This window comes from Anaerostipes hominis (ex Lee et al. 2021), from assembly GCF_002270485.1.
Taxonomy (GTDB): domain Bacteria; phylum Bacillota; class Clostridia; order Lachnospirales; family Lachnospiraceae; genus Anaerostipes; species Anaerostipes hominis.
Genome location: NZ_NQOG01000014.1, coordinates 1 through 57,671, shown reverse-complemented (window position 1 = coordinate 57,671; position 57,671 = coordinate 1). Strand labels below are relative to the sequence as shown.

59 protein-coding genes, 4 tRNA genes, 4 pseudogenes, 2 CRISPR repeat arrays and 1 riboswitch (1 of these 70 running past the window's edge) are annotated in these 57,671 nt (G+C 43.3%); of the genes and pseudogenes, 7 read left to right on the top strand and 60 right to left on the bottom strand.

What is annotated here, in order from left to right:
• The 3 genes in view from CI597_RS12545 to CI597_RS12535 are tightly spaced (at most 29 nt apart) and all read right to left on the bottom strand, a layout consistent with a single transcriptional unit that may run on beyond the window.
• Window positions 1–1,276: the 5' portion of an alpha-amylase family glycosyl hydrolase gene (locus tag CI597_RS12545; protein ID WP_024728339.1), read on the bottom strand. 38 nt of this gene lie to the left of the window's left edge; 1,276 of the gene's 1,314 nt are visible here — the first part of the coding sequence; the start codon lies at window positions 1,274–1,276; its stop codon lies beyond the left edge, outside the window.
• A gap of 29 nt (window positions 1,277–1,305) precedes the next feature.
• Window positions 1,306–4,443 carry an FtsX-like permease family protein gene (locus CI597_RS12540; protein WP_024728340.1) on the bottom strand — a complete coding sequence of 1,046 codons (3,138 nt, stop codon included), beginning with the start codon at window positions 4,441–4,443 and terminating at the stop codon, window positions 1,306–1,308.
• Window positions 4,444–4,452: 9 nt separating this feature from the next.
• Complete coding sequence (locus CI597_RS12535) at window positions 4,453–5,157, bottom strand: ABC transporter ATP-binding protein (protein WP_024728341.1); 705 nt, start codon at window positions 5,155–5,157, stop codon at window positions 4,453–4,455.
• A gap of 253 nt (window positions 5,158–5,410) precedes the next feature.
• On the opposite strand from CI597_RS12535, the gene CI597_RS18640 reads away from it, so the two are divergent.
• Window positions 5,411–5,626, top strand: a complete 216-nt coding sequence (locus CI597_RS18640) for a hypothetical protein (protein WP_235824624.1) — start codon at window positions 5,411–5,413, stop codon at window positions 5,624–5,626.
• Between the two features lie 308 nt (window positions 5,627–5,934).
• On the top strand, window positions 5,935–6,114 hold the full coding sequence (locus CI597_RS12525; protein WP_051405234.1) for a hypothetical protein: 180 nt from the start codon (window positions 5,935–5,937) through the stop codon (window positions 6,112–6,114).
• A 511-nt stretch (window positions 6,115–6,625) separates the two neighbouring features.
• Here CI597_RS12525 and CI597_RS12520 read toward each other — a convergent pair.
• The 6 genes from CI597_RS12520 to CI597_RS12485 all read right to left on the bottom strand — a co-directional run bounded on the left by CI597_RS12520 (window position 6,626) and on the right by CI597_RS12485 (window position 12,417).
• A complete protein-coding gene (locus CI597_RS12520) occupies window positions 6,626–7,453 on the bottom strand; it encodes a PRD domain-containing protein (RefSeq protein ID WP_024728343.1) in 828 nt (275 codons plus the stop codon).
• A 35-nt stretch (window positions 7,454–7,488) separates the two neighbouring features.
• Window positions 7,489–8,898, bottom strand: a complete 1,410-nt coding sequence (locus CI597_RS12515) for a glycoside hydrolase family 1 protein (RefSeq protein ID WP_024728344.1) — start codon at window positions 8,896–8,898, stop codon at window positions 7,489–7,491.
• Window positions 8,899–8,912: 14 nt separating this feature from the next.
• A complete protein-coding gene (locus tag CI597_RS12510; protein ID WP_095142955.1) occupies window positions 8,913–10,799 on the bottom strand; it encodes a beta-glucoside-specific PTS transporter subunit IIABC in 1,887 nt (628 codons plus the stop codon).
• Between the two features lie 503 nt (window positions 10,800–11,302).
• Window positions 11,303–11,362: a hypothetical protein gene (locus CI597_RS19750; protein WP_412215604.1), complete on the bottom strand. Its 60-nt coding sequence runs from the start codon at window positions 11,360–11,362 to the stop codon at window positions 11,303–11,305.
• 480 nt (window positions 11,363–11,842) lie between these two features.
• Window positions 11,843–12,085: a helix-turn-helix domain-containing protein gene (locus CI597_RS12490; RefSeq protein WP_034549977.1), complete on the bottom strand. Its 243-nt coding sequence runs from the start codon at window positions 12,083–12,085 to the stop codon at window positions 11,843–11,845.
• On the bottom strand, window positions 12,082–12,417 hold the full coding sequence (locus tag CI597_RS12485) for an RNA polymerase sigma factor (protein ID WP_024728346.1): 336 nt from the start codon (window positions 12,415–12,417) through the stop codon (window positions 12,082–12,084). Before CI597_RS12485 ends, CI597_RS12490 begins: the two co-directional genes overlap by 4 nt.
• 180 nt (window positions 12,418–12,597) lie before the next feature.
• Between CI597_RS12485 and CI597_RS12480 the strand changes: the two are divergent.
• Window positions 12,598–13,558 (top strand): annotated as a pseudogene (locus CI597_RS12480) (IS256 family transposase).
• A gap of 243 nt (window positions 13,559–13,801) precedes the next feature.
• Window positions 13,802–14,742: direct repeats of the CRISPR family, unit length 30 nt; unit sequence ATTTCAATACAACACTTGTTTTTATTTATC.
• Window positions 14,743–14,955: 213 nt separating this feature from the next.
• Here CI597_RS12480 and CI597_RS12475 read toward each other — a convergent pair.
• The 7 genes from CI597_RS12475 to rd form a co-directional block, all read right to left on the bottom strand.
• Window positions 14,956–15,129, bottom strand: coding sequence for a DUF4250 domain-containing protein (locus CI597_RS12475; protein ID WP_081723878.1), 174 nt, complete (start codon window positions 15,127–15,129; stop codon window positions 14,956–14,958).
• 16 nt (window positions 15,130–15,145) lie between these two features.
• The gene (locus CI597_RS12470; protein WP_024728347.1) at window positions 15,146–15,349 is read right to left on the bottom strand and encodes a hypothetical protein; all 204 of its coding nucleotides are present in this window, start codon (window positions 15,347–15,349) and stop codon (window positions 15,146–15,148) included.
• A gap of 15 nt (window positions 15,350–15,364) precedes the next feature.
• On the bottom strand, window positions 15,365–15,748 hold the full coding sequence (locus tag CI597_RS12465) for a DUF6512 family protein (RefSeq protein ID WP_235824623.1): 384 nt from the start codon (window positions 15,746–15,748) through the stop codon (window positions 15,365–15,367).
• 42 nt (window positions 15,749–15,790) lie between these two features.
• A complete protein-coding gene (crcB, locus tag CI597_RS12460) occupies window positions 15,791–16,156 on the bottom strand; it encodes a fluoride efflux transporter CrcB (protein ID WP_024728349.1) in 366 nt (121 codons plus the stop codon).
• A 3-nt stretch (window positions 16,157–16,159) separates the two neighbouring features.
• Window positions 16,160–16,717: a beta-class carbonic anhydrase gene (locus tag CI597_RS12455; RefSeq protein WP_024728350.1), complete on the bottom strand. Its 558-nt coding sequence runs from the start codon at window positions 16,715–16,717 to the stop codon at window positions 16,160–16,162.
• Entirely contained in the window at window positions 16,710–17,213 is a 504-nt protein-coding gene (gene ybaK, locus CI597_RS12450) for a Cys-tRNA(Pro) deacylase (RefSeq protein ID WP_024728351.1), read from the bottom strand. The genes CI597_RS12455 and ybaK overlap by 8 nt, the downstream gene beginning before the upstream one ends.
• 176 nt (window positions 17,214–17,389) lie before the next feature.
• Window positions 17,390–17,548, bottom strand: a complete 159-nt coding sequence (gene rd, locus CI597_RS12445) for a rubredoxin (RefSeq protein ID WP_009289014.1) — start codon at window positions 17,546–17,548, stop codon at window positions 17,390–17,392.
• A 323-nt stretch (window positions 17,549–17,871) separates the two neighbouring features.
• On the opposite strand from rd, the gene CI597_RS12440 reads away from it, so the two are divergent.
• The gene (locus tag CI597_RS12440) at window positions 17,872–18,537 is read left to right on the top strand and encodes a Crp/Fnr family transcriptional regulator (protein ID WP_024728352.1); all 666 of its coding nucleotides are present in this window, start codon (window positions 17,872–17,874) and stop codon (window positions 18,535–18,537) included.
• On the opposite strand, the gene CI597_RS12435 is transcribed toward CI597_RS12440, so the two are convergent.
• From CI597_RS12435 to dpsA, 28 genes and pseudogenes are all read right to left on the bottom strand, one after another.
• A complete protein-coding gene (locus tag CI597_RS12435; RefSeq protein ID WP_024728353.1) occupies window positions 18,534–19,037 on the bottom strand; it encodes an O-acetyl-ADP-ribose deacetylase in 504 nt (167 codons plus the stop codon). The genes CI597_RS12440 and CI597_RS12435 overlap by 4 nt on opposite strands.
• A 14-nt stretch (window positions 19,038–19,051) precedes the next feature.
• Complete coding sequence (locus CI597_RS12430; protein WP_024728354.1) at window positions 19,052–19,438, bottom strand: hypothetical protein; 387 nt, start codon at window positions 19,436–19,438, stop codon at window positions 19,052–19,054.
• 116 nt (window positions 19,439–19,554) lie between these two features.
• Entirely contained in the window at window positions 19,555–21,030 is a 1,476-nt protein-coding gene (locus CI597_RS12425) for an ATP-binding protein (protein ID WP_024728355.1), read from the bottom strand.
• The gene (locus CI597_RS12420) at window positions 21,020–22,339 is read right to left on the bottom strand and encodes a VWA-like domain-containing protein (RefSeq protein ID WP_024728356.1); all 1,320 of its coding nucleotides are present in this window, start codon (window positions 22,337–22,339) and stop codon (window positions 21,020–21,022) included. Before CI597_RS12420 ends, CI597_RS12425 begins: the two co-directional genes overlap by 11 nt.
• Window positions 22,340–22,350: 11 nt before the next feature.
• Window positions 22,351–23,322, bottom strand: a complete 972-nt coding sequence (locus CI597_RS12415; RefSeq protein WP_024728357.1) for a leucine-rich repeat domain-containing protein — start codon at window positions 23,320–23,322, stop codon at window positions 22,351–22,353.
• A gap of 227 nt (window positions 23,323–23,549) precedes the next feature.
• On the bottom strand, window positions 23,550–23,873 hold the full coding sequence (locus CI597_RS12410; RefSeq protein ID WP_024728358.1) for a hypothetical protein: 324 nt from the start codon (window positions 23,871–23,873) through the stop codon (window positions 23,550–23,552).
• Window positions 23,874–23,983: 110 nt separating this feature from the next.
• Window positions 23,984–24,732: a CRISPR direct-repeat array (repeat unit 30 nt; unit sequence ATTTCAATACAACTCTTGTTATTGTTTATC).
• A 209-nt stretch (window positions 24,733–24,941) separates the two neighbouring features.
• Window positions 24,942–25,517: a helix-turn-helix domain-containing protein gene (locus CI597_RS12405; protein ID WP_024728359.1), complete on the bottom strand. Its 576-nt coding sequence runs from the start codon at window positions 25,515–25,517 to the stop codon at window positions 24,942–24,944.
• A gap of 215 nt (window positions 25,518–25,732) precedes the next feature.
• The gene (locus CI597_RS12400) at window positions 25,733–26,479 is read right to left on the bottom strand and encodes a Nif3-like dinuclear metal center hexameric protein (RefSeq protein ID WP_235824622.1); all 747 of its coding nucleotides are present in this window, start codon (window positions 26,477–26,479) and stop codon (window positions 25,733–25,735) included.
• Between the two features lie 145 nt (window positions 26,480–26,624).
• Window positions 26,625–27,113: a hypothetical protein gene (locus tag CI597_RS12395; protein ID WP_024728361.1), complete on the bottom strand. Its 489-nt coding sequence runs from the start codon at window positions 27,111–27,113 to the stop codon at window positions 26,625–26,627.
• A 152-nt stretch (window positions 27,114–27,265) separates the two neighbouring features.
• The gene (locus tag CI597_RS12390) at window positions 27,266–28,639 is read right to left on the bottom strand and encodes an FAD-binding oxidoreductase (protein ID WP_024728362.1); all 1,374 of its coding nucleotides are present in this window, start codon (window positions 28,637–28,639) and stop codon (window positions 27,266–27,268) included.
• Between the two features lie 3 nt (window positions 28,640–28,642).
• Complete coding sequence (locus CI597_RS12385) at window positions 28,643–29,305, bottom strand: methionine ABC transporter permease (RefSeq protein ID WP_024728363.1); 663 nt, start codon at window positions 29,303–29,305, stop codon at window positions 28,643–28,645.
• Between the two features lies 1 nt (window position 29,306).
• Complete coding sequence (locus CI597_RS12380) at window positions 29,307–30,320, bottom strand: methionine ABC transporter ATP-binding protein (protein ID WP_024728364.1); 1,014 nt, start codon at window positions 30,318–30,320, stop codon at window positions 29,307–29,309.
• A 25-nt stretch (window positions 30,321–30,345) separates the two neighbouring features.
• Window positions 30,346–31,197 (bottom strand): MetQ/NlpA family ABC transporter substrate-binding protein, encoded by an 852-nt coding sequence (locus tag CI597_RS12375; protein WP_024728365.1) that lies wholly within the window; start codon window positions 31,195–31,197, stop codon window positions 30,346–30,348.
• Between the two features lie 200 nt (window positions 31,198–31,397).
• On the bottom strand, window positions 31,398–31,529 hold the full coding sequence (locus tag CI597_RS18955; protein ID WP_268876120.1) for a hypothetical protein: 132 nt from the start codon (window positions 31,527–31,529) through the stop codon (window positions 31,398–31,400).
• Between the two features lie 139 nt (window positions 31,530–31,668).
• A complete protein-coding gene (locus CI597_RS12370) occupies window positions 31,669–31,857 on the bottom strand; it encodes a hypothetical protein (RefSeq protein WP_024728366.1) in 189 nt (62 codons plus the stop codon).
• A 59-nt stretch (window positions 31,858–31,916) separates the two neighbouring features.
• Window positions 31,917–32,219, bottom strand: a complete 303-nt coding sequence (locus tag CI597_RS18630) for a WYL domain-containing protein (protein WP_235824621.1) — start codon at window positions 32,217–32,219, stop codon at window positions 31,917–31,919.
• Entirely contained in the window at window positions 32,203–32,676 is a 474-nt protein-coding gene (locus CI597_RS18625; RefSeq protein ID WP_235824620.1) for a hypothetical protein, read from the bottom strand. Before CI597_RS18625 ends, CI597_RS18630 begins: the two co-directional genes overlap by 17 nt.
• Before the next feature lie 202 nt (window positions 32,677–32,878).
• A tRNA-Lys gene (locus CI597_RS12360) sits at window positions 32,879–32,951 on the bottom strand.
• A gap of 28 nt (window positions 32,952–32,979) precedes the next feature.
• A tRNA-Gln gene (locus CI597_RS12355) sits at window positions 32,980–33,051 on the bottom strand.
• Window positions 33,052–33,158: 107 nt separating this feature from the next.
• Window positions 33,159–33,231, bottom strand: a tRNA-Lys gene (locus CI597_RS12350).
• Between the two features lie 29 nt (window positions 33,232–33,260).
• Window positions 33,261–33,332, bottom strand: a tRNA-Gln gene (locus CI597_RS12345).
• 144 nt (window positions 33,333–33,476) lie between these two features.
• A pseudogene (locus CI597_RS12340) lies at window positions 33,477–33,629 on the bottom strand (Ig-like domain-containing protein); the annotation flags it as partial.
• Between the two features lie 258 nt (window positions 33,630–33,887).
• Window positions 33,888–34,754: a nitroreductase family protein gene (locus CI597_RS12330; protein ID WP_024728370.1), complete on the bottom strand. Its 867-nt coding sequence runs from the start codon at window positions 34,752–34,754 to the stop codon at window positions 33,888–33,890.
• A 243-nt stretch (window positions 34,755–34,997) separates the two neighbouring features.
• A complete protein-coding gene (locus tag CI597_RS12325) occupies window positions 34,998–35,606 on the bottom strand; it encodes an AAA family ATPase (RefSeq protein WP_024728371.1) in 609 nt (202 codons plus the stop codon).
• 25 nt (window positions 35,607–35,631) lie between these two features.
• Complete coding sequence (locus CI597_RS12320; protein ID WP_024728372.1) at window positions 35,632–36,243, bottom strand: AAA family ATPase; 612 nt, start codon at window positions 36,241–36,243, stop codon at window positions 35,632–35,634.
• A gap of 127 nt (window positions 36,244–36,370) precedes the next feature.
• A complete protein-coding gene (gene asnB / locus CI597_RS12315; protein WP_024728373.1) occupies window positions 36,371–38,221 on the bottom strand; it encodes an asparagine synthase (glutamine-hydrolyzing) in 1,851 nt (616 codons plus the stop codon).
• A gap of 67 nt (window positions 38,222–38,288) precedes the next feature.
• Window positions 38,289–38,870: a dipicolinate synthase subunit B gene (locus tag CI597_RS12310; protein ID WP_024728374.1), complete on the bottom strand. Its 582-nt coding sequence runs from the start codon at window positions 38,868–38,870 to the stop codon at window positions 38,289–38,291.
• The gene (gene dpsA / locus CI597_RS12305) at window positions 38,870–39,712 is read right to left on the bottom strand and encodes a dipicolinate synthase subunit DpsA (protein ID WP_024728375.1); all 843 of its coding nucleotides are present in this window, start codon (window positions 39,710–39,712) and stop codon (window positions 38,870–38,872) included. Before dpsA ends, CI597_RS12310 begins: the two co-directional genes overlap by 1 nt.
• 95 nt (window positions 39,713–39,807) lie before the next feature.
• On the opposite strand from dpsA, the pseudogene CI597_RS12300 reads away from it, so the two are divergent.
• Window positions 39,808–40,077: pseudogene (locus tag CI597_RS12300) on the top strand (desulfoferrodoxin family protein); the annotation flags it as partial.
• Between the two features lie 304 nt (window positions 40,078–40,381).
• On the opposite strand, the gene CI597_RS12295 reads toward CI597_RS12300, so the two are convergent.
• From CI597_RS12295 to CI597_RS12270, 6 genes are all read right to left on the bottom strand, one after another.
• Window positions 40,382–41,644: an ATP-binding protein gene (locus tag CI597_RS12295; RefSeq protein WP_024728377.1), complete on the bottom strand. Its 1,263-nt coding sequence runs from the start codon at window positions 41,642–41,644 to the stop codon at window positions 40,382–40,384.
• A gap of 36 nt (window positions 41,645–41,680) precedes the next feature.
• Window positions 41,681–42,397, bottom strand: coding sequence for a LytR/AlgR family response regulator transcription factor (locus tag CI597_RS12290; RefSeq protein WP_024728378.1), 717 nt, complete (start codon window positions 42,395–42,397; stop codon window positions 41,681–41,683).
• Window positions 42,398–42,730: 333 nt separating this feature from the next.
• Window positions 42,731–43,726, bottom strand: a complete 996-nt coding sequence (gene galE, locus CI597_RS12285; RefSeq protein WP_024728379.1) for a UDP-glucose 4-epimerase GalE — start codon at window positions 43,724–43,726, stop codon at window positions 42,731–42,733.
• Between the two features lie 17 nt (window positions 43,727–43,743).
• A complete protein-coding gene (gene galT, locus CI597_RS12280; protein ID WP_024728380.1) occupies window positions 43,744–45,246 on the bottom strand; it encodes a UDP-glucose--hexose-1-phosphate uridylyltransferase in 1,503 nt (500 codons plus the stop codon).
• Entirely contained in the window at window positions 45,239–46,264 is a 1,026-nt protein-coding gene (locus CI597_RS12275; protein WP_024728381.1) for an aldose epimerase family protein, read from the bottom strand. Before CI597_RS12275 ends, galT begins: the two co-directional genes overlap by 8 nt.
• Window positions 46,265–46,276: 12 nt before the next feature.
• Window positions 46,277–47,557 (bottom strand): galactokinase, encoded by a 1,281-nt coding sequence (locus CI597_RS12270; protein WP_024728382.1) that lies wholly within the window; start codon window positions 47,555–47,557, stop codon window positions 46,277–46,279.
• A gap of 586 nt (window positions 47,558–48,143) precedes the next feature.
• Here CI597_RS12270 and CI597_RS12260 point away from each other — a divergent pair.
• Window positions 48,144–49,157 (top strand): LacI family DNA-binding transcriptional regulator, encoded by a 1,014-nt coding sequence (locus CI597_RS12260; protein ID WP_024728383.1) that lies wholly within the window; start codon window positions 48,144–48,146, stop codon window positions 49,155–49,157.
• Window positions 49,158–49,488: 331 nt separating this feature from the next.
• Here the strand turns inward: CI597_RS12260 and CI597_RS12250 are convergent, their stop codons facing one another.
• The 9 genes from CI597_RS12250 to ribD all read right to left on the bottom strand — a co-directional run bounded on the left by CI597_RS12250 (window position 49,489) and on the right by ribD (window position 56,256).
• The gene (locus tag CI597_RS12250) at window positions 49,489–49,860 is read right to left on the bottom strand and encodes a helix-turn-helix domain-containing protein (RefSeq protein ID WP_024728385.1); all 372 of its coding nucleotides are present in this window, start codon (window positions 49,858–49,860) and stop codon (window positions 49,489–49,491) included.
• 64 nt (window positions 49,861–49,924) lie between these two features.
• Window positions 49,925–50,989, bottom strand: coding sequence for an FAD:protein FMN transferase (locus CI597_RS12245; protein ID WP_235824618.1), 1,065 nt, complete (start codon window positions 50,987–50,989; stop codon window positions 49,925–49,927).
• Window positions 50,990–51,128: 139 nt separating this feature from the next.
• Window positions 51,129–51,623 (bottom strand): Gx transporter family protein, encoded by a 495-nt coding sequence (locus tag CI597_RS12240; RefSeq protein WP_024728387.1) that lies wholly within the window; start codon window positions 51,621–51,623, stop codon window positions 51,129–51,131.
• 12 nt (window positions 51,624–51,635) lie between these two features.
• Window positions 51,636–52,001 (bottom strand): NusG domain II-containing protein, encoded by a 366-nt coding sequence (locus CI597_RS12235; protein ID WP_024728388.1) that lies wholly within the window; start codon window positions 51,999–52,001, stop codon window positions 51,636–51,638.
• Window positions 51,998–52,726, bottom strand: coding sequence for an NAD-dependent protein deacylase (locus CI597_RS12230; RefSeq protein WP_024728389.1), 729 nt, complete (start codon window positions 52,724–52,726; stop codon window positions 51,998–52,000). Before CI597_RS12230 ends, CI597_RS12235 begins: the two co-directional genes overlap by 4 nt.
• A gap of 111 nt (window positions 52,727–52,837) precedes the next feature.
• Window positions 52,838–53,302 carry a 6,7-dimethyl-8-ribityllumazine synthase gene (gene ribE / locus CI597_RS12225; protein WP_024728390.1) on the bottom strand — a complete coding sequence of 155 codons (465 nt, stop codon included), beginning with the start codon at window positions 53,300–53,302 and terminating at the stop codon, window positions 52,838–52,840.
• A 32-nt stretch (window positions 53,303–53,334) separates the two neighbouring features.
• Complete coding sequence (locus CI597_RS12220; protein WP_024728391.1) at window positions 53,335–54,531, bottom strand: bifunctional 3,4-dihydroxy-2-butanone-4-phosphate synthase/GTP cyclohydrolase II; 1,197 nt, start codon at window positions 54,529–54,531, stop codon at window positions 53,335–53,337.
• 11 nt (window positions 54,532–54,542) lie between these two features.
• Window positions 54,543–55,187: a riboflavin synthase gene (gene ribE / locus CI597_RS12215; protein ID WP_024728392.1), complete on the bottom strand. Its 645-nt coding sequence runs from the start codon at window positions 55,185–55,187 to the stop codon at window positions 54,543–54,545.
• A 4-nt stretch (window positions 55,188–55,191) separates the two neighbouring features.
• Entirely contained in the window at window positions 55,192–56,256 is a 1,065-nt protein-coding gene (ribD, locus tag CI597_RS12210; RefSeq protein WP_034550001.1) for a bifunctional diaminohydroxyphosphoribosylaminopyrimidine deaminase/5-amino-6-(5-phosphoribosylamino)uracil reductase RibD, read from the bottom strand.
• 299 nt (window positions 56,257–56,555) lie between these two features.
• Window positions 56,556–56,670, bottom strand: a riboswitch (FMN riboswitch).
• 185 nt (window positions 56,671–56,855) lie between these two features.
• Between ribD and CI597_RS12205 the strand changes: the two are divergent.
• Window positions 56,856–57,166: pseudogene (locus CI597_RS12205) on the top strand (YbjQ family protein).
• 179 nt (window positions 57,167–57,345) lie between these two features.
• On the opposite strand, the gene CI597_RS12200 reads toward CI597_RS12205, so the two are convergent.
• Window positions 57,346–57,671, bottom strand: a 326-nt coding sequence (locus tag CI597_RS12200) for a transposase (protein WP_198959581.1), incomplete at its 5' end; no start/stop codon positions are given.

Genomic DNA, 57,671 nt, shown 5'->3' with positions numbered 1-57,671 from the left:
GAATCAAAAGCCCTCCCCCAAAATCCTTCTCTTCTCCAGTCAAGAGATCTGTACCTTTTCCCGCTCTGGCGTCAAAATGCAGCGTGTATTCCTCCGGTCCTGCATTCAGGGCAAAGATAATTCTCTCTTCTCCGGCTTCCCTCTCAAAAGCGATGATATCCTGTTCCGTGCGTATTTCTCTGTAACCGCCGTCTTTCAGTGCCTGACTGTCTTTCCTCACCTCTGAAAGCTTTGCGATGTATTTATAGAGTTCTCCCTGCTTAAGATCCTCAGGTCTTACTCTCGGACGAAGTGAATCGTCACTGCCAGGTTCCTTAAATCCTTCGATTCCCCACTCACTTCCGTAGTAGACGGACGGTACCCCCGGCATGGCAAACATGAGTGCATAGATCAGAGGCAGATGCTTTTCATCCGTAAGCTGGGTGGCAATCCGCATCACATCGTGGTTATCCACAAAACTGTACAGAGGGAGCCCCTGGTAAAGCGTCCATGGTTCCGGCCCAAACTGCCGGTTCAGAGAATAACCGATCTCATGCATGTTGTGGGTATTAAAACTGGAGTACAATCCCTTATAACATTCATAATTCGTGACAGAATCAAGCATATGGTGATTGACCAGCGTGCTGTAATCCCCGTGCAGCATTTCTCCTATAAAGACCATCTCGGGATTTCTGTCTCTGGCAAAATCCACCAGAGTCTTCATAAACGTCCGGTTCAGCATATAGGCTACATCCAGGCGGATACCATCGATCTCGAATTCATCCATCCACATACCCACTGCATCCAGAAGGTGGTCTCTGACTGCCGGATTATCCAGATTTAATTTTACCAGTTCAAAATGGCCTTCCCAGCCCTCGTACCAGAATCCGTCGCCGTAGTTGCTGTTCCCGTCAAAATTGATATAGAACCAGTCTCTGTATTCAGAATCCTGTCTCTTTTCCAAAACGTCCTGAAATGCCCAGAACTCTCTGCCCACATGGTTGAATACACCGTCTAAAACAACTTTTATCCCTTCCTCATGCAGGGTGCCGCATACTTCCTTAAAATCCTCGTTGGTTCCAAGCCTTTGATCGATCACTTTATAATCTTTCGTATCGTATCCATGGCTGCTGGACTCAAAAACCGGTGAAAAATAAATGGCATTGGCTCCGAGTCCTTTGATATGGGGTATCCATTTCTTCACTTCCAGTATTCCATGTTCTGCCTCATCATCCACAAAAGCTCCCAGCGGAAAAATGTGATAAAATATCAGGTCCTTCATTGTTAATTCTTTCATAGTCAATCTCCCTTCCTACCTTTGGGGTGTCACTCTGTGCTCTTTAAAGATTCTACCATGTTGATCTTCCGAAGCTGGAAAAACATCATGAAATTGATCAGCGCCGCAAACCCTATGGTGAGCAGAACACTGTATAGATAACTGGCCGGCAGGATCTGTCTTCCAAACATGATCAGATCTACCTCCGCAGTCAAAATCACATATCGGTGGAGGAGGATGCCCAAGCCCGCTCCCACAGCTGTGCCTATGATGGTGATCAGGATATTTTCCCTGTAGACATAGGCCGCGGTCTCCATGTCAAAAAAGCCCAGGACTTTAAGGGTTGCAAGTTCCGCCTTCCTCTCCGCGATATTAATGTTGTTCAGATTATATAATACTACAAAAGCCAGTAGTCCGGCAGATACAATTAAAACAAACACAACAATATTCAGATTGTTCAGCATGTCGTTCATCTCTTTCTCAAAATCCGAAGTGAAGGAAACAGATGCAGCTCCGTCCTGTTTCAGCAGGCCTTTTCCGAGATTAGTTTCTGTTTTATCAGATCTGTCCTTGTTTTTTAAAAGAATCTGATTGTACTCCGGCTTTTCTCCATATAGCTTCTGGTATAACTTTTTGGACATATAAACATTGTGGCGCATATAATTCTCTGTGATATGCTCTACTTTTGCTCCAACCGACTTTGTTTCTCCTTCCTTGATCGTGACGGTATCTCCTTCTTTTATGCCCAGGAGGGTGCATACTTTTTCCGTAAGGATCACACCGCTGTCAGAAAGCCGATATTTCTCCCCGGACATCCGGTCCTTAAACCGGATATAAGCCGAAAGTTCTTTCGCATCTTCCGGAACAAACAGAGAAGCCGACTTGCGGTCCCCGTCAAACTCCACATCCACAGAGACATTGTGGATTTTGGTGCTGTTCCGTATTGTATGCTGTTTTTGTATCCAAGATGCAATTTCCTGCTCCTTTTTTACAGACAGATTATCTTCCAGGGTAACCGATGCATCATAGGTCATAATATTTTGATACTGATTTTTTGATATGGCAAAAATAGAATCTTTCAATCCAAAACCGACGAGCAGCAGCGCCATACATCCGCCGATCCCGAATATGGTCATAAAAAACCGCTTTTTATACCGGAACAGGTTTCTTAACGTGGATTTCCACGTAAAGTTTAAATGCCTCCACAGAATTCCGATCTGCTCCAGCAAGATCCGTTTGCCCTCCTTCGGCGCCTCCGGGCGCATCAGCTGCGCCGGTTTTTCCCTCAGCTCCTTATAGCAGGCAAATATGGTGGCTCCAAGCGTGATGCACACAGAAGCCGTGGATGCCGTCAGTGCAAACCTGGTCTCAAACGGATGTTGTACCGGACCGATCCCCGTATACATCATAGAATATGCCTCTATAATGATCTTGGGGAGAATTGTCTCTCCCACAAGCACACCCGCGATGCTTCCGCCTGCCGTGGCAAGCAGGGCATACAATCCATACTTCTTTGCCACATCGAAACCTGTGTATCCCAGAGCCTTTAAAATGCCGATCTGGGTCCTCTGTTCCTCCACCATCCTGGTCATAGTCGTCAGACTCACCAGTGCGGCTACCAGGAAGAAAATCACCGGAAATACTTCTCCGATCGCCCCGATTCTTTCGGTATCCCCTCCGTATTCCACGTAAGACTGGATCCTGTTCCGGTCCAGCACATACCATTTGGGCATCTTTATATCATTAATCTCTTTCCGGGCATCGCCGATCTTTTTCTTTGCCTTGGCAAACTTGCGGTCCGCCTTCTTTTTGGAAGATTTATATTCTTTCTCTCCCTTTTCAAGTTTTTTTCTGGCGTTTGAGAGCTCTTCTCTGGCATCCCGAATTTTCTGTTCACCGCTTTTCAGCTCTTTTTCGTTCTGTCTCAGCAGAGCGGCAGAACGATTCAGCTTTTGTTTATTCGCCTTCAGTTCTTTTTTCCCTTTAGCCAGTTCTTTTTTGGAAGCCTTTAGGACAGCCTCCTCTCTGGACAGTTCTTTCTTTGCCTGCTCAAATTTCATCTGCATTTCCGGAGGAATCTGCCCCATGGCACCTGCCTGCTGCATCTGTTCTCTCAGCTGTTCTTTCGCTTCAAAGAACTGTTTTTCTGCCCTGGCAAGCTTTTTTTCATTGGCCTTGATCTCTTTCCCGGCCTTTGCAAGCTGCTTCTTCCCGCTGTTATAGCTCTGCCATCCTTTTTTTATTTCTTTTTTACCCCGCGAAATCTCAGTCTCCTGGGTTGTGATCTCCCTCTCCCCGGTGTTTATATCATTTTTGGCGTCTACCAGTTTCTTTTTCGCTTTGACAAGCTCTTTATCCGCCTTTTTCTTTTCTTTTATATATATGTCTTCTGCTTTCTTTACTTCCTTTTTGGCCTCATCCTTTATTTCTTTTTGTCTGGCCTCACAGCGGCTGTCGGAAATACCCCTGATCTTTTTTTCTGTTTTCTCTACGATATTGTCGTAATCGTCCGTATATGCGGTCTTCTCTGCCGCTCCTTTCACAGTGATATACAAATCCGTGTAGACATCCAATTTGAAATTTTCTTTCGGCACCACGGCAAAACCGCTGATCTGCCCATTTCCTATGGTTGCCGTTCCCCTGTCCCTGGAAAGGTAATATGAGGAACTTCCCACTCCGACTACTCTGAGTTCTGATTTTTTTAATGTCTCCCCGATATCTTCATCAGTTCCCGAAGACACTGTGATCGTATCGCCGACTTTAATATCCGAATGTTCCATCAGATAAGAATCGATCAGGCACTCGCCATTCGTTTCGGGCATCCTGCCCTCTGTGACTTTGATCTGGTTGAGCCGGCCGGTCGCCGCCATGACTTTTAAGACCATCTCTGTGTCATTCAATTTACAGATCGTATCCACAGAGCAGCTTGGCTCCGCCACGGAAACCCCGGAAATTTCTCTGACCGCCTTTACATCTTTATCTGTGATACCCATGGTGCCAAGGACCCTTAGATCCATGAGCCTGCTCTCGTCAAATTGGGCATCTGCGGTTAACTTCATATCAGGCTCTGTAACCCGGACCCCTGAAAAAAATGCGACTCCCAGGGCTACAATAAAAAAAATGGACAGAAACCTGGGCAGTGTTTTTCGGACCATCATAAAATTGTCTTTATGAAGCGCTTTCTTCATGTGACCCACCTACCATTCTATCGTGTCTACCGATTTAGGTTCCTTATTGATCCACATGTCATGTACTTTTCCGCTCTTGATCTCGATTACACGGTCTGCGATCGGGGCGATCGCAAGATTGTGAGTGATGACGATCACGGTCTTATTTCTCTCCCGGCATGTATCCTGCAAGAGTTTCAAAATAGACTTTCCTGTCTTATAGTCCAGCGCCCCGGTTGGCTCATCGCAGAGCAGGAGCTTTGGATTTTTGGCGAGGGCCCTGGCAATGGAAACCCGCTGCTGTTCTCCTCCGGAAAGCTGGGCAGGGAAATTAGACAGGCGCTCAGAGAGTCCCACATCCGAGAGAATCTGCTCCGCATCCAGCGGATTTTTGCTGATCTGAAGGGCCAGCTCCACATTTTCCAGCGCCGTCAGGTTGGGCACCAGATTGTAAAACTGAAATACAAATCCGATGTCATTTCTCCGGTACTGGGTCAGCTGTCTCCTTGAATACTTTGCGATATCATTTCCATCTACAAAAACAGAACCGGAGGTGACTGTGTCCATCCCTCCCAAAATGTTCAGAATCGTCGTCTTTCCGGCGCCGCTGGCTCCTATGATAACGACAAATTCTCCCTCACTGATGGTAAAATTAATCCCATCCACGGCCTTGGTAACGACCTGTCCCGTCTGATATATTTTCCTCACTTCTTCCAACCGAATAAAACCATCCATATGCAGTTCCCTCCGCTATCCGAGATACATAAATTTTAACATATTTTTGCCCAAATTAATACCTAAATGCGCTGCTGCAGCCCGATGAGGGCGGATTTCTCATGTTTTTAGGATTGTGGGAACACAAAGTGCGGAACAATCCGCAGGTATCCAGGGGTTAAAATATATTTTGACCCCAACATCATTTGATATGTTATGACGAAGTCTATAAAACGTATGTCTGGTATATAAAATTTGAAAGGACTGGCAGCTTATGATCACTAAAGATGACCTGAAATTTTATCGTGAACCTCATCGTGTTCTGGAAAAAGGAGAAGATTATATGTATCTCCTTCCTCATCCGGCACTGCGGGATTGGATTTCAAGTTGCACTGTTACCTTCCCCGGCAATGACATGATCTCAAATCATTACACCGTCATCCCCATGGGTACGCAACTCTGGTATGTTCATGTGATGAGACCAGAATGATCGGCCGGTTTATATGCATTTTTTCCAGCCTGGTCCGCATCAATACAGCATCACCAACGCCTGTAATTTATCCGGGTTTTATGATCTGCCTAACTTTATCCACGATTTTAAATCTGTATGCAAAATTTCTCCACAGGAATGCCGTCGTGAGATGTCCCATTTTTACAGCGAGATTGCCAAATTTTGATCTATAATGTAGGTACAAAGCAGAAAGGAGAAAATATGATATACGGCAGTACGTTGATTTAGGTGTCTGACATGGAAAGATCAAAAAATTTTTATGAGAAGGTAATGGACAAACGGTAGAAATGGATCTGGAGGTTCATGTTTCTTTTGAAAATGACCCGTCTCTGCAGTCCAACTACGAGGAATTGATCGGAGTGAAACTGGAGTTTCTCCATGGAATCAAAGAATATCCTTGGGGCCAGTGTGTTATGCAATTTTACGATTATGACAAATATATCGTAGAGGTAGCATTGAGTATGTAGAGCGTTGCAAAACGTTTTGAGTTTCTTATGAAATTAAAGAAGCTCAATGCCTTATAATGATTTCTATTTATTGTAAAAATAATTCTAGTACAACTCTTGTTTTTATTTTGGTCCTATGTCAAGATTTAGTACAAGTTAAAATGAGAAATTTATCCTCATCTTAACTCGCCAAAAGCAATCCGTCTTTCTAGTAAAAAACACTACATGCGGTTTAAAAAATGGATTTTACCTGCCAATGGTATTATTTGTGATAATATTTATGTTATTACAGGCATTCATACATGCTTTTGATGTCAACAAGATACACGCGTTATTGGCTTTGGAACTGATTCATTTTGGGATTTCACAGATGATGAGGAAAATGGTGAATATTATTGGTCTGATGCATTACACGTAACCTGACTATATATAGGTTTAAATTAACAAATGACTTAATTATTTTATCTCTATAAAGAATGATTTATTTCTGTAAAAAATAAGGAGTATCCAATTTGAATACTCCTGCTTTCTTTTATGATATCACCCTTGAGATGTGAACTGCCAGATACCCTATTTCTTCTTCCGTTATGGTTTTTTGAATGGTGCTTTCGATATATCGTTGTATCTGTCTTACACAACTTAATTCTTTTGGCAGTTTTTCTTTGATATGTTCGTAAAACATCACGCCCTGGTCATCCAGCATTTTATCTTCAAATAGTCTTTGAAGGAAAAACTGGATATGAATGACCAGACGTGTATAATTCATAGAATTAACATCTAATTTCTTCTGAAAAGTCATCTGGATAATATTAAAAATGTTTTTCTGCATTTTGATTCCCAGAATTGTATTTCCCATATCTTTCTGTCCCGACTGAGCATTTACAAGATGAAAAGCAATATTCCCTGCTTCCTCCTCCGGAAGTTCAATGGACAGCTCCTTATTTAAAAAGGCTAATACTCTTTCACTGACCTGATATTCCTTTGGATAAAACTGTTTAATTTCCCAAAGCATCCTGTTTTGAAGCACAATATGATTGTTATATCTTTCCAGAGCATAAATCAAATGATCAAACAAGGTAACAAAAAGCTGTTCATTTAATTCTTTTTCCGACCACAGATTTGCAAGACGAACTGCTTCCTGAACTGTTTCTACGTACTCCTTCGGTGCTTCTTCCAAAAGACTCATGTAATTTTTTGTATTTTCTTCTTTTAATACATATACTTTCTCTATGTCCGACTCTACCAATTCCTTGCCCACAGTATTGGTAAAGCGAAGCCCTCTGCCCATGACGATATGCTCTCTTCCCTTTTCATCGGATACCAATATCAAATTGTTATTTAATATCTTTTTCACAATCATGTTCTTCGTTCCTTTTATACGTCTTTTTTCCTATTCTACAGGCTTTTCCCGTTTTCGGCAATCACTTTCTGATACCAGAAAAAACTATCTTTCGGATACCGTTTCATCTCCTTTAAGTCAAATTCCTCTCTGTCCACATAGATAAAACCATATCTTTTCTTATATCCCTGATGAGTACTGACGACATCAATCGCTGCCCACGGACAATATCCAATCATTTCTACTCCGTCTGCAATGGCCAGTTTCATCTGAATTAAATGCTTTTTCAGAAAATCAATTCGATAATCATCATGTATTTTCCCATCTTCCAGAATATCCGGTGCTCCGATTCCATTTTCTGTTACCAGAATAGGAAGATGATAACGCTCATATACCTTTCTTAAGGTGTAACGGAAGCCTACAGGATCGATTACCCATCCATATTTTGTTTTATCCACATAGGGATTTTCTTCCGGTCTGTATACCCCCTGTTCTCCCAGCATAATCTGCTGGTCTCCTGCCCGCGCGGCCACATCAGAACTATCATTTCTGCTTGCTCCAATGGTAGCGGTAGAATAATAATTCATAGCAATAAAATCCGGATCTGCGTCTTTTAGAATTTCCATATCTCCTGGCAAAATCTCAGGAGCGATTCCCCGATCTTTCATATAAGAAAACGCCAGTGGATGATAGGTTCCAAACACAGGGACATCAGCGAAGTTCCAGCACCGAATCGACACCCAGTTATGGGCAGCGATTGCATCTTCCGGTCTGCATGAAGCAGGATACATAGCAGTAAGATTTAAAGCCGGTCCAATTTTTCCATTCCGCACCATTTTATGAAACAGCTTCATAACTCTGGCCTGCGCCAGCATCATATGATGATTTTGCTGGTAAAGCTCCTTTTTGGTAGGAAGAGTGCCTCCTTTTGGCAAGCCGATTGCTCCCGGATGCAAAATCATTGTATTTTGTTCATTAATTGTAAGCCAGTAAGTAACTTCTCTGCCGTAGATTTCAAACAAAACCCTGGCATACTCTACAAAAGCATCTACAGTTTCCCGTTTATTCCATCCACCCTGTTCTTCCAGACAATAGGGCAGATCAAAATGATACATGGTTACAACAGGCTCTATTTTATATTTTCGACATTCGGCAATGATATTTTTATAATAATCCACTCCCGGCTGATTGATTTTCCCTGTACCTTCCGGTAAAATCCGGGTCCAGGCAATGGAGAAACGATATGCCTTAAGCCCCATTTTGGCAAACCACTGAATATCCTCTTTATAGCGGTGATAATAATCACTGGCTATTCGAAACCCCGCTGTATCTTTTGGATGTTCATACATATCAATAATAGAAGGACTTTTTCCATCCTCCAGGACAGCTCCCTCTACCTGATAGGCAGAGGTTGAAGCTCCCCATAAAAAATTTTCAGGAAAATTCGTTTTAGTATTATAAATCATTTTTCTTACACCCTTTATGCTATTACATGAATGAATTCTTCTGTCGGATTAATTTCTCCTTCTCTGATTGGAACAATCTCTTTATAGTTGTCTGTGTTTCCAACCAATACAGGAGTCACTGTCTCATATCCTGCTTTTTTAATCTCTTCTATATTAAATTCCAGCAGTTTTTCTCCCTTTTTGATCCTGTCTCCAGCATCCTTAACTGCAGTAAATGGTTTTCCTTCCAGATTTACAGTATCAATTCCAACATGGATCAAGAGTTCCATTCCATCATCACTTACTAAACAAATAGCATGTTTTGTATCAAAAACAGAAGCAATTTTTCCATCAAAAGGTGCATAAACACATCCTTCCTCCGGTACGATCGCAGCTCCTTTTCCTAAAATGCCATTGGAAAATACCTCATCAGGAACTTCTTCTAATGGAATCACTCTTCCTTTGATTGGCGCGTAGACAATCTCACCTTTTATTTCACTCTTTACAGTAACATCCTGCAATTTTTCTGATTCAGAAGAAATGTTATCCTTCACCGGACTCTCCTCTTCAGGATCATCAAATCCAAGAATCCAGGATGCCGCAAAACCTGCTGCAAAAGAGATAACAATTGTAATCAATGCATGTACCACATTCATTGGATTTTCCCCAATAAATGCCGGAATTGCTGCCAGTCCCGGAGAGACAAAAGAGTATCGAACCAGTCCGGAAAGACCTGCATAGATTCCACCGATTCCACCGCCGATCATAGAAGCAATAAATGGACGTTTTAATTTCAGATTCACTCCATAAAGACAAGGTTCTGTAATACCCATCACACCTGTAAAACCGGAAGAAGATGCCAACTGTTTTAACTGTCTATTTTTTGTTTTTACTGCAACAGCCAGTGCAGCAGCACCCTGTGCAATGTTTGATGCCAGCATACCAGGACCGTTGACTGTCTCAAATCCTACATTTGTAATCTGCACTGTTGCAATTGGTGTCATAGCCCAGGCTGTTCCTGTCAGAACAAGGAATGGTTGGAAAGCACCCATCAGCATTGGAATCAGCCAGCTTGCTTTTCCATTAATAAAATCTGCTCCTGCCTGTACCATATCATTTAACAGATTACCAAATGGCCCAACAATCAATAAACCAATTGGAATTGAGACAAACATAATAATCAACGGTTTTATAAAAAATTTGATTATAGATGGAGAATATTTCTCTGCAAATTTTTCTACATAAGACAGAATCCATACACCTAAAATAATAGGAATCACAGAATAGGAATAATCTACCAGAGTGACCGGAATTCCAAAGAAACTGATTGCTTCCCCTGCTGCCACGAAACCGCTCCAGGTTGGATGAAGCAAGGCACAAGCCATAGTCATAGCGAGAATAGGGCTGCAGTTAAATTTAATTGCAGCTCCATATGCTAAAAGGACCGGCATGAAATAAAATGGAGCATCTGAGATAAAATTAATGATTCCATAAGTAGTGCCAGTTGTATCAACCAGATTCAGCAGTACTAAAATAGAAAGGACTGCTTTCATCATACCTCCTCCGATTAATGCCGGAATGACAGGAGTAAAGGTTGTAGAGATCACACTGATAATTCTGTTAACTATGCTTCCCTTGTCTTCTTTCTTTTCCTCTTTTCCATTAGAAGCTGCCTGATCTCCCATTTCATCTACAATCACGCGAAACGTAGTCTGGACCTCATTTCCGATGACAACCTGAAATTGTCCTCCTTTATCTACGACGTTGATTACTCCAGGTGTATTTTCAATCCTTTTTAAATCTACTTTATTTTTGTCGTAAAATTCAAATCGCAGTCGGGTTGCACAGTGTGTCAGTCTGCTGATATTATCTTTTCCTCCCACTAGCTTAATTAACTCATGGCCTAATGCCTTGTAATCCATAAAAACTCTCCTTTTCTTTTTTCCTCTCTGTATAAACAACCGCGGACTCGTTTATACAAAAAAAGACCAAGCAGCAATAAAGCCTTATCTAAGACTCTATTCCAAACTTGGTCTTGCCTGCATTACCAGTAACAGCCATAGCTATTCTTTTTTCAACAGCGATATAATAACAAATTTTTTATCCATATGCAAGTATGAATTTATACAAAAATCCCTTAGGTATTTTGGTCACTTTTCATATATTCCTGTCTAACTGATTTTCTTCCCATTATGTCAAACACTAAATCCTTATTTTTAGGCTTTTTCCTACATTGTTGCTTCTTAAAAACTATATAAATTTTTGATTATCTTTTCATAAGTTGGCAAATGTCGGTTTAGCCTGTATTTATGGGCTTTACCGACGTTTTTTGTTTTTGGAGTTTCAACGTAGTAGCCAACCTGCGAATCTTTCAATAGCTGATGGTCTACATTGATTATCCTGATTTCAAAATCCAGATTGTCAGTCAGTCCTCAGCAGTTAATTTCCAAACGTACACGAATTGCGGTTTACCGTTTGCGTCCATGTATTTGTATGCGTATCTTCCGTCTTTTCTCTGACATGATATAAAGCTCCTTTCCATACTGGAATGAGCCGTAATACGATATATGTATATTATACCATATTTTCGGCTTTTTTCATCATATTACGACCAGAGAATCAATGATTTTTTACTCTGGCAAGCTCCACAGGACTTTCACCTTTCCCATTCTGATGGGTGAACCGTGTCATACGGGTGTATCATTATCCAGATATACAGGTCATAGCTGCAACCTTTCCAACAGTTGCCTGCGGAACATTACAGGAATCGCTCACTTTATCTCAAAAGGTCATGGCGTGCAATTTCCGCTGGCTCGCTGCATATCGAACGTATCTATCTGCTTTATTCAGTTGTCAAAGAACTCTTGACTGTGATTGCCAGTCTATGAAAAACCACTATCTGAATAATGGACATTCATAGATTGACAAGTGGAGCAAAAAAAGGGGGCTCCGCCCATCAGAATGGTTAAATTACAATAATCTCAAAGTTTGCAATCATATCCATGACCGCCGCCTGTATTCTGCCTTTCAATTCAGAACCCACCACCATGTAGACGTTTTCATATTCGTCATACAACTGGTGTAAGCTCAACTTTGATATGTACCCATCATAGAATTTTAAGATTTTCTGTATGGCAGCTTCATCACCATCGGTAGCCGCCACAATCACAGCAAAGGGTATGTGTCTTTGGTTGTTATCCGCGGTTATTCCTCCATCATTTTTCTTAATTCTTCCAGAATACTTGTCCTGTGACGGTAAACAGTGGTGCGTAACACGTTTATAAGCTCTCCGATTTCTGCGTCAGACATATCCATAAAGTATGACAACAAAATGATATTGCGTTTTTTCTCTGGTAAACATTTGAGTGCTTTGCTTAACTGGTCGTCCGATACTTGGACTTCCATGCCAAGAAGATTGAACGCTGTATAATCGCTGGAATATCTGTCATAAATGCCAGCCTTATTCAATTCCAAATCCGAAATTTCAGAGAATGGGACTTCATGTTGCAAGCGTCTTGAAATATCACGTTTATACTTCAACGCTGCTCCTTTAATGACTTTTTTCGTAAGGCAATCAAACTGGTCCTATGTCAAGATTTAGTACAAGTTAAGATGAGGATAAATTTCTCATTTTAACTGAGAGTGTGAAACTTTTTCTGTAAAATAGAACTTAGAAGGTTCTTCTATGATAAAATAAAAATCATAGGAGGGCCTTTTATTATGGCAAGAGAAAAGAAACCCGTACACAGAGTACAAATGACGGAAGGGAAACGCAGCATAATCCATCAGCGCCTGGAGGAATACGATATCCAAATTGCTGAAGACATTCAAGATGCCCTAAAAGCTCTCCTTGGCGGAACCATCAAGGGCAAGATCGGAAATCTACTTTTGAACCACAAGTGGTGAAAAACGGCAGAAAGACATTTCTGATATTGACCAAAAGATCATTTCCATGTATGCAAAAGGAATGACGACCCGGCAGATATCAGAAACCATGGAGGAGATCTACGGCTTTGAAACCTCGAAAGGATTTATCTCTGATGTCACAGACAAGATCCTGCCCCAGATGGAAGACTGGCAAAACCGGCCGCTGGATGAAGTCTATCCAATCCTTTATATTGATGCCATCCACTATTCTGTCCGTGACAATGGCGTGATCCGTAAACTTGCCGCCTATGTCATTCTTGGGATTAATGCGGAAGGGAAGAAAGAGGTACTTACAATCCATGTTGGAGAGAATGAAAGTTCAAAATACTGGCTGTCTGTTTTGAATGAGCTGAAAAACTGGGGTGTAAAAGACATCCTTATCATCTGTGCGGATGGTCTTACCGGAATAAAGAAGGCCCTTGCAGCCCTTGAGCGTGTGACAGAGAAATGGGCACCCAAATATCCGAATTCGATGAAACGCTGGAAGGACAACTGGGATGCTGTTTCTCCAATCTTCAAGTTTTCAGCAACCGTCAGGAAGGTGATATACACTACCGATGCCATTGAATCACTGAACTCCACTTATCGGAAGCTGAGCCGCCAGAGAAGCGTATTCCCAAGTGATACGGCGCTGCTGAAAGCACTGTATTTAGCGACATTTGAGGCTACAAAGAAATGGACGGTAACGATGCGGAACTGGGCACAGGTGTATGGGGAGTTACGCATCATGTACGAGGGACGACTTCCAGATTAATTCAAAGACGGCCTAAAAACGGGCGGATTTACCGCCTGCTGTTGACATGTTTTTTGTAACTGTTATATATAAAGCAGGGGCGAAAAGCCTGTTGTTCAAGACTTTCGCCCTTCATTATCATCGAAGAATCTTATTTACAGACTTTTTTATAGTCTCTTTTAACTTGTACTAAATCTTGACATAGGACCAACACTTGTTTTTATTTATCTTGTTTCTACAGGCAAACTTTTTTTATGCATTGTAATTTCAATACAACACTTGTTTTTATTTATCATTAAATACTCTAAAAATATGAATATATAAAGAAATTTCAATACAACACTTGTTTTTATTTATCGAGGATTGGTTATATAAAGAAGATGATAAGCCAATATTTCAATACAACACTTGTTTTTATTTATCACTAGGTAAAGAATCCGATATTGACCGATCGTATTAATTTCAATACAACACTTGTTTTTATTTATCTCTGACACCGGAACAAAAACTCGAAGCAATCCGGAATTTCAATACAACACTTGTTTTTATTTATCATGAAAATGCCGGTTCTCATGGCCATGGATTTTCTTATTTCAATACAACACTTGTTTTTATTTATCTCACAAGATCATTCCAAAATGACAACCGACCTGACATTTCAATACAACACTTGTTTTTATTTATCCCGCTTTAAGATGCGTTGTGATACCTTTGGATTACGATTTCAATACAACACTTGTTTTTATTTATCATTTGAGTTTGGAGTGGAATGCGTGAATTGCGCAAATTTCAATACAACACTTGTTTTTATTTATCCAGATATTATTTCTCAATTAGGCGGTGAAGGGCTATTTCAATACAACACTTGTTTTTATTTATCTACAAAACTTCTCGTAGAAGGGAAAGAGGAAGAGGAATTTCAATACAACACTTGTTTTTATTTATCATTTTCAAACGTATGAGTATCGTTCTCAATCCAAAAATTTCAATACAACACTTGTTTTTATTTATCCACATGATGACGCTGGAACTTGCATTTAAAAATGATTTCAATACAACACTTGTTTTTATTTATCGAAAATGTAAAAACTAAAATACAAAATTTATCAAAATTTCAATACAACACTTGTTTTTATTTATCTGGTCAGCGTCCCTCATTCCATTGTGTTTAAGGAATTTCAATACAACACTTGTTTTTATTTATCCAACGTATTTCCGCCATTCCTTATTTCCATTATAGTCATTTTTCCTGATAAATTCAACGTTTCTCTGAATTTTTCCCAACCGTTTCTGTTTTTCCGGTATTTTCTTTCAAACCGGCTACCAACCGCCATTTTAAGCGGTCTCCCGGCATTTCGTATCTTTTTCAGGTTGGGAAAACCAATAAAAGCCGCCCATCCGGCAGCCTTTATTCTCCACTATCTAAATTGATTTGTCTCAGGATGATATTCATAACCGATACCCGAAAGTTTTGCACTGATCTCCCCTGAGTCCACACACAGACTCTTGCACAGTTCCTCGAAACTGTCATAATAGTCCCTGAGCTGTGTGTTGATGTAGCTTAACAGTATCACCGGATCATTCGGCAGCATTTCTTTTCCTCCTTACTTATGTCACAACCAAAAAAAAGCAGTGTTCTTTTCCAAATTCGTAATAAATCTTTTGTTTTTCAATATGATGAATCACATAAATCAGCCCAAAGCCATGTTCCGTCAACCAGCGTTCCATGGCTCTCCATATTTCTTTATCTTCCTGCGCTTCGGCAATCAACGTCTCTGTCCCCTGCTCCCGGTCACAATAATACAGCTTCATAAGCAGGCACCTCCTTTAACTCCTTTTTAAGAAGAATGCATAGGATACCAATATACTGACGGCAAATACGAATAAATCCATGATCAGCATATCTTTCTTTAACACGGCGGTATATGCGTCAAACAATCCTCTGATAGCCACACAGCCCAAACCGGTCCCCACGGCCAGGCGGAGCCAGTAATATCTGATATGCCTGTACATAAACCGAAACATCAGAAGGCCGTAGATCAGATTCGGATAAATTAAAAGCTTATAGTGCTCCTCCACTTTTTCGCTGACCGGAAACAACCACCAGAGAAATTCCGATCTTCCAATCCAGTCATAGATAAAATGCCAGAGGCTGCCCACCACAGCCGTAAACAGAATGCCTCCAAGGATAAACTTTTTGGTTTTAGTCATAACCATCCCTCCTTTGGGATAGTATATGCAAACTTTTGGTTCTCATCCTGCAACGGCCCGTCCAGCAAAAACCACAAGGACAGAAAACAGCACACTCAGTACGACATATAAAATACCTTCACTCACTCTTCCCTCTGAGACAAGGGTCCCTGTCTCAAGAGCAAACGTAGAAAATGTAGTGAATCCTCCGCAGAGTCCAGTCTTTAAAAACAGGATCAGATTGGGATTTTGGGCCGGTATCTTTCCCGTCCACCCGGCGATCATGCCAATCACAAATGCTCCCAGCACATTAATCCCCAAAGTGACCACAGGAATCCTTATCTGCGCCGATACCGGGATCAACCCAAGAAGATAGCGGAAGACTGCGCCGAGAAATCCTCCCAGACCTACAAATACACACTGAATCATGTATTATTCTCCTTTGAATTCTTCTGTTGTCATAATCTCTCCGGTATCCGTATTCATCACATACCCGAATATCTTAATGTCGTCCGGAATCAGCGGATGCGTGCGCAGAAGTTCCACAGTCTCATTGACAGAGTCGGAAACACAGTCAAATCCTGCAAGCCAGGAATCAAAATCAATGCCGCAGTGTCTGATGAAATTAATCTTGTCTTCTTCTATCCCCCGGTCGATCATGTGCTGGATCATGCCATCGCTGTTCATATGCCCAACACCGCAGTCTGTATGGCCGATGACCATGACCTCCTCGATCCCCAATTCATAGACTGCGATTAAAAGACTTCTCACCACACTTCCAAACAAATGATTGGTGACTCCTCCTGCATTTTTAATGATCTTTACATCCCCGTTTTTTAAACCAAGGGCTGCCGGAAGCAGTTCCGTAAGCCTGGTATCCATACAGGTTAAGATCGCAATCTTTTTGTCCGGATATTTGCTTGTCTTGTACTGTTCATACATCTTATTTTTCACAAATACCTTGTTATATTCCAAAATATCTTCAATCATTTTTTCGTCCTCTCTTGTCTTTTATCAAATCCGCCGTGCTTCCCTTACAGGCTCTCAAATAATCTGCAGGATTAAGCTCCACCTGTGTTCCCCGCTTTCCGCCGCTGACGATAAGTGTCTCCAGATTCTTCACGCTCTCATCCACCACAGTGCGGTAGGCCTTTTTCATCCCTATGGCGGTACAGCCGCCTCTTATGTAGCCTGTGACTTTGTTTATATCCTTTACGTGAATCATTTCCACTGATTTTTCGCCCACGGCTTTAGCTGCCTTTTTTAAGTCCAGCTCCTCGGCAATGGGAATGACAAACACAAAATATTGCCTGCTCTTTCCCTCCGTGACCAGCGTCTTAAACACCTTATCATAGGGCTGTCCAAGCATATCCGCAATGGCCACCCCGTCAGTAAATTCTTCACATTCGTAGCGATGGATCTCAAACCTGATTTTTTCTTTCTCCAAAATCCTCATCGCATTGGTCTTCGGCTCTTTTTTTGCCATGTTCCTTCCTCCCAACATTCATAGAATGTATGTTGCTGTCTATTATATCACATTTTTTCAGCAGGACAATAGGGGCCTGAAAGGCGGCATACAGCTCCTGAGCAAAAAAACGTCCCGCAAATATCTGCGGGACGTTTTCAACTCCGGTTATAATGAGTACTATACTAAAGAAAAATTTAAGCTTCTACAAATACATCTTTTCCAAGGCCGCAGATCGGGCAGACCCAATCTTCCGGAAGATCCTCAAAAGCTGTTCCCGGTTCGATTCCCTGACTCGGATCACCTTCTGCCGGATCGTATTCATAGCCGCATGGTTCGCAAAGATATTTTTTCATTGTTGTTACCTCCATCTATTAACTTATTCATATTGTGATGTAAGGGTCAAAAAGTATTTTGACCCCCAGATACCAGCGGATTGTTCCGCACTTTGTGCTCCCACAATCCTAAAAACATTCGAAATCCGCCCTAATCGGGCTGCTTTCTCATGTTTTATGGGTCCCAAAGCCCTGCTTTTTCATACAAGCATGAAACGCATGCCCTTTTGACCCTGGTATCATATTATCTTTCATCTGTGACGTAAGTATACCATGCTGCCCATGATTTTTACTGTTGCATTTGCAACATTTATATGCCATATTTAAAAAAAGGAGGTTTTTTTATGCAGTACAATGAAAATCCGCTGTTCACAGATATCACATCCAGGGACTGCCTGGAAATGCTGAACTGTTTTCACTCAGAGGAAAAACTGTTTTCTTCCGGTGAAATGATCCATCATTTTTCTTCTCAAAAACCTGTCATGGGCATTCTTCTCTCCGGCACTGCTTCCGTCCTGCGCTATGAATTCAACGGAAGCCGGACCATTTTAGAGAAGCTGGAGACAAACAGTGTATTTGGTGAAATTCTGGCTTTTCATTCTGAAGAGTATGAAGATATTCACCTGAAGTGTGATACCGAATGCAGGGTACTCATGATCGATTATGAGTCTCTCATGAAGCCCTGCACTAATGCCTGTGCCTGCCATATCCGGCTGATCCAGAATGTCACCTGGCTGATATCTCAAAAAACTATGAGTCTCAGCCAGAGAGTCGAGGTTTTGAGCAAGCGCACCATCCGTGAAAAGCTATATTGTTATTTCATGCAGGAATCCCTGCGGCAGAAATCCAGTTCTTTTCATATCCCGTTTACCATGTCAGATTTGGCGGATTATCTGTCCATAGACCGGAGCGCAATGATGCGGGAACTGAAAAAAATGAAAGAAGACGGCATCCTTTCTTCTGAAAAGAGAATGGTCCGCCTTCTCCCGGAACATACTGCCGGTGTTTAATCCTCCAGCGCAGTTTCATATGCTTTTTTTGTCTTTTCGTCGAAACAGACGAATTCAATGCAGTCAAAAATATCTTTGTTTCCGCAGAATTCTTTTATGGTCCTCACCGCAATCGGCGCAGCCTTTGAAAGCGGAAACCGGAACAGGCCCGTGCTGATGGACGGAAAGGTCACATGCCTGCATCCATGCTCTGCGGCCAGCTTAAGACAGCTTTTGTAGCAGTCAGCTAAAAGTTCTTCCTCACAGTCATCCCCGTCTCTCCACACCGGTCCGGGCGTGTGAATCACATATTGTGCAGGAAGTCTGTACGCTTTCGTAATCTTCGCATCTCCGGTATCACATCCGCCCAAGGTGCGGCACTCCGCCAAAAGTTCGGGTCCGGCCGCCGCATGGATGGCACCGTCCACACCCCCTCCGCCCAAAAGCGTCGGATTGGCGGCATTGACGATGGCATCTGCCGGAACCTTTGTGATATCACCCAAGGTTATCTTTATTTCCATGTTACATTTCCTTTCTAGCGCGCAGATAAGCCGTAAAGCATCGCTACATAGCAGGCAAAATCGCCAATCCGTTTTCTCTGGTCACCGAGCTGCTTCCTCCATGAAACATCCAGCCCTCTCTGCTCCATCATGCCGCTCAGAAGATTCAATGTGTGTATGACATTATCATGCTTTCTCGTCCTTCCGTCATTGTCCCGCTGACCTTTCCTGATCTGCTTCCAATTTGCCCGGAGGTCCGCATAGACAGTCATTGCACTCAGAGCCAATTCCCAAAATTCTTCAAACTCTTCGTCATCCTCCGGCGAATTCTGAAGGATTGCCTCATAAATCTCCATAGCTTCCTCAAAAGGGAGTGAATTCGGCTGTGTCAGATAATTCTCATATTTTAAATCTTTGTTCATAAAAAGGCTCCTTTCCTCTGCATAACTGCTGATCTGTTCTGCACTTTCCCGGCTGTCTTCCATTGCTTTATATCTCTAGTTTAACTTGCTTTCAGGTCTTTGTAAATCTAAAATCCTTATCTCACCGCATCTTTGATCTGTTCAAGAATCCCTTCCTGTCTTTCGTCAAAAAGGAGGCCTTTATTATATTTATAATAAGGATCACAGCCGTTTTCTTTAATAAATCGGACACTGTAATAATTCACATTCAGCTCCGTGACAAAGACCACCATTTCCTGTCCGTCCCCGAAGGCTGCCTCCATGAAATCAAAGGCATAAAGAAGGGCATCCGATATCTTCTCCACCAGCTGCTCCCTGCTTTCTGTCTCTGCTTTAAACCAGCTTCGAACCGCTTTCGGCTCATCCTGCGGTTTCTCTTTCTTCAAATTTTCAAGGTAAGTTTCCAGTCTCCCGATGACCTTCTTCCATATATGTTCTTCCTCCTTCGCAATCTGCTCGGCTTTCTTTCTCTTCTGAAATTCTGACTCAGCTTTTTTATGTGTTTCCTGCATAGACTCATGCTCCATGTAGTCTTTCAGCCATGAAAAAAGCTCGCTTACATAGGCATCTGTTTTCGCATATTCCATGAAAAACTCATTTAATTTTCCGTTCAGCAGATGGACAATGCTGAGCCGCTCGTCAAACGGAGCAAATTTCAGTTTCTCCAGCATGTCTTCCGTGAAAGAACCCTCGAGGATCTCGTCAATTTTATAGTCCTTTCTGTATTTTCTGTAAAGTTCCAAATAATTTGCAAACTCTTTGGCAATCCCTAAATGCCGGATATACTGATAAATCACATCCCGATCAACAGTTTTTCCAAGTCCTTCGTACGCCTTCATAAAGTCGGACAAATCCTCCCATCCCCTGGCAGTCACAAAGGCTTTTCCGTCTACTGTTGTCTCCATCCTGTAAAAATGATTTTTCCGGATCTCAAGGTAAGCCATGACAGCGGGATGGATTCCTGCTCTATATGCATATTCCTTCCAGACATCATAGTCTGCTTCCACATCGATCAGTTTGATCCTGTCCAATGTCACCACATCAAACTCCCTGACAGACTTATTGTATTCCGGTGGATTCCCGGCCGCCACGATGACCCATCCCTCCGGTACCTTCTGATTTCCAAAGGTCTTGCACTGCAAAAACTGCAGCATGGTGGGCGCCAGCGTCTCAGAGACGCAGTTGATCTCATCAATGAATAAGATGCCCTCCTCAAGACCGGTCTGTTCTATTTTTTCATATACCGAAGCTATGATCTCGCTCATAGTATACTCTGTCACGGAATATGTGACATCTCCATAGGTTTTTTCTTTAATGAACGGAAGCCCAACGGCACTCTGTCTTGTGTGATGGGTGATCGTATAAGCTACCAGCCCAATGCCGCATTCCTTTGCAATCTGTTCCATAATCTGTGTCTTTCCGATCCCGGGAGGCCCCATCAAAAGAATCGGCCTCTGTCTCAACGCCGGTATCCGGTATTCCCCGTACTCATTTTTATTTAAATACGCTTCCACAGAATCTTTAATTTCCTGTTTCGCACGTTTAATGTCCATAATCTTCTCCTTCAAACTCTTCTTCGCAAACAATCAGTTTCATCGCCCACGGCGGTACGTGGGCATCCTCGTATTCTTCTTCCATGAAAATAAAAGCAGTCTCAAACGGCGGCTTTTTCTTCGGATAAATCCCCTGCCCGTCTGTAAAATACAAAACTCCCTTGAGACTGTAAAATTCTCCTTCTTCCATGAGCTTTACTATATACTCAAATGCCGGGCGGAAGTCTGTACCGCCTTCCCCTTTGAGCTCCAAATGTTCCATATATTCTTTCAGCTCTTTTTTATCACGGATCTTTTTATCTTTCTGGATTTTTTCATCACATTGAATGATATGGATGTTGACCTTTTTAAGAAATGTTTCTTCTTCCTTTAAAATGCCATAGGTCTCTTCCAAAAACTTCTTTACCAGTTCACCGGAACAGGACATGGAGGTATCAATGACGATCGCAAATTCTTCTACTTTTTTTACTTCTTTCCACTCCTGTGGCTCCACTAACGGCATGTTTCCGTACATACGAAGCCCGTAGGTGTAGAACACATAGTCAAAAGAATCCTCGTCCACACCGATTTCCTCTTTAAGCACCGCAAATTTTTTCAGAAATTCCCGGTAATCATACCTCTCCCTGTTTTCGATCTGCATCTGCCGGACCATATCTCCCGCGTCCGCAGACATCTCCTGGGAAAATGTCTCCATATCCAGTTCCATCTTTTCACTGATGTCCTGCCACTGGTTCCGGATCTCCTGCTGCATCTTTGGCTGGTCTTTCGTCGGCCAGAAGCTGTGGCTGTCCATGACAAACTCTTCCCCGATGCGCTTTATTTCCTGTTCTGTAGGCTCCCATTCCTTGATCCTTTTGTAGATGCCTTCCGCCGTCAGCACCTTCAGTTCTTTCCTGAGACGTTTATAAATATCTTTTCGGAACACAGTTCCATATAAAGAAACCGACGCGGTCTTCCACTGGTCGATCACGGATTCGACAGCAATATCACAGCTGATGTCCCACAATTCTTTTTCCCTGTTTTTCTGTCCGGTCAGATGATGAAAAAGGCAGTGCAGTACCAAATGGAGATACATCCGGTTCACCATTCTTCTGTCCTGTGCATACAACTTTGCCAGATACCCCTGATGAAAGTATATAACCCTGCCGTCAGAGGCGATTCTCTCTGCGTCTGCATGGCATATATAAAAAAAGCTGCTCAATGCCAGATCCATGAACCTCATGTGCAGATAAAGTTCATCTCTTGAAGCCATGAGGATCTGCTTTCCGGCTTCGGCAAGCCTCTCTGCTTTTTCTGTTTCTTTCTGCATATTTCTCCTAACTATAACTCAAAAATTTTCTTTTTCGGAGGAAACAGGCGCTGCTTTTCATTCATCAGAAAACTCATGATTTCTCCGTCTTTCTGTGAGGATGCCTGCTCTATAGCCGCTTCCATCGCCTTCTCATTCCAGAGACCCTCCTTAGATAAGAACCGCAGTGCTTCCATATCACGTTGTTTGACAAATCCTTTTGCAATATTCTTTGCACGGTCTTTTACATATGTTGTATACTCTTTTTTTGCTTTTTCACTCAGTTCATATGGATATCTGAGCCGTCGGACGGCAATTTCCGATACCAGCTCCGGCCGTTCTTCTATCACTGCAACGGAAAACAGCTGGTCATAGGCCTGATAGTCCACTTCCCTTTTCTGAAAGCACTGACGATACTTATAGCCCGACCCATTAAAATATTTCTCAATGATCCTTGCCGGAGTATTTTCTACCGCCTCTTCATAAAATTCGGGAAAGACCAGCTTTGCTGTCTTTACGGGCCCAGCTTCTGTACAGTAATGCAGGTCGGCATACAGCTCATATCGTATTTCTCCGACGATATCTTTAAGACACGTGCTTTTCCCTTTATTGCAGAAAATCTCCACATGACGGAGCCTGCATCCGTTAAACACTCCGGTTCCGGTGACTTTCAGTGCATCTGAAAAAGTCAGTTTTTTAAGATTGCTGCATCCGTAGAAAGCATATTTACCCAGTTCCTCTATTTCATTAGGTAAATATACCATTTCAATCATGTTCCCGCAGAGCAGTTCACTTTTATCGTCAAAAAATTTGTTATCTGTTACGTCATATATTTCTACATCTTCCTCTTCCTGTTTCTTCCACTGGGAAAATGCATAGTCTCCTAGTATTTTAAAAGGCTGTCCGCCCACAGTGTCCGGAAATGATACAATGCCGTCATTTCCATAACAGCGGATCAGTTTAAGACCTCTCTTTTCTTTCCGGTAATAAAGGGTAAGTCCCATTGCGTCCATCCTTTCCGCAAATTTGTCTGATAATTACAGTCCTATTATACTACATAAGAAAAAAAAGAAAACAGCCTTATTTTGGGGTGATCTGATATGTTATTTACTGAAGTACGGCCTGTCCAGCAATTTCAGTTTTTGACTGAAACAATTTCTCAATTAAAAAGCATTATAAAGATGTACAAAATAAAAATCCGGACATGCCGGATTAAGTAGCTATGGGATATTCATTTCTTACGATATTTTTTCTCTATCACTGTCACATAGACAGCCATAGTCACAATAGCCTCTGCCATGACTTCTAAACTTGAAAACAGAATAAATGGAGAATTTTGCTTTTTTAAAAGGGGCAGCCCCAAAACAATTAGAATTAAACCGAACACACACCATAATTTACCCATCGCGCGGTTATATGATTTTACATTATTTACAGAAAAAACTTCTGCATTCGCCCAAAAGCCAAACGCAACTTCCTTCTTTGCGTTGAAAGCATAAATGCCAAGAATAATAAATGAAAGACCTATAAATAACCATATTAAAAATGATATCATTGTTGCGCACTTCCCTCCTGTAAACTGTAATTACACTTTGTTCAAGGGCAGTAAGACAAATTCTCTTAACCATAATAGCAGTTATAATGTAAAAGTAAAAAACGAGAGGCTTCAATATTCAACTCTTGTTATTGTTTATCGAATATCCGATCAGGGATCATAAATTAAATGCAAATTTCAATACAACTCTTGTTATTGTTTATCATAATGCAAAAAAACGGTTGAGAAAACTTGTGGAAAATTTCAATACAACTCTTGTTATTGTTTATCTAACCACCAGATTACCGGGAATGGCATTGATAACAATTTCAATACAACTCTTGTTATTGTTTATCTCTATATGATTCATTGCATAATCCTCCCATGTTAATTTCAATACAACTCTTGTTATTGTTTATCGTTTGAAAAATACATAGGTTCATATGCAGGATTTGTATTTCAATACAACTCTTGTTATTGTTTATCCTTCCTGCCTTTGCCCGGTATCATTTACAGATGCCTATTTCAATACAACTCTTGTTATTGTTTATCAATAGAGAACGAAGAACTTCCGTGTATAATGGAATGATTTCAATACAACTCTTGTTATTGTTTATCAAGTTATCCCCGGAGCTACAAGCGATATTCGCTCAATTTCAATACAACTCTTGTTATTGTTTATCAGATACTGCGATTGCAATTGCCTGAAAAAATCCAGATTTCAATACAACTCTTGTTATTGTTTATCTGTAAAAGTTTCAAATTTAACATTTAAAGATGTTTAATTTCAATACAACTCTTGTTATTGTTTATCAACACTGGCAAATGAGTTTGCTACTCTCGGTGCGATATTTCAATACAACTCTTGTTATTGTTTATCCAACGTATTTCCGCCATTCTTTATTTTCATTATAGTCATTTTCCCTGATAAAATCAACGTTTCCCTTATTTTTTCCCAACCGGCAGCAGTTTTTCAGTTTTGTCTTAAAAATGATCTCTAACCCGCAGTTTTATGCGGTTTCTACGTACTCATAGAATTTACCGGTTGGGAAATTGAACAATTCTTTTAGAAAAATTTATGAAACTTCCCTATTGTACTAGAAAGATCATTGCCGCTGAAACTGCCAATGTCAGCAGTCCTGCGCAGACTGCCAACAGTAATTTCTGATACGGCCGTTTTCCGGACTCCCGGTATTTCTCTATTTCATCGAGTTTTTTTCCTTCCGTAAAAGCCATGATCTCTTTATACGTCTGAATATCATGTGTCTTCTTCTGTTTCTCAACGCGGCTTGCATAATAAATTGCACAGCCGAAAATCACTAACCAGATCACGATTCCGACCACGTCTCCATAGAAAGAAAGCGGTACTGCCAGCACTGCTGTTGCTACGAGAAGCAAACCGAAGATGAAACTGTCACGATTCCATTTTTTAATATCCTCTGCTTTAATCTGTTCTCTCATCTCTTCCAAATCTCCTTTCACTAAGGTATCAAGAGAAATATGAAAAAGAGTGCTCAGCAGAAGCAGACTTTTTACGTCGGGATAGTTCTTACCGTTTTCCCAATTTGAAATTGTCTGCCGTGTGACGTATACCTTCTCTGCCAATTCATCCTGTGAGAGATTTGAATCAAGCCTGTATTTCTTTATTTGTTTGCTGAACTCCATTTTCTGATTCCTCCTGCTTGTGTTTTATGTTGTATCGACATTATATCGATTGAGATTCAGATTTTCTATCAAAAGTGTTTGACATCCTCGTTTTTTCAGCATGTAAAATAGATTTGACATGTCCTTTCCGGGCCAAAAATGGCCCTGCAGCCTTCATCCATTCATCAGGCAGACAGACAGCATAAATCCATTGACCGATTTTGAGAAGACCCCTTTTAATAATTCGGCTCATCAATTTTTATAATCCGGATTTCTTTATCCCCGGCTATTTTTTGAACCAACGATTCCACTCCCAAGATTTCCGTATTCGTATGACTTCCCACAAACAGGTTCATTCCCACATGCTGTGCGTATTGCTGTGAATAGAGCACGTACTCCCCTGTGACATATGTATCACATCCGGCCTCTGCAGCTATTCTCATTTCTGTTGTCATGTTGCCTCCGCCTGCAGCCACTGCCACTTTTCTTACCGGGTTTGCATTATTCTGGTAACAGCGCACTTGTTCCTTAAGAATATCGGTCAGCATTTCACTGAACACATTGAAATCAACGGGCTCGACCTCACCTGTCACCCCGCCGTAATAGATATCTGCATATGGCATCACTTTTTCAAGGCCTCTCATCCCAAGTGCTTTTGCCAGTGACGCACTGGTTCCAAACTCCGCATCATCTAACGGCGCATGAAAATAAGCATGGGTAATTCCGTTTTTTTCTAAGATTTGATTGCAGCTTTCTTTCAGTCCAAAAATAAATTCCCATGAATCATGATGGGTCACGAGAAACTCTATCTGTTTCTGACAGGCTTTTTCTATGAGTGCCTCTGTCAGATTTACTGCATACCCGATAGTTTTAATTTCTCTCTCGAATTCATTAAAAAACCCCCATTCCTGCGGAAGCATCTGCAGTTTTTTTTCGTCAAACATACCCATGAGATCTGCTTTAAGTTCACTGTACTTCATCATATACTACTTTCCCTCCCATCAAAGTTTTAGATATCATTCTATCACCTCACTGTAAGAATTGCAACAATGGCTCTGGGCTCAAAAAAATCCCTGAACGCCGAGTCTGATCTAAACAGCCTCTGCACACAAGGATTTTTCATGGGAATTATTTATTTGCTTTGTATTCTTCTACTTTTTTTGTATCAGTATTTTTCTTATAGATTTTTCCGTTGTCTTTGTCGACGTAGAAATCACCGTATTTTTTACCGGAGTCTTTGGATGTGTCATAAATTTCAAAGTGGTAACCTTTTGCCCCATCTCTGTACTCTATGACATTTTTGTCTTTATTTCTTACTTCATACTGACCGTCTCCATCAGAACTAAGTTTATTGATCAGATAGTCATGGGCATCATCATAATCATCAAATCCATTGGCTACATCGTCCGCCAGGTCTTTTGCTCCGTCTGCCACATCATCAGCCGCATCTTCCACGTCGTCACCCAAATCATTGTTTGTTGCTGTAGTGGATGAACCGCCTTCTGTGGTTTTTTCTGTTGTTGTAGCATCATTTTTGTTTGAGCATCCTGTAAACATCGCAGCGACACTTAATGTGAGGACTGCAACCATTGTAAGCATCCAACATTTCTTTTTCATTATGAACTCTCCTTTTCCTTTGGAATAATTATTTGATACCACTATTGTTTCCAATGAAAAGGAAAATATACCTTAACAAATTTTGTGACAGGTTTTTATCAATATTGGAGGAACGCATTTCAAAGCGTGACGAAAATATTGGTAAAAAACTCTTAATCAAAAATTTTATTTGGATTTAAAATATTTTTCGGGTCCAGGGAAAGCTTCACCTGCTTCATCATCTGAAGGTTTAAAGGATCTGCTGCTTTTTTTAAATATTTTTTCTTGCTCAGCCCGATCCCGTGTTCTCCTGACGTCAGGCCGCCAAGCTCACTGCTTTTATCGTAGGCCGAAGCCAGTACTTCTTTCCGGTCTTTTTCCCACTGCTCCTGTGTCCTGCCGCCCCGGACAACACAAAGGTGTACATTCCCGTCTCCCGCATGTCCGAAACTTACCATTTGAACTCCGGTTTTCTGTTCTAAATCATTGATATATTCTATGAATTCAGCTGATTTATTGATGGGAACCACAATGTCCACCGGCTCCTGTTCCGATTTTGCCTCCACGGCTTTTACAAGGGCTCCCCGTATTTTCCACACCGTATCAATCGTCTCTCCGTCTCTCAGCACGAGCGCGTCCTTAGCTCCGCTTTCTTTGGCGATTATTCTCAGTTTTTCGACCCGTTTATAAATTTCCTCCAAGTCGTCTCCGTCAAAGGTCAGAAGAATATATGCCGCTGCATCTTGATAAGGAAAAGCAAGACCAACGTATTCTTCTCCCAATGCAACTACTTTCTTCTCCACAAATTCAATAGCTGTCGGGTCCAGATTACCCCGTATCACGTTTAAGACCGCCCGGATACCCGTATGGAGATCATTAAAAGGCAGAAGAACACTCAATGACTCCTGAGGTTTTGCTATAAGCTTCACAATGGCCTTTGTGATTACTCCGAGGGTTCCCTCTGAGCCGATCATCAGATGTTTCAGGGAAAGACCAGAACTGTCTTTTACGACTTTACCGCCAAGCTCTGCCACACTGCCGTCGGCCAACACTACTTCCAATCCACGGATATAATCTCTGGTGACACCGTATTTTACGGCGCGCATTCCTCCTGCATTGGTGCTGATATTTCCACCGATGGTCGCTGTCTTCTCGCCCGGGTCCGGAGGGTAAAACAAGCCTTCCTGCTCCACCAGCTCCTGAAAATCTTTCAGCACTACACCGGGTTCCACCGTTGCCGTAAAAGTATCCTTATCAATCTCCAGCACCCGATTCATGCGGGACAGATCCAAAACGATCCCTCCGTCCGCCGGTACCGTAGAACCTACAAGATTGGTCCCTGCTCCTCTCGGTGTAACCGGAATCTTATGATCATATGCGTATTTCATAATATCGCTGACCTCTCTTACAGACTCAGGAAATACCAGCGCTTTTGCCCGGCCCTTGAGCCTTCCCAGAGTGTCCGATAAATATTTTTCTTCTATATCAGAGTCAAAGATCACCCGCCTGCTGTCGGGGATCAAACTTTCAAGTCCGTTCAAAGTCATCACCTACCGTTTCGTAAATTTTAATGCTACCTTATCTCCGAGCCACTGCCCGAGCTGGACAATGAAGATCAATACGATTACTGTAAAGGTCAGGACACCGGTCTCATACCGGTTGTATCCGTACCGGATCGCCAAGTCTCCGATCCCGCCTCCTCCGACGCTTCCTGCCATGGCAGAGTAACCGATGATGCTTACAAATGTCACCGTAAGTCCACGGATCAGACTCGGAAGAGCTTCCACAAACAGAACCTTGCGGATGATCAGGGAAACACTTGCCCCCGTAGCCACCGCTGCCTCCACGACTCCTTTGTCCACTTCACTGAAAGATCCTTCCACCAATCTCGCATAAAATGCTACAGATGCGATTGAAAGAGGAACCGCCGCCGCTGCCGCACCAATGCTGGTACCTACTAAGATTCTTGTCAGCGGCAGGAGTACTACGAGCAGAATAATAAACGGCATGGAACGGATAATATTTATAATTGTACCTGCCACCGCATTGACTGCCCGGTTCTTGAAAAACAGGGGATTAGCCGTCAAATGCAGCACCAGCCCGATCAGCATTCCGAATACAACGGCTGCTGCCATGGCGATCAGTACCATCTGTATGGTCTCTACTGTTGCATTTCCAAATTCTAATTTTATAATCTCCATCGTTTCCTTCATCTTACCGTCCTCCCTCTAATTTTTCTACGCGGTACACATTTTCTTTCATATAACGAAGAGCTTTTTCCCGTTCTTCTTTTCCGCCTCTCAAGATCACAATCAGCACACCCAATGGTTTCTTATGAATATAGTCGATCTTTCCGTTGATGATATCGATCACCACGTCAAATTGCTTGGAAACCTGGCTGATCACAGAGGCATAAGCCTTTTCTCCGGTATAACAGAGTTTCACGAGTTCCTCTTCCTCCGACAGCTTCACCTCATCAGGAACGCCCACATTGAGCACCCGCTCCACAAGACTTTTGGTAATCTCTTCTCTCGGCTCTGCAAATGCAGAATAAATATCCCGTACTTCCTTGATTTCTCCGTTCTCCATGAATGCAATCCTGTCAAATAATTTTTTTGCAACTTCCATCTCATGTGTGATGAAAACTATGGTGATATGATATTTTTCATTGATCTCTTTTAACAGAGCCACGATTTCTTCTGTATTCTCCAAATCCAGTGCAGATGTCGCCTCATCACAGAGCAGGATCTTCGGATCGTTTGCCAGCGCTCTCGCGATCGCCACTCTCTGTTTCTGCCCGCCGCTTAAGTTGGCCGGATAGGAATCCGCTTTTTCAGGCAGATGTACCATTTCGAGGAGTTCTTTTACTCTTCCCTGTATTTTCTCTTTCGGATAATGGTTTGCATGGAGAGCAAACGCCACATTTTCTGCGATCGTGGAACCGCTGATCAAATTAAAGTGCTGGAAGATCATTCCGATGTCCAGACGGACCTTACACAGCTCTTTTCTTTTCAGGGAAGTGATTTCATTCCCTTCGATCAGTACCTGTCCGGAGGTAGGCGGCTGAAGCAGATTGATCACCCTGACAAGCGTGCTCTTGCCGGCTCCGCTGGGCCCTACAATACCAAAGATTTCTCCTTCCTCAATGGTCAGATTCACATTTTTAACCGCCTGAAAATCCTTTTTATTCTGCTGAAATGTCACTCCAATATTCTTTAATTCAATCACAGTTTCTCACCTTTCTCTTTTAAGTTTATTTTTCTTTGTATTTTTCTGTCCACCAGTCTGGTTTCTGGAAGGACTTAAAGCTGCTCTTTTTGTCTGACACTGCTTTATAAAAATCTTCTGACTCCACAGCCTCTTTGAGGTCTTTTCCCAGCTGTCCTTTCACATCGTCAGCTTTTACGGCAATGACATTTTTATATTCTTCCGCCAAGGTCTCGACTGCCAATGCCTTGGAAAAATCCAGTTTTGCCGCATATGCATAATTTCCGGGAACTACACCCGCCGCAAGACTGTCCAGGCTCCTTGATATCTGAGCGGCATCCAAAGTTATAAGCTTTAGTTTTTTAGGATTTTGGGCGATATCCTTTTCCGAAGCCTTTGTCTGATCGATGTTTTTCTTTAAAGTAATGATCTTTTCTTTGTCAAGAATGCCAAGAGCCCTTGCCAGGTTAGAAGGATCGTTCGGTATCCCGATCTTGTCACCCTTTTTCAGTTCTTTCAAAGATTTGATGCTGTCAGAAAAAATTCCTGCTCCTGCAGTCGGCACCGCAATGACTTTGCTGATTCTCAGATCATTATCTGCCGCAAACTTTTCTAAATATGCCGTGTGCTGCATTAAATTTGCATCGATCTCACCGTTTGCCAGGGCCTGATCCGGCAGTACATAATCACTGAACTCTCTCACCGATACTTTGTAGCCCTTTTTCTCCAAAGAAGGCGCGATCGCTTTTTTAACCATGTCCCCGTATGGTCCGGCACATACACCGATGGTGATATCTTTTGCAGCGCTGGCATTTCTTCTCCCGCAGCCGGTCAAAGCACCCAGTGCCAATACTCCAATCATAACGATTCCTGTCAGCTTTTTCAACGATTTTTTCATAATACGTTCCTCCATTTTTATACAAATCCTATTTTTTCAGTATGGAATTATTAATTTCAAACTTTAGCTCAGTCTGCGGCCGTTCAGACATGGAGCGTTTTCATGTTTTAGGGAACCGGCATAATATCTTCAGAAGCACAAAAAAAGGAGGCCATGCATGGGCCTCCTTATAATCAACCGTTCTATTCTTTTCTCGGCATCTAAGATATCTCCATACAAATATGATGTTCCGGTATTCGATTGTACACAAAAGAACTGCACATGCTCTGCATCTGCATTCCCATACCCATCATATCCATCATGAAATTCTTATATGCCTTGATAAAATTCATAGCGGTATCTCCTTCTTGCTGATTTCCTATCGTACCTATAGGTTATTTGGAATCTTACACGTTTTTTTTCGATTTGTCAATAGGATTTTTATGATTTCATCACTTTTTTCCAAAAGATCCGATCTCGATGAGATTCCCGTCAGGGTCTGCAACGTAGCTTGTCCTCTGTCCCCACGGTTCCGTTACCGGTGCGAGCACCGGCTTCCAGCACTCTCTGATACTCCCGGTCCACATCTTTATAGGAAGGCAGATCAAAGGCAAGCTCCACCGTCCCATTTATTTTTTCCGGATAGCTGACAAATAATCCTGCTGCTGTCATTTTTAACATAGTACTTCCTCCTTCTTTGAATACATTCAGTATATCAGAAGGAACCGGACAGCTTTATGTCATGTTCCTGTATATCTGTTTAAATTCTTCTTCAGTTCCGATACAAGATCATCCGCCAGGCATTTGGGTTCCATGACCATTGCCTGGCTTCCAAAACTCAAAACCCACTGCTTCATGTTATCATAATTTACGAAATCCCATTCAAAAATCAGACGGCCCTGCTTATCTTCTGTATAACATCCGACCCCGTATTCTTCCACAAGCCTGTATTTTGCTTCCTTTTCAAAGACCGCTCTCAGTCTGACTGCATTCTGTCTGAAATAGTCCTGAAAATCCGTCTCCGTTCTACCTGCTTTTCTCACCAAAAAACTGTTTTCTGTCTCTTTGAGCGATCTCTCGGTATTCTTCTCCTTTGCCGTAATAATACAAAAAATTCACCGTATGCCGACTGGAAACCGCATGTTTTATGATCCCGATTTTCTCTTTCAGTGATTCTTCATAGTGAGAAGCCAGATCGATCAGGATCATTCCTTCTGACAGAACCGAATCTTCCGGTTCTAAAGAGAGCTTTTCCATGAGACTTAACGCAGCGGAAGTCCCCGATACGCTGTCAATTCCTTTCAGCCCTTCAAAAACTGCTCTCAGCTCTTCTTTCGTAAAAACAGTTTTGTCAAGCTTATAGCCTTCTGCGATGCGGATTCCGGCGCCGTAACTCTGTCGTTTCTGAGTAAAAGTGTGATGATTCCGATTAAACGGTCTATTTTCATTGGAATACCTCCTGGTAAAAGAAAAATGTTCAGAAAAAAAAAAAAAAAACAAAGTTGCAAGCCCACTTCAGTTCTTAGGCCCCTCAATCTTTGAGGGGGCTTGACAACTTTGCGTGCCTGATGCAATTTGCCGCAGGCAAATAATTTCCTTACGCATCTGTGCACAACCCGCGGAGCGTTTTTATTTCATAGGGAAGGTCGCAGAACTTTCCTATGAAATGAAAAAACTCCGTTTCATCTGAAACGGAGTCCTATGAGCGTGCGGGGATTCGAACCCCGGACAACTTGATTAAAAGTCAAGTGCTCTACCACCTGAGCTACACACCCTGATTATGTTATTTTAATTCTGATGGAACTGGGCTAGCTGGATTCGAACCAGCGGATGCAGGAGTCAGAATCCTGTGCCTTACCACTTGGCGATAGCCCAACAGCTTTATCAATATATCACAGCAAAAATCTTATGTCAACTACTTTTTTACTGATTTTCCAAAAAATATGAGGCAGATCTTCGTCTGTGACTTCCTGATTCGGAACTGAGCGTGCGGGGATTCGAACCCCGGACAACTTGATTAAAAGTCAAGTGCTCTACCACCTGAGCTACACACCCTGATTATGTTATTTTTAATTCTGATGGAACTGGGCTAGCTGGATTCGAACCAGCGGATGCAGGAGTCAGAATCCTGTGCCTTACCACTTGGCGATAGCCCAACAGCTTTATTAATATACCACGGAATTTCGACAAGCGCAATGGTTTTTTATATTTTTTTTAATTTCTTTTGTTCTTGTATGCCGAATAAAAAATGTTGTAAAACTGTCCTATTTAGTTTTACAACATTTTCTTTCAGCATTTTTTTATTTTACCGTTACGCTGACCTTTTTATACTTTCCATTTTCACTGATCACATAAATTGTTGCCTTACCGGCTTTCTTTGCCCTGATCTTTCCCTTATTATTTACTGCTGCCACAGAACCTTTTGATGTAATGTAACGTATTTTGCACCGTGATTTTTCGGCTGTTTCCTGCCAGACGGGACTTTGACCTTCGCTTTAATAACGGCTGTCTTTCCCTTTTGAAGTTTCATTGATCTCTTCTTTACAGAGACAGAGGATGCATTTGCATACTGGGAACTAGCCCTCATCAATACATGTGCCGTATTAGATTTTCCAATGTTCTTTTTCTTTTTGTTCACATTTTGATATGGTCTTACATAAAACTTATAGGAACCGTTGGATTTCAGTTTCCGTTTTCCGACTTTTAGGGTATTACATACTGCAGGATGCCACAATCTTATAGTTATCTGGTATATTGTATTTATTTTCCACAGGCTCGAGATTCCAGCTGATCTCACATAAGGTCTCCCTCATCACCTTTTTGCAGTAAAGCATGACAATGCCCGCATCGATTTGTTCTTCGTAGAGATTGGTCTCCTCATCGTCCCTGACCGTAAGGATCAGCAGTCCGCCGTCAATAATGAATCTCCACGGCTGGCGGTTCAAAGTAGAAGGCGCCATTCTTGCATAATTTAACGGTTCATAAACAGCCCGGCTCACAAGCTCATCCACTGTTGCCTTATTATCCCATGTATCAATAAAAACGATCTCTTCTAAAGGCATCCTTGGGGATGTAACGCTGTCTTTCACCTGGAAATCCGCATTGGCATATCCTTTTCCCAGTGTGACATTCCCTGTAACCTTTTTAAACCGCTTCTTTCCGTATCCTAATGCCATGATCGCCACCACTTCTTTATCCGTGACAATGTTCAGCTTTTCAATGACTGTATGGCTGTCTTTAAAAGTAATCCAGCAGGAATCCACTCCCAGAGAATGAGCTTTAACAGAGATAGATTCACCCACATATCCGCCGTTTTCAATATAATGATCCTTTTTCTCTGACAAAACGATCATATAATGCGGCGCATTGATCAAAATCCCTTTATACCCTGCATACCCATCCAGCTGGCGGTAAACGGTATCATTATCCATGAACCGAATATCGATCTCAATACTGTCATCCAGACGCTCACAGGACTGGGCAAAATCCCGGATCTTCTTAATTGTACCGGCATCGACTTCCTTCTCTTTATAATCCCTGACGGAGTTCTTGCTTTCAATCAAATCTTTATATTCCATAATCATACAACCTCCCTTATCCAGTAAAAACATCTTCCTGCTACTTGTTATATTATACCTTATCGCGCAAAGCGCGTCCACCCGAGAGACATATTCCACATAATTTCCGTTCGGCTCTTAGAATGCCTCGCTCCAGTCATGTAGAAAATGGATATAGTGTCTGCCGCAGAAGACGGCCTTACAAACTGCCCTCCATCGGCTTAAAAAGGACAGGTGGATCATTTCTCCATCTGCCCTTTATATCTATTCTTCTAAATAAGATTCTATGACTTTTACCGCTTTGTCTATGCCTGTCCGGCCGGTGTTGATGACCAGTTCATAATTGCTCGGATGTCCCCACTTGATTTTTGTGTAGTAGTTGTGGTAAGAAGCCCTCTCCTTATCCACCTTTTTCATGAGACGTTTCGCCTCCCTCTCAGAGACGTTCTCCGTCTCCATGATCCTCTGAATCCGCACTGCCTCAGAGCTGTGGATGAAAAAAGAGTGGCAGCCGGGAATTTTCTGAAGGATAACATCCGCACACCTCCCCACAAAGATGCAGGACTTCTCCTGCTCTGCGATCTGGCGGATGGCAATGGACTGGATGATAAAAAGCTTCTCAGGTGTCAGGATACATTCATCCATCGGTGTCGTGGCTGGGTGCCCAATGGGTACCCCGAAAATATATGCATAGTCACCGGTTTCTTCCCTGCGGCTGATATATTCTTCCGATACGTCCGCCATCTTAGCCACTCTGGCGATCAGCTCTTTGTCAAAAAACTTTATACCCAGATCTTCTGAAAGCTTCTCCGCAATTTCATGGCCTCCGCTCCCGTACTCCCTGGAAATACATATGATCGTATTCGGTCTCATATCATCTCTCCTCTCTGTATCATGTTCAGTGTTCTACATAATAGGAAATTAGATCCACTGCGTTTTCCATACCCAGTTTGCCCATGTTAAGAACCAGGTGATAGTTACTCGGATGTCCCCACTTGATTTTCGTGTAATAGTTGTGATAAGAGGCTCTCTCCCGGTCAGTCCTCTTGATCAGTTTCCCTGCTTCCTTTTCTGTGATCTGCCGCAGTTCCATAATTCTCTGAATCCTGTCTTCGAGCGGACTGTGGACAAAAACTGAGATGCACTCTGCCTGATTCTGCAGGATAACATCCGCGCATCGTCCCACAAAAATACAGGAGCCTTCGTCTTTTGCCATCTGCCGGATGGCAATGGACTGAAGGGCAAACAGCTTCTCCGAAGTGACTACAAAATCCCTTGTAATGTCCGTTGCAACATGTCCAGCCGGCATCACCCCCAGAAACCCCCGGAAGTCTCTGGCCTCTCCCTGTTCTTCCACGAAGTCTTCAGGCACATTGCCAAGTTCAGCTACCTTTGTTATGATCTCGCTGTCGAACAGCTTGATCCCCAGCTTCTCTGACAGATGTTCTCCCAATTCATGGCCTCCGCTTCCGAATTCCCTGGAAATACATATGATCCTGTTCTCTTTCATAAACATCACTCCTTTGCTCATAAAAAGTGATTGCTAAGACCAATATCTTATCTACATTATACCATGATAGAGCAAAAAAAACAGAAGGAATTGTTCTTTTATAAAAACAATCCCTTCTATTCTTTTCCTATATAACAGCGATATGATAAGTTTCCAGCCAGTAGTTGACCTGAAGCATAAACGCCACCATCTGCGGTCCTGCCATCAGCTGTCCATACCACGGCTTTCCGTAGTCCGATGGACTCTCTAAAAATTCTTCCGTTTTCTTTTTATCGATCAAATCCCGGATCGGAGCGTTTGGATCTGCGATCACTTCCCGCAGCCGGTCTCCCAGCATTTTTTCATATTCAGGATGATAAGTTTTCGGATACGGACTCTTCCTCCTGTATAATACTTCATTTGGGAGGTCTCCTTCGCCCGCGGCCCTTAACAGGCCTTTGACCACACCACCCGGACATTTCATTTCCCACGGCACGTTCCACATATATTCCACGATTCTGTGGTCGGCAAACGGTACTCTGGCTTCCAGCCCGGAATACATGCTGGTGCGGTCCATCCGGTCCAGAAGTGTGACCATAAACCATTTAAGATTAAGATAAGAGATCTCTCTCCTCCTGCTTTCTGTTGGATCTTCTCCAAGTAGCCTTGGGGTTTCCCCGATTGTCTTTTCATATGCCCGCCGTGCATGGGCTTTCAGATCCACCGCCTGAAGCACATCGTCGCTTAACAGAGCCTCCCTGGGCTCCATATCCATAGACCACGGAAATGCATGGGCCTCAAAACACTCTTTTTTATGAAACCACGGGTATCCTCCGAAAATCTCATCCGCACATTCTCCGGTCAAAGTAACCTTCTTTGTCTCGGCGACTTTCGAACAGAAATAGAGAAGGGAAGACTCCACATCAGCCATGCAGGGAAGGTCTCTTGCGTCTACGGCGCTGTATAGGTTCTCAATCTGCTGCTCGTTATTACATTCCAGGTAAGTGTGATTCGTTCCCGATGCCTCTACCATGCGGTCTACCCAAGGGCGGTCCTGGGACGGCTGAAAAGAATTGGCCTTAAAATACCGGTCATTGTTTACAAAATCAAAAGAAAAGGTATTCAGCTGTTTCCCCTGTCTGTCAAGCTCTTTGGCACAGATGGCTGTCACAAGACTGCTGTCCACCCCTCCGGATAAGAATGTACAGATTGGGATGTCTGAGAGCATCTGCATCTTTACCGCATCATGGACCAGATAAGACAGTTTCTCTACTGTCTGATCATAAGATTCTTCATGAGGCCGGCTCTCAAGCTTCCAGTAGATGTGATCTTTCAGCCCCTCCGTACTGTACTCAAGAAAATGACCCGGCAATACTTCTGAAATGCCTTTGAATACTCCTTTTCCATAGGATTTTGCCGGTCCCAGTCCAAAAATCTCACCGAGTCCGTCCCCGTCTATGACCGGTTCTATCCCCGGGTACTGAAATATACCCTTGATCTCGGATGAAAATACAAGGGTCTGGCCGGAAAAAGCATAAAACAGCGGTTTGACCCCAAGCCGGTCTCTGAACAAAAACAGCTTCTTTTCCGCAGAATCCCAAATGCTGACCGCAAAAATGCCGTTCAGCTTCTCCACAAAGGCCGGTCCGTGAAGGATGTACCCCTCCAGGATCACTTCCGTATCGCTCGCTGTCCTGAAGATCGCCCCTTCCTTTTTCAGCTCCTGTTTCAATTCCTTCATGTTATAAATTTCACCGTTATACACAATGACAAACTTACGTCCGGATTCCTCTCTGACCATGGGCTGATGACCGGTGTATAAGTCAATGATCGAGAGACGGACATGGGCCAGGCCGCATCCGTTTTCCAAAAACGTTCCCTGATCATCCGGGCCCCGGTGCTTCTGTACCCGATTCATACGGTTCAGAATATCCTCCCACTGCCCTTTCTTTTCCAGATACCTGTTATGAGGATTACAAAATCCCGCAATACCACACATATGTGCCACCTCTTCAACTATTTTTCATGCAGGCCCCGCGGTGAAGCATCACCGGGAGCCTTACGTTCTATCCCCGGATAACCGGCTGATATTGTCTGCCTTCCAGCGCTTTTTCCACCGTCGGGATCAAAAGGCTGGTATCGGCGATCATGGAGTTCGGTTTTTTAACCGGATCATCCTGCCCAAATGGTACAAAATAAATATTTTTCATATTCATCAGGGCTCCGATGTTCTTCATATTTATTCCCAGAGCGTCATTGGTTGATACAGAAATCACCAAAGGTTTATCGTTCCTTAAATGGGCTTTTGCCGCCATCAGGACCGGTGAATCTGTGATCCCGCTGCACAGCTTTGCAAGCGTGTTTCCTGTACACGGGAAGATCACCAGGATATCCAGAAGACTCTTTGGACCGATCGGTTCCGCCTGGGCAATCGTTTTCATCGGGGTAATCCCAGTGATCTTCTCTGCCCTCTCTAAGAAATCCTCTGCCTTTCCAAATCGGCTGTCTATGCTCTGTGCGGCCCCGGAAAAAATGGTCTGCACCTGTGCTCCTTCTTCTGCCAGCTTCTTAAGCTGGATAAAAATTTTTTCATATGTGCAGAATGAGCCAGTTACGGCAATTCCTATTTTCTTTCCTTTTACACTCATCATACATCCCATTCCGTAATCATTGTTTCTGTCAGAATGGCAGCTGCTGAACACGCTGCATACTTGCCGGGAATTCCAAGACATTGTTTTGCATTGATCCCCAATTCGTCTGCCGCCCTGAAATCCACGCCTCCCGGTGCAGATGCAATATCCACGATTAACGCCTCTTTTTTTACCTGTTCCAGACGTTCTCTGTCTAAAATCATGGCCGGAATCGTGTTAAAAATAAAATCAGCCTGAGAAAGCTCTTCCTTCAGCTCATCGAGAGAGACTGCTTTCATTCCAAAGGACTCCGCCAGGGCACGCTGCTCCTTATTTCTTGCGGCTGCCGTTACTTTGGCTGACCAAAGCTTCAGCTTTTCTGCCAGGACGCTGCCGCATCGTCCGAAGCCTGTCACCAGACAGCGGCTTCCCTGTATCTGAACAGGAGAGTCAAAAACAGCTTCTGCCACAGCCCCCTCGGCAGTAGGCACGGCATTTTTTAACGCCACTGAGTCCAATTTCATAAAGTCATGGACAGCAACTCCCGTATTCATGCAATAGTGGCAGAAGTCATCCGGAATACAACCCGCAAAGATCTTCTGCCCTTTCCTCAGATGCCGTTTTACATCCTCTATTCCGAAGTCAGCACAGCATTCCATGGAAACCAGGTTTTCACGGTCTTTGGAAAAAGGAATCGGGCCGACCAGGATTTCTGCATTTTCCACAGCTTCTTTCATGGAAGAAGCCTGCACCTCCCCGGATGCGATCCCATAGGTAATCACAGAATAGCCTTTAAAAGCAAGCTGCTTTGCCATATAAAACTGTCTTAAATCACCGCCAAGCACTGCAAAATCATACATTTTACCGCTCCTTTCTGCTGCCATCTAATGATAGTATATGAAATTTGTCACAGAGTTGCTTCATTTTCTCCAAATTTTACAGACAAATGACGCATGTTCCAGGCACTACCGACGGGGCAACAGAAAAACACGTTCCGGTCGTTTCAGCGGATGACCGCAAGATCAGCGTAAAGGTCGGAGAAGCCGAACACCCTATGATGGAGGCTCACTACATCATGTTCATCTGCATTGAAACCAGCCGTGGCCACCAGATAAAATATCTGAATCCGGGTGAAAAACCGGAGGCAGAATTCCTTCTGGCAGACAGTGAGGAATTTATTGCCGCATATGAATACTGCAATCTCCACGGACTGTGGAAAGCATAAAACCGGACATAATAAAAGAGGCATCTCTGATCTTCTCAGAAATGCCTCTTGCTTTATGTCTCTTAATTTAAGACTACCCTCATATTAATTCTTTATCCTTTGTAATTAGTCCTCAAAACGGACTAGATGACGATTAGAAAGGCCAAGGCCATCTCATGCATGTCATTGTTTTATCCCCCTTTATACTGCTTTGCTTTCGACAATTATCTCTGTAACAATACACACTATAAAAGGTCCTATTCCTTGTTTCAATATATCTGCGGGGAACGACTTGATATTCGAATAACCGTCATCTTTTTTTCCATTAAATAGTATCAAGAAGAATAATTTTTACATGAAATCTTCCGTTTTCAAACCGGAAGGAAACATCTCCGTTATACTTTTCGGCGATCTCGATCATATTGCGGCTTCCGATGCCGTGCTTTTCTTTGTCATGTTTTGTAGTTTTCAGCCGGCCGTCTTCTATGATCACCGGCTTCATGGTCCGGTTGCTCTCTTCCAAAACTAAATGATGCCCGTTGAGTTTGACCGTGACATCAACGGTCTTGTCATCCATATCCCTGACGGCTTCCGCCGCATTTTTGAGAAGATTGGAAAATAAAATACAGATCTCTGCATTGGTCATGTTAAGCCTGCTTGGAATCTTTCCTTTCCAGCTGAGCTCGATCTTCTCACTCTGAATGATGTCATTTACCACAATATCAACCACATCATTTCCCGTGGAAATGAGAATATTCAAACGCTTTATATTTCCGGTCAGTTCACGCAGATAATCTCTCGCACTGCCGTACTCTTCTTTTTCAAGAAATCTGCTCAGGCATGCCAGCTGGCTTTTCATATCATGTCTGATCTTTTTGGTCGTCTCCTCCTTTTGAAGGAGCAGTTCATAATACTTTTTCTGTTCATTTAACAGCCGTTCGTTCCACAGCATCTGCTGTTCAAACTGTTCCTGCTCCTGTCTGACTCTGCAGATCCGGTATATAATACTGCTGATTCCAAACAGCATCAGAAGAAATCCAAGCAGGATCTCCAGTCTCTTGCCGATGGATGTCCAGTTCTCAAACCCTTCCGACAGAAAAGGACCGGTACAGGCGATCACTCCTACCAATACCATGGCTCCCAATGCCACATCGCTGTATGTATATTGGATCTTCCTGACTTCAAATCTCTTCCGGAGCGCAATGATAACAATCAAAAGAAGAAAACTGAAGACTTCCTCTACATCGGCGAAATGATTGCTGTTATAGGCTGTCTGGAAATCCATCTGTGCAAAAAAGATAATAAACAGTCCGATCAAAAAATCCATGATCGAAATTCCAAGCCAGGTAAACACTGACAGAAAAAACTTATTAAAATAAATCCATGCCGACAACATAATGAACAGCACAATAACTATATTCACGGCAAGCTGGTACTTAAAGCTTACCAGCACTCCCAAAACCGCCGGAATCTGAAACATCAGCACCTGCCGTTTCCGCACCGGTTCGATCCCTAAAATCCCCCTCATGATCAAGATCATCTTCCAAAGTTCAATGGCGTACACATACACCCAATATAATCCTTTCACTTTTCACCCTCACTGCCCATTTTCCATATGGGTTCATTAAATCACCTTTGCATATTTGGTTATATACTCAAAATAGTGTTTCTTGACTTCCTTCTGTTTCCTCTTGGAAATCTGAAATTCCTTTCCGCAGAACAGCACAAGCCGTTCTTTATAATAATGCTCTACGAATTGGAAATTAATAATGTATCCCTTGTGGATCCGCTGAAACCTCTCATCCAAACACCCCTCAATCTTTTTCAGAGACAATCTCACGATCAGATGCCCTCCCACAAGAAACACCGCTATTTCATCGCCCAGAGCTTCGATCCATCGAATCTCCCGGAAGTATACGAATCTGCTCTCCTCCTTTCCTTCCAGCACAATCCCTTCATTGTCGTTCATATCTTTGAGCGCATCTTCCAGCGCCTCCAAAAGCTCCTGTCCGCTTCCACTTTTATACAGATACCTGAATGCCTGAACCTTAAAAGCTCTCTGGACCCATTCATCATGGCTCGTTATAAAAATGATCTTTCCGGGTCTCTGAAGGTTCTTCCACTCTTCCGCAACAGAAAATCCATCCATATCCGGCAGTTCCACGTCGAGCAGGATGATATCGAACTCATCCTCCGAAGAAAGCAGAGCTTTTCCCCTTTGAAAACAGAAGATTTGTGCCTTTTGATTTCTGCACTCCAGGAACCGGAGGCATTCATCTTCCAAGATATCCAAGTAAGTCTGTTCATCGTCACAGATTGCTATTTTTAACGTTCTCTCCATCCTCAGTCCTTTCTATATTATAAAACGTAAAATATAATCATATTTTACCCCTTTCCCACGCCAAATGCAAAAAAGAACAGGCATGTGCAATAAAAAATGCATCATGCCTGCTTTTTTAATTATGATAAATATTTGTCTGTGCTCCGGCAGATTCTGGGATTACATTCTCTAAGGATGTTGTCTCTGCTGATCAACAACAAAACCCGCCAAGCTTGTGGTCAGTATAGAACAATACCGTATGATCGTCAAGCATATTGGTGGAAATCCAGATATACGTTCTAATTTCCTGATAACCGTTCCATTTTTTACATTATATTACTTATATTACTTGTATTATTTGCTCTGATATCCTTCCGGATGTGTGCTGTGCCACTTCCATGCACTCTCAATGATCTCATGAAGATCCGCATGTTCCGGCTTCCACCCAAGGACTTTCTTTGCCTTCTCGCTGGATGCGATCAGCACTGCAGGGTCCCCGGCCCTCCGGCCTTCTTCCACTGCCTTGATCGGTTTTTGCGTTACCTCTTTTGCAGTCTCGATCACCTCTTTGACCGTAAAGCCGATTCCATTTCCGAGATTGAAGATATCACTTTCATTTCCTTCCATCAGATATTTTACCGCGAGGATATGCGCTTGTGCAAGATCCGTCACATGAATATAGTCCCTGACGCAGGTCCCGTCTTTGGTCGGATAATCGGTTCCGAAAATACTGATCGCTTCTCTTTTTCCGTTCGGCACCTGAAGGATCAGCGGAATCAGATGGGTCTCCGGATTGTGGGCCTCGCCGATCTCTCCGCTTTTATGGGCTCCGCATGCATTAAAATAGCGCAGTGATACAAACCGGAGTCCGTGTGCTTTGCCCACCCATTTGAACATCTTTTCCATGGAGAGCTTTGTCTCGCCATAAGTATTGGTCGGCTCTGTCCGGTCTGTCTCCAGGATCGGAGTCTTCTCCGGTTCTCCATAGGTCGCCGCCGTAGAAGAAAAAACAATCTTATCGATGCCGTGTGCCACCATAGATTCCAGCATGGTCTTTGTGCCGCACAGATTGTTGTCATAATATTTCAGCGGATTCGTCATGCTCTCACCTACGAGTGAGTTTGCCGCAAAGTGGATGACCGCATCGATGCCGGTCTCCTGATCCAGAACGCTGTCCACAAATGCCCTGTCTCTTAAATCTCCCTGATAGAATTTGGCTTTCGGGTGAACCGCCTCTTTGTATCCGGTCTCCAGGTTATCAATGATCACAACGTCTTCTCCCGCATCAGTCAGTTCATAAACCGTATGGGACCCGATGTAGCCTGCTCCGCCTAATACTAAAATCTTCATATTTCATTCCGCCTTTCTTACTGCTGATCCAGTGTAAAAATGAATCTCTCAAACTGTTTCCTGCCCTTTTCGGTGCATTTATAAACTCCTGCATCCTCAAGGACTTTTACAAATATCTGTCCGATCTCTTCTTTCAGGATATCCATGACATTCTCTTTGTTGATCTCCTTATATTTTGGCACAAACTGCTCCGCCCAGTCAACATGCTTTCTAAGACATTCATATTCTTCGATCGGAGTTTTACATACAAGGCACTCCGCAAGAAGCTCCATTTCTTTTTTTAATCTGGATGGCAGCACCGCAAGACCCATGACTTCGATCAGACCGATATTTTCTTTCTTAATATGGTGATATTGTTCATGAGGATGAAACAGCCCCAGAGGATGTTTTACAGTCGTGATATTATTTCTCAATACGAGATCCAGCTCATAGGTCTCCCCGGTCTTTCTCGCAATCGGAGTGATGGTATTGTGCGGTTCCCCGCCGGTCTGTGCATAAATATGGGCATCCCCGTCGCTGTATTCCCTCCATACTTTTAGGACATGATCCGCCATATCAATCAGCCGATTCTCGTCCTTTGACCGGATTCGGAGCACTGACAGCGGCCAGTTTAAGATTCCCGTCTCCACATCCTCAAATCCCTTGATCGTATAATGTTTTTCGATCTTCGCATCTGCCATGGCAAATTGATAATGTCCGCCCTGGAAATGGTCGTGTGACAGGATGGAACCTCCCACGATCGGAAGATCTGCATTGGAGCCGAGGAAGTAGTGAGGAAACTGTCTGACAAAATCAAACAGCTTCACAAACGCCGTCCGGTCAATCTTCATAGGCACATGCTCTCCGTTAAATACGATACAGTGCTCATTGTAATAAACATACGGTGAATACTGGAATCCCCATCTGCTGCCGTTGACTGTAACCGGAATGACTCTGTGATTCTGTCTCGCCGGGTGATTCATGTGCCCTGCATACCCTTCATTTTCCATGCACAGCTGGCATTTGGGATAACGGCTCTGCGCCGCATTCTTTGCCGCGGCAATGGCCTTCGGGTCCTTTTCCGGCTTGGAGAGATTCACGGTAATATCAATGATTCCATATGGGCTGTCTACGGTCCACTTCCAGTCCTTCTTCACACGGTATCTGCGGATATAGTCTGTATCCTGACTGAACTTATAGAAAAATTCGGTGGCTGCTTCCGGACTTTTTTGATACTTCTCCCGGAAATCCCGTATCACCTGGCTTGGCCTCGGCACCAAAACACCCATGAGCTTTGTGTCAAACAGATCTCTCGTCACGACATCATTGCTCTTTATAATATAACGGTCATATGCCTCATCCGTCAGTTTTGTCAGGATTTCTTCCAGATTGATCTCCCCGGCAGGTCTTTTGGGCTCCTCGTAATCATCCAGCTTAAAGATCTCCAGATACTGATTGATCGTGTAAATCTTGTCCTCCGGTTCGATCAGTTTTTTATCGAGCCCATACTGTACTAATTTTGCAATATATTCATCAATCATCTTCCTGCACCTCGAATTTAAAAGCGGTAAACACTGCATAACTGCCGCCTTTTCTGAGGATCACCTGTGGCTTTTCCTCAAGATTGACAGCATTTGGCATGAACTGGGTTTCCAGGCAGACACCGTCCCTGTTTACGTTGACTCTTCCCTCTTTCCCCGGCAAGCCTCCTTCCAGAAAGTTTGAAGTGTAAAGCTGTACGGTCGGAAGGTTCGTGGAAACTGTCACTTTTCTCCCTGTTTCTTCATGAAACAGCGTGATCTGGTCTTTCTGCCCGCTGAAAACAAAAGCGTGGTCATACCCTCCTGCAAAGTTAAGCTGTTCATGATCTTCATCGATCCGTTCCCCGATCCTGTGGAATTTTCTGAAATCGAACGGGGTGCCGTCCACGAAGAGTTTTTCGCCGGTAGTACATCCGTCCTGGTCTACACAGGCAATCTGAGCTGCTTTTATTTTCAGCTTATGGTCATAAATCTTTTCTTTTCCTCCGGACAGGTTAAAGTAGGTGTGGTTGGACAGATTTACAATCGTGTCCTTGTCGGTTGTTCCGTAGTAAACCATGGTAAACGTATTTCCTGTCAGTTCATAGGAAACATGTATCTTCAAGTTTCCAGGATATCCTTCTTCCATATCTTTTGACAGATAGGAAAAGATCACTTTATGGTCCCGGATCTCATAATCCCAGACTTTCTTATCGAACCCTTCTGTGCCTCCGTGAAGATGGTTCGGTCCGTTATTGACCGGCAGATGATACTCCTGTCCGTTAAGGGTAAACTTTCCGTCTTTGATCCGGTTCGCCGCCCTTCCTAGGATTCCTCCGATATATTTGTCATCCTCCTTATAGTCTTCTATATTTTGAAGTCCGAGCACAACATCGTCTATATTTTCTTTGTTGTCTTTCATCCAGACCGAAAGAATGTGGCATCCCAGATTTGTAACTCTCACTGTCAGATCCTGATTCTTCATCTCAATGATGTCAATGCCGTCTTGTCGCTGTTCGATCACTTTCATCTCCGCCATTGTCCTGTCTCCCTATAAAACTTTCATTCCGCCGTATTTGCGGACTTTCAAAATATGGCACGCTTCTTCTCCAAATACACTGTCCATGGTTTTCTGATACAGCGGAACGATCTCATCCGGTACAAAAGCCTGAATGGTTCCTGCAAAGCCTCCCCCGTGGACACGGCTTACACCTCTGTCTTTCAGTATCACATCACTGACTGCAAGTCCGATGGAAACACTCTGGTTGTTCACCTGGTGATTGGAATATACGTTTTGTAAATACTTGAAAGAGGAATCTCCTGAATCCTTCACCAGTTTTTTGAAGACCTCGAATTTTCCCTGTTCCAGGGCCTCCGCCTCTTCTTCCACCCTCTTATTTTCCTCAAACAAATGCATGGCGCGGAGCACGGCCCGGTCCCCAAGGATTTCACGGATGGCCGGTATATTCAGATAAAAGTCGGTCTTGTCTACTTTCCGCAGCACATCTTCTTCAAAATAATGGGCCACCTGCTTCATTTCAGACGGAATCATGGCATAGTCCTCTGTCAGATCCGCATGGGACCCTCTCGTATCCACAATGCAGAGGCTGTGTCCAAAACCTTCAAAGTCAACTTTTACCTGCTTTACTTCCGGCTCCTCCGGATTTTCAAAATCAATATAGATCATTCCTCCCACCGAAGACGCCATCTGATCCATCAGGCCGCATGGTTTCCCAAAATATTCATTTTCTGCATACTGGCCCGCCTGGGCTAAGAACACCGGGTCCAGTTTCATCTGATTGTACAGTCCGGACAGGATCGTACCAATCAAGGTTTCGTAGGCTGCGGAGGAAGACATTCCTGCGCCGATCAGCACATCACTGGTGATATATGCCCGGAAACCTCCTATCTTATGACCTTTCTGTTTCAGCCTGGCGGCAACCCCCCTGATTAGTGCCAGAGAGGTTTCTCTTTCATCCTCTTTGGCAGGCAGGTCGTTTAAACCGATTTCCATGCGCTCATATCCGTCAGATACTATCGTGATCTTCTCATCTTCTGTCCTGGCAGTCACTGCAATGGCATCCAGGTTAATAGACGTTGCAAGAACCTTACCATATTGATGGTCCGTGTGATTGCCCCCCACTTCACTTCGTCCCGGTGCAGAATAGATCTCCACTTCCTCTTCCCCGAATATTTCTTCATACTGATTCAGTGCTTTTATGTATCTTTCTCTCTGATATTCCAGCACACTGTCATCTACATAAATATCTTTCAACAGACTCTCATAAGTTCCTTTTTTAAATTCTTTGATCAACACACTTGAATCTTTCATCTTTTCACCTCCGCAGAATGTCAGGCTTCTGCGTTAAATCTCCTTTCCTGTATCGTTTCTATAACCTTTTTCATAAAACTGTCGCTGAGCTTATATGCATTTTTATAAATGACATATGCAGTCAGCATTGAAAGCGCAGGCGCGGCACACATCAGTATCCGTATGGAATTCATGGTCAGCATACTCTGGTCCGGGCTGTTTGGTATGTATCCCGTCTGCTCATGGCAAATCTGTGATACCCGATATAACCTCCTCCCAGAGCCCCAATGATCTACACTCCGAAACCGGCAATGATCAGGGATTGTCCCAGACTGGCAAAAATACGCGGAAGGACGGAAACCACTTCCCTCTCTCTGCCACTATTCGTTTCCATACATCAAGCCTCCTATTTCATATCTTAGTTTCGTTCCTATGTCTATATAGTAATACTGTTTAGTAAATATTTCAACTATATTTTACTTAATTATTTACTAAATTTATTCACTATATTTTAGTAAATTATAATAAAAAGATTTTATTTTCATTTACAGATATGGTATACTTGGAATAAAAAAGAGTTGGAATTAGATGCTAAAGGAGAATTCATATGGCTACCATTAAAGATATCGCTGAAAAAGCAGGCGTATCATCCGCCACAGTCTCCCGTATTTTAAATCAGGATGACACCCTGAGCGTCACTGATGAGACAAGAGCCAGAGTTTTAAAGATTGCAGACGGTCTGAACTACAGAAAAAAGGGGAAAGGAACAACGAAAAGGACTACCATTGGAGTGTTCCAGTGGTACTCCCTGTTTCAGGAATTAGAAGACCCCTACTACCAGAACATCCGCGTAGGGATCGAGAAATACTGTGCAGACCAGAACATTGAAGTCATCCGGGCATTCCAGAGTGATCCGGACTATTTAAAAACATTAAGCGGTGTGGACGGCCTGATCTGTATTGGAAAGTTTGCGCAAAAGGATATCAAAGCCTTTGAGCAGCTTACGGACAATATTATTTTTATTGATATGCGCACTTCCAGGATTTCCTTCAATAACATTGTACTGGATTTACACCAGTCTGTCATAGATGTGATTGATTACTTTGTGGAACTCGGACACACAAGGATCGGTTATCTGGGCGGAAAGGAATACATCGACGAGGATACCGTCTATTTTGAGCAGCGGAAAGAAACGTTTATCAATTACTGCAGGAAACTTGAACTCTGTTATGAACCTTATGTTATAGAGGAAGAATTCAGCGCAGAATCCGGATATCAGATGATGAACAGACTTATAGAATCTGGAAATCTGCCTACTGCAGTTTTTGCCGCCAGCGATCCAATCGCGATCGGCGCCATGCGCTCCCTCTATGAACATGGGTATAAAATTCCCGACGATATTTCGATCATCGGCTTTGATGATATCAGTGTGGCCGAATTTTCCAATCCTCCGCTGACTACGGTCCATGCTCCTTCAGAGTATATGGGGGAATATGCAGCAAACTTTGTGGCGAAACTCTATAACGAAGTGCCAAGCGAATACAAGACACCGGTGCGCCTGACACTGCCGTGTACACTGATTAAAAGGCAGACCTGCGGAAAACCCCGCGGAGAAAAATAAAGAATTTTATTTTAATCACTAAAAAAGACACTGGCAGATGAATGAGGTGACCCCTAAAAGTTAGACTTTATTGCGAAGTGGAAAATCCACTTCGCATGTATCAGTCGTAATCTTCTGGTGTGGGATTTTCGTATCAAAACGTCTCCGTAATCTGTTCGGAGCCACTTTTCCAATCCGTCCTTTATATGAGCTATACTTACGGCTTTTTCTGGTAAAGGAAGTAATTTCCATGCTTTTTCCTCAAGCTCTTTATTAGGATTATCTCTCTGGAATCTTTTTTGCCAGTACATATAGATTGCTTTCGGAAACCCAACAACAGCGAGAATATCTTTTAATTTGAAGTCTCCTCGGAGGCTGTGGATGATTCTCGCTTTTTTTTCAGAAGAGCTTCCTCCTCTAAACGCAGCCTCCTCACATCTTTTAAATAGGCATTCTCTATTCGCAGTTTTAATAATTCATCTTCGAGCTGTTTGATATGTTCAGCACTTGTATCTACAGGAGTAGTATCTAGCACGGACTGCATTTGCTTTTTTCTGGAACGCATCAGGCCTTCACAGCCAAACGCATCATATGAATGAACCCAATTTAAAACCTGACGCTTATTTGTAATTCCATACTTTTGAGCAAGAAAACAATAGCTACCCTCCCGGCGATGATATGCTTCAACTACTTTCTTTTTTAGCTCAAGGCTATATTTTGCCATAATAAAACCGACCTCCAATCGTTAGATTTTTGGTCTAACTTTTGGGGGTCGGTTCAGAATTTTTTCATCCGTCAATGTCTTTGTTAACTATTTTATATGCATCGTCTGTGAGCTCAAAATCTAATCCGTCACTGACATAAACATTTTTTTGTTTATCCACAAAGATCGCTTTTGCTCCGTACTTTTTCAACAGTGAACGGCTTTTTTCCGGCCCCAGCACAAAACATGCGGTGGACAGCCCGTCACTGGCAATACCTGAACTGCACACAATGGTACATGAGGTGATCTCTGTCTGTGCCGGATATCCGGTCTTCTCATCTAAGATGTGGAAATACCGTTTCCCTGTCTTTTTATCAATAAAATATTTTTCATAATCACCGGAGGTAGAGATGAAGGTCCCGCCTTTTACGCTAAGCCCTCCAATTGTCTCCCCCTGCTTTCCGTCAGGGTTCTGTATCCCGACTTTCCAGTCCTCCCCGCCGGGCTTTTCTCCATAAACAGCGATGCTTCCCCCAAGAGCCACCATGGCTCCGGTAATTATCTTTTCTTTTTTGAGAAACCTCATGGCTTCGTCGGTTCCGATCCCCTTCCCGAAAGCTCCCAGATCCATTTTAATCTCTCTCGCTTTTCGCACGGTTTTCTGCTTTTCATTCAGTTTTACATGCTCATATGCATTGCTGACGATACCGTCTTTGATCAGCGCTTTGATCTTATCAGCATCGGGTACCTTTGGATTCTCGGATTCAAAATCCCACATTCGAGTGAGGCTTCCGATGGCCGGGTCCGCAGCGCCTTTGCTGTCTTTGGCAATCTGAAGAGACTTTTTCATCCAGGTAAACAGCGGCTCCGGGACATCCGCCACTCTTTGATTCCCTTGATTAAGCTTTGCCACGGCAGAACTGTCCTTCCTCCAGGACAGCTGCTCTGTCTCCAGCTTCTTCATCTTCTCCATCATCTCTTGTTCAGCCTCAGAAAGATCCGGGCTTCTCCCATATAGTGTCGTATTGGTCACTGTCCCCATGGCATAGTCTACATGGGAATATTTCTGTATCTCTTCTTTCTTCACACAGCCTGATGCCATGACCGCCGTCAGCACAAATACCATGACCGCACATAATTTTTTTTTCACATCTTTCCTCCTGTAGGAGTTTTTTATCACTATTTCCGTCACACTTTAAAATACGTTCCTCCAATAGTGATAAAAAACTATCATTGGATAGCTCCTTTTGCTAAATGGATACTTATTCAGTAAAAATTACGTACATTTTCTACTGAAATAAGTTTGCCGGAACCTTCTTTACCAGCCCCGCCGTCAGCACTCCGATCGCAATGCCGGCAATGGTTCCGGTGACCAGCAGTATCGGCGTATAATAATAAATTCTTACATTCTCCATCAGGCACACTGCAACACTGAGCTGCCCGAGATTGTGTGCTACTCCTCCGGCAACGCTGAGTCCCACTGCCGAAAATCCCCCGGCTTTTTTCAGAAGCGCCATGAGAAAGATACTCAAAATCCCGCCCGCCAGGCTGTAAACAATCGTCATCGGATTCCCAAAAAGCATTCCTGCCAGAAGAATTCTCAAAACGGAGATAAACAGCGCCCGTTTCCACCCGGTAAAAAAGAGAAGAACCATAATGACTCCGTTGGCAAGCCCGATCTTCACTCCGGGAATCCCTACAGGAATCGGAAGGAGTACCTCTATATAAGAAACAACGATGGCCAGTGTCAGAAACATGCCATCCACAGCAATCCGCCTGGTCATTGGTTTTTCTCCTTAGATTGTAATTCCGTCATATTCTTTCTCCTTGGTTCCGTCTTTAATTTCCACTACGAGTTTATGAGGCAGGCAGACAATGGTTTCCCCGGTTTTATCGATGGCTTTATGCTTTCTGCATATCTGATCAGGGCAGTCTGCCTCTGTGACTGAGGCTTTCCCTCCCTGGATGCGGACTACATTGGACCCGTTCCTGCTCTTTACCGTATAGACCGCATCCTCAGAAAGGCTGTGGCTCCAGACTTCCTTTCCGTCCACAGTCACCACTGCCTTTTCCCCGTCCTGCTTCACAAGAGACAGGAATAAAAATCCCACCGCTGCCATAAAAAGAACTACTCCGATCAACACGATATCTCTTCTTTTCATGAATTCACCTTAATCTGCCCAAGGACCTCACCGATTGGATCTGTAATGCAGAGCTCTGCCTGCCGGTCTCTGGATGTGGCATCCCTGTTGATGAGCACCAAATGCTCTCCGCGGAAATAATCGATCATGCCCGCCGCCGGATACACTACGAGAGAAGTTCCACCGATGATCAGCATATCCGCCTTAGAAATCGCATCGATGGCTCCCCTCATCACGGATGCATCCAGTCCTTCTTCATATAGTACAACATCCGGCTTCACCAGTCCTCCGCATTCGTCGCAGTGCGGCACTCCCTGTGCTCCGGCCACATAGTTTACATCAAAAAACTTATGGCATTTCTGACAGTAATTTCTGTGAACACTTCCGTGCAGCTCAAATACCTTCTGGCTTCCGGCTTTCTGGTGCAGACCGTCGATATTCTGAGTGACAACCGCCGTGAGCTTTCCAGCCCTCTCAAGCTCTGCAAGCTTTAAATGGGCAGGATTCGGTTCGGCATCCGGAAATATCATTTTCTTCTTATAAAAATCATAAAATTCCTCTGTCTTCTGCACAAAAAATGTATGGCTGACAATCACCTCCGGAGGGTATTTATAAGTTTGATGATAGAGTCCGTCCGTACTTCTGAAGTCAGGAATATCACTTTCTGTGGATACTCCTGCCCCGCCGAAGAAAACAATCCTGCTGCTCTCATCTATCATATTCTGAAGTTGTTCAATCTGGTCCATGGCAATTATCTCCTTGTATCTTCAAATAGGGTTAAAAGACAAACAAAACGGTAATAAAAAAGCCGCTTATTTTCTGTTCTATTTTACAGTAAATAAGCGGCTCCGTCCAGTTTAACCAATCTCTTTCAATAAATTTACCATTTCAATCGCTGACAGTGCACAGTCATACCCCTTGTTTCCGGCTTTCGTACCGGCGCGCTCAATGGCCTGCTCGATATTTTCCGTGGTCAGTACACCGAACAGCACAGGAATCTGACTCTCCATAGACACGTGAGCGATACCCTTGGATACCTCATTGCACACATAATCATAGTGGCTGGTAGATCCCCGGATCACGGTTCCCAGACAGATTACAGCGTCATATTTCCCTGATCCCGCCATCTTCTGTGCGGCAACAGGAATCTCAAATGCCCCAGGCACCCAGGCAACAGCAATATCGTCTTCCTTCACGTCATGGCGGCGCAGGCCGTCCAATGCCCCAGAAAGCAGCTTGGATACGATAAACTCATTGAATCTGGCGGCGACAATGCCGACTTTCATCCCTTTTGCGACTAATTTTCCTTCTAAAACATTCATCTTTTATCTCCTCTTTCTTATTTATTTGCAGCTTAATAAGTTAAATAATGTCCCATCTTTTTCTGTTTTGTCTTCATATAAAAAGAATCATAATCTGTGAGCTTGATCTGGATGGGCACTCTCTCTACGATTTCCAGCCCGAAATCACCCAGACCTTCGATTTTCGTCGGATTATTTGTCAAAAGTCTCAACTTAGACGCACCCAGGTCTCTCAGAATCTGTGCTCCTATGTAATATTCCCGTTGGTCTTCTTCAAATCCGAGAGCCAGATTTGCCTCTACCGTATCCATTCCCTGGTCCTGCAGAGCATAGGCCTTCAGTTTGTTGATCAAACCAATGCCCCGGCCTTCCTGTCTCAGATAGAGCAGAATTCCCCGGCCTTCCGCTTCGATCTGTCTCATGGCCGTGGTAAGCTGATCTCCGCAGTCGCACCTTAACGAGCCAAAGGTATCTCCCGTCAGGCACTCGGAATGTACCCGGCACAATATCGGCTCCCCGTCATCTACATTTCCTTTTACTAAGGCGACATGATGTTCGCCGTTTAGTTTATTCACATAACCGTAAGCCCGAAACTCTCCATACTTGGTGGGCATCGGCGTCTCCGCCTCCCTGCTCACGAACACTTCATGTTTTTTCCGGTAATCCTGCAGTGCCTTTATGGTGATTATCTTAAGGCCGAACTTCTCTGCCAGTCCCATGAGTTCTGTGGTACGCATCATAGTGCCGTCTTCCCTCATGATCTCACAGCACAGACCGCTTTCTTTTAAACCTGCAAGCTTCATAAGGTCCACTGTTGCCTCTGTGTGACCGTTCCGCTCCATAACACCGCCCGGCTTTGCGATCAGCGGAAACATGTGTCCGGGGCGCCTTAAATCCTCCGGTCTGATGCTGTTCTCCATACATTTCAGCGCTGTGACAGAACGTTCCACTGCTGAAATTCCCGTGGTGGTTTCCACATGATCAATACTCTCTGTAAATGCAGTCTCATGGTTATCTGTATTCTTGGTTACCATTGGAGACAGTCCAAGTTTCTCTCCCATAGCTGCACTCATGGGCATACAGATCAAACCTTTTCCATGGACTGCCATAAAATTAATATTGTTAGTATTCGCAAACTCAGAGGCACAGATAAAATCGCCCTCATTTTCCCTGTCTTCATCATCTGTTGCAATGATGATCTTCCCCTGTTTTAAGTCTTCCAATGCTTCTTTAATCGTGCTGAACTTCATGTTCTTTCCTCCTAAAATCCTGCTTTCATTAACATTTCCTCTGTAATGGCACTGGTTTTTTCATCATGCCCCAAATTCATCAGTTTCTCCACATATTTTCCGATCATATCATTTTCCAGATTCACCAGATCTCCAGTTTTTTTTGCTCCCAGTACCGTTTCCTTTAAGGTGTGGGGAATGACCGAAACCTGAAACCATTGGTCCCCGGTCTTTGCAATGGTCAGACTGATGCCGTCCAGGGCGATGGAACCTTTGCTGACACAGTACCGCATGATCTCTGACGGTGCCGCCACCGTAAACCAAACTGCATTGGCATCCTGTTCCACTGATGTGACCGTTCCGGTTCCATCCACATGGCCGGCAACCATATGTCCGCCAAAACGTCCTCCTGCTTTCATGGCCCGCTCTAAATTGACCGGATCTCCAGGCTTCAAGCTTTTCAGACTGCTCTTTTCAAAGGTCTCGTTCATCACATCCGCCAGAAACCCCTGTCCGTCAAATGTGACCGCGGTAAGGCATACACCGTTGACTGCAATACTGTCTCCTGTATGGATATCTTTCAGGACTTTGGATGCCCCGATCCTGACGGCTGAGGACTGCCCTCCTTTTTTTACTGACAGAACGGTGCCTATTTCTTCAATGATTCCTGTAAACACATTCTCACCTCGCTTCATATTCTAACAGCAGATCTTCGCCGAGCCTGGTAATCTCCGGGCCCTTTAAAAGTATCGCATCGCTGATTTTATCTATCCCTTTTCCTTCCACTGGTGACCTTGCCTGTCTTCCCCCGAAAAGCTTCGGTGCCACAAAAGCATACACTTTGTTTACCGATTTGGTCTGAATAACTGAATCGTTAATATCAGCTCCCCCCTCCACAAGGATACTATCGATCTTTTCTTTCCTCAGTGTCCTCAGAAGTTCCAGCAGATCCGTCTTTCCATCCTTCTCCGGACATATCAGCACCCGGCATCCCAAAGCCTCAAGCCTCTGCGCCTTTTCGTTTCTTTCACATGCCGCAATGATGGTCGGAATTACTTTGGCACTCTGAACAATTTTCGAACTTAAAGGGAGCCTGAGTCTGCTGTCGCAGATCACACGTGTCGGGTTGTTCCCGCCTATGATCCGGGCATTGAGCATCGGATCATCACTTAAGACCGTATCGATTCCCACGAGAATCGCTGCATACCGGTGTCTGAGAAACTGTACATGTTCCCTTGCCTCCCTTCCGGTAATCCATTTGGACTCTCCTGTCTTCACTGCAATTTTCCCATCCAGTGTCATTGCATATTTCAATGCTACATAAGGCGTATCGTGGGCAATGTAGTGGAAAAAGATTTCATTGATCTCTCTGCATTCCGCATCAAGTACTCCTGTTTCTGCCTCAATGCCATGCTCTCTTAAAATATCAATACCCTTACCGGAAACTTTTGGATTCGGATCAATATTTCCAACATAGACTTTCCTGATTCCACTTTTTATGACGGCCTCTGTACAAGGCGGTGTCTTTCCAAAATGGCAGCATGGCTCCAGGGTCACATAAAGTTCCGCACCTTTTGGGTCTTCCGTACAGTTCTTTAACGCATTCCTTTCTGCGTGCAGACCTCCGTATGTCTCATGGAATCCCTCTCCGATTATCCGCCCATCCTTTACGATGACAGCCCCCACCAACGGGTTTGGATTGGTATATCCTGTTCCTTTCCCAGCCAGTTCAATGGCCCTTCTCATATAAAGTTCCTGCAACTGGACAAACCTCCTTTCTCATGTGTGCAGCATCGCGGAACGCTTTGTATTTCATAGGAAAAACTCTCGCGTATAAGCGTGATAAGGTATTTCGCAAGAAATAAAAAAGCCCCAAAATCCTACAATACAGGACTTCAGGGCTTTCTTAAGCTAAAGTTCACTCATAGATAAACTGTCTAAACAAACAGCTAATATGAAAACAAAAAACTGAGATTTATAACAGCACGCCAAATACACCAAATGCATCTGACCTACGCTGTGCGTAAATCCCAGAGTTCTTTTATCACTATCTTCTTTCATCCAGACTATACTGTCGGCTTCGGAGTTTCACCGAATCATGCCTTGCGGCTCGTGGGCTGTACCACCGGTAGGGAATTTCACCCTGCCCTGAAGATCCTATTCAGTTTTTATACATTCCATTATAACCTATCATAAATCCTTGTCAAGACTTAAAAGAATGATATTCAGGCTATTTCATAATTTTTTCTTTCTTCTGTCAATTTGTATATTACTGTAAAACACTGAATTTTTCAAGTGGATTCGGTAAATAAAATCTTTGAAGAATATTCTAAATGGATGCCATTATGATCATTGTGAACACTGATTTTATTACGGAAAAAAATTAGAAACGATTGGATTGGTGAAAGGTAGTACGATCCAGTCCAAAAACTTTGAAAAAGATATCGGACAGGGATTTAAGTCTCTTGTTGGTGGGGAGTTGAAATCTTATACAAAAATAATGAACGAAGCCAGAGATCTGGCAACGGAGCGTATGGTTGAAGAAGCCGAAGAACTTGGGGCTGACGCTGTAATCAATGTAAGATATTCCCCTTCTGCTGTTATGCAGGGAGCTGCTGAAATTATTGTTTATGGAACTGCTGTAAAATTCCTGTAAGATTCAAATAAACTACAAAAAGAGACTATGAAAAAAAGTCTGTAAATAAGATTCTTCTATGATAATGAAGGGCGAAAGTCTTGAAAAACAGGCTTTTCGCCCTTACTTTATATATAACAGTTACAAAAAAACATGTCAACAGCAGGCGGTAAATCCGCCCGTTTTAGGCCGTCTTTGAATTACTCTGGAAGTCGTCCCTCGTACATGATGCTTAACTCCCCATATACTTGTGCCCAGTTGCGCATCGTTACCGTCCATTTCTTTGTAGCCTCAAATGTCGCTAAATACAGCGCTTTCAACAGCGCCGTATCACTTGGGAATACGCTTCTCTGGCGGTTCAGCTTCCGATAGGTGGAATTCAGTGATTCTATGACATTGGTTGTGTATATCACCTTCCTGACGGTTGCTGAAAACTTGAAGATGGGAGAAACAGCATCCCAGTTGTCCTTCCAGCGTTTCATCGAATTCGGATATTTGGGTGTCCATTTCTCTGTCACACGTTCAA

Coding starts and splice junctions, on each gene's coding strand:
- asnB (WP_024728373.1), bottom strand. CDS start 38,221: ATGTGTGGTATTGCGGGATTTTGTAATCCTCATAACAGGTATCTGGAA.
- CI597_RS12240 (WP_024728387.1), bottom strand. CDS start 51,623: ATGACCAGGCGGATTGCTGTGGATGGCATGTTTCTGACACTGGCCATC.
- CI597_RS18955 (WP_268876120.1), bottom strand. CDS start 31,529: ATGAATTTTATCAAGGCATATAAGAATTTCATGATGGATATGATGGGT.
- dpsA (WP_024728375.1), bottom strand. CDS start 39,712: ATGTATGATTTTGCAGTGCTTGGCGGTGATTTAAGACAGTTTTATATG.
- CI597_RS12385 (WP_024728363.1), bottom strand. CDS start 29,305: ATGAAGGAAACGATGGAGATTATAAAATTAGAATTTGGAAATGCAACA.
- CI597_RS12410 (WP_024728358.1), bottom strand. CDS start 23,873: ATGATATCATTTTTAATATGGTTATTTATAGGTCTTTCATTTATTATT.
- CI597_RS12250 (WP_024728385.1), bottom strand. CDS start 49,860: ATGGCAAAATATAGCCTTGAGCTAAAAAAGAAAGTAGTTGAAGCATAT.
- ribD (WP_034550001.1), bottom strand. CDS start 56,256: ATGAGAAGGGCCATTGAACTGGCTGGGAAAGGAACAGGATATACCAAT.
- ybaK (WP_024728351.1), bottom strand. CDS start 17,213: ATGGCAAAAAAAGAGCCGAAGACCAATGCGATGAGGATTTTGGAGAAA.
- CI597_RS12390 (WP_024728362.1), bottom strand. CDS start 28,639: ATGACTTTGAACGGACTTGAAAGTTTGATCCCCGACAGCAGGCGGGTG.
- CI597_RS12375 (WP_024728365.1), bottom strand. CDS start 31,197: ATGAAAAAATCGTTGAAAAAGCTGACAGGAATCGTTATGATTGGAGTA.
- CI597_RS12270 (WP_024728382.1), bottom strand. CDS start 47,557: ATGAAAGATTCAAGTGTGTTGATCAAAGAATTTAAAAAAGGAACTTAT.
- crcB (WP_024728349.1), bottom strand. CDS start 16,156: ATGATTCAGTGTGTATTTGTAGGTCTGGGAGGATTTCTCGGCGCAGTC.
- CI597_RS12525 (WP_051405234.1), top strand. CDS start 5,935: ATGGATCTGGAGGTTCATGTTTCTTTTGAAAATGACCCGTCTCTGCAG.
- CI597_RS12415 (WP_024728357.1), bottom strand. CDS start 23,322: ATGGGACTTACCCTTTATTACCGGAAAGAAAAGAGAGGTCTTAAACTG.
- CI597_RS18640 (WP_235824624.1), top strand. CDS start 5,411: ATGATCACTAAAGATGACCTGAAATTTTATCGTGAACCTCATCGTGTT.
- CI597_RS12370 (WP_024728366.1), bottom strand. CDS start 31,857: ATGTTAAAAATGACAGCAGCAGGATTATTTGTCAGCTATCCGGAAAAA.
- CI597_RS12520 (WP_024728343.1), bottom strand. CDS start 7,453: ATGATTGTGAAAAAGATATTAAATAACAATTTGATATTGGTATCCGAT.
- CI597_RS12230 (WP_024728389.1), bottom strand. CDS start 52,726: ATGGACCAGATTGAACAACTTCAGAATATGATAGATGAGAGCAGCAGG.
- CI597_RS12540 (WP_024728340.1), bottom strand. CDS start 4,443: ATGAAGAAAGCGCTTCATAAAGACAATTTTATGATGGTCCGAAAAACA.
- CI597_RS12325 (WP_024728371.1), bottom strand. CDS start 35,606: ATGAGACCGAATACGATCATATGTATTTCCAGGGAGTACGGGAGCGGA.
- CI597_RS12395 (WP_024728361.1), bottom strand. CDS start 27,113: ATGAAAAAGAAATGTTGGATGCTTACAATGGTTGCAGTCCTCACATTA.
- CI597_RS12220 (WP_024728391.1), bottom strand. CDS start 54,531: ATGAAGTTCAGCACGATTAAAGAAGCATTGGAAGACTTAAAACAGGGG.
- CI597_RS12515 (WP_024728344.1), bottom strand. CDS start 8,898: ATGATTTATAATACTAAAACGAATTTTCCTGAAAATTTTTTATGGGGA.
- CI597_RS12455 (WP_024728350.1), bottom strand. CDS start 16,717: ATGATTGAAGATATTTTGGAATATAACAAGGTATTTGTGAAAAATAAG.
- CI597_RS12275 (WP_024728381.1), bottom strand. CDS start 46,264: ATGGCGGAGATGAAAGTGATCGAACAGCGACAAGACGGCATTGACATC.
- CI597_RS12475 (WP_081723878.1), bottom strand. CDS start 15,129: ATGCTGCCGAATGATCCGGTGATACTGTTAAGCTACATCAACACACAG.
- galT (WP_024728380.1), bottom strand. CDS start 45,246: ATGATTGATGAATATATTGCAAAATTAGTACAGTATGGGCTCGATAAA.
- CI597_RS12425 (WP_024728355.1), bottom strand. CDS start 21,030: ATGGACATTAAACGTGCGAAACAGGAAATTAAAGATTCTGTGGAAGCG.
- galE (WP_024728379.1), bottom strand. CDS start 43,726: ATGAAGATTTTAGTATTAGGCGGAGCAGGCTACATCGGGTCCCATACG.
- ribE (WP_024728390.1), bottom strand. CDS start 53,302: ATGAATGTTTTAGAAGGAAAATTAGTCGCAAAAGGGATGAAAGTCGGC.
- CI597_RS12330 (WP_024728370.1), bottom strand. CDS start 34,754: ATGGAATATAAAGATTTGATTGAAAGCAAGAACTCCGTCAGGGATTAT.
- CI597_RS12510 (WP_095142955.1), bottom strand. CDS start 10,799: ATGGATTACAAGGCATTAGGCCATGAGTTAATTAAGCTAGTGGGAGGA.
- CI597_RS12405 (WP_024728359.1), bottom strand. CDS start 25,517: ATGGAGTTCAGCAAACAAATAAAGAAATACAGGCTTGATTCAAATCTC.
- CI597_RS12470 (WP_024728347.1), bottom strand. CDS start 15,349: ATGAAGCTGTATTATTGTGACCGGGAGCAGGGGACAGAGACGTTGATT.
- CI597_RS12290 (WP_024728378.1), bottom strand. CDS start 42,397: ATGGAGAGAACGTTAAAAATAGCAATCTGTGACGATGAACAGACTTAC.
- rd (WP_009289014.1), bottom strand. CDS start 17,548: ATGAAAAAATATCTTTGCGAACCATGCGGCTATGAATACGATCCGGCA.
- CI597_RS12400 (WP_235824622.1), bottom strand. CDS start 26,479: ATGATGAAGTACAGTGAACTTAAAGCAGATCTCATGGGTATGTTTGAC.
- CI597_RS12260 (WP_024728383.1), top strand. CDS start 48,144: ATGGCTACCATTAAAGATATCGCTGAAAAAGCAGGCGTATCATCCGCC.
- CI597_RS12440 (WP_024728352.1), top strand. CDS start 17,872: ATGCAGTACAATGAAAATCCGCTGTTCACAGATATCACATCCAGGGAC.
- CI597_RS12535 (WP_024728341.1), bottom strand. CDS start 5,157: ATGGATGGTTTTATTCGGTTGGAAGAAGTGAGGAAAATATATCAGACG.
- CI597_RS12235 (WP_024728388.1), bottom strand. CDS start 52,001: ATGAAAAGAAGAGATATCGTGTTGATCGGAGTAGTTCTTTTTATGGCA.
- CI597_RS12435 (WP_024728353.1), bottom strand. CDS start 19,037: ATGGAAATAAAGATAACCTTGGGTGATATCACAAAGGTTCCGGCAGAT.
- CI597_RS12320 (WP_024728372.1), bottom strand. CDS start 36,243: ATGAAAGAGAACAGGATCATATGTATTTCCAGGGAATTCGGAAGCGGA.
- CI597_RS12310 (WP_024728374.1), bottom strand. CDS start 38,870: ATGAGTGTAAAAGGAAAGAAAATAGGAATTGCCGTAACTGGCTCATTC.
- CI597_RS12430 (WP_024728354.1), bottom strand. CDS start 19,438: ATGAACAAAGATTTAAAATATGAGAATTATCTGACACAGCCGAATTCA.
- CI597_RS12420 (WP_024728356.1), bottom strand. CDS start 22,339: ATGCAGAAAGAAACAGAAAAAGCAGAGAGGCTTGCCGAAGCCGGAAAG.
- CI597_RS12465 (WP_235824623.1), bottom strand. CDS start 15,748: ATGACTAAAACCAAAAAGTTTATCCTTGGAGGCATTCTGTTTACGGCT.